Here is a 49,625-nt window from a genome sequence, read left to right as displayed (position 1 = left end):
GTATTGTAATGACATACCAGTTGTGCTGGCGACCATAGCAAGAGTGAACCACCTGATCCCTTCCCGAACTCAGAAGTGAAACCTCTTAGCGCTGATGGTAGTGTGGGGTTTCCCATGTGAGAGTAAGTCATCGCCAGCTCATTATTCTAAACACCCCCTGTCAAATGACAGGGGGTGTTTTTTTTATGGCCAAGATTTAAGAAAGCATCTAAATATTAAGTTTTATATAAAGCTACAACAGAAAATTTGCTCATTATATAAAGTCATAGTGTTATCTTCTAGGATGAATTCCCTGTAATCGATTTTAGTAGTGTTTTTTAGCTGATGCTTAAGTGCAGTATCGCTATTAAATACTTCGCTACAGTGCCTAGGAGGGCGGATGAAAGGTGAATAACTTTGTTTACCTACCACCATGGTGGTAATAAAACGTTTTGCGAGCTATCGGTAGATAGACTCAAATGCCTTATATAAAGGGTATTGATATCTACGGTGTATATTTCATAAAGGATGAAAGATTTACATATAAATATTATTTTTTAGTTATATGCTGTACGTTTATATAGAAACTTAGATCATTAAATTACTGGTTCTTTATTCAGGATTATTTAAATTAAAATTGTGATTAAGTAACATCCTATAAATCAGGCAGAAGTAACAGCTGCTCCCGTGATGGCTAGTTTGGGCTCTGCCATTTTATTTGTCTTACTTTTAATTAGTTCAGCTATAGTCGACCATATATTTAAATATGCTTTTCTCGTAGGAATCTCGACTGGAATTATGAGTAGTTATTATGAATCTTGATTATGTAATATTACAAGCCTGACTCAAGCTTGTAATATTCATATGGAATCAGATTTGAAAGTTAGAAATATCCTGAGCAATTTTTTTCGTGCAATATAACAGTTGACCTAAAAGTACATCATTAGTGGTCATGGCTAGGATCAGCATAGGAAACTTTGGATGCGGAATTGCAGTTAGGATCGCTTTACTATTATTAGCATCCAGTGTAATGCTTTGACAGCCTTCCAGTTGTAATTCCTGCATAAATGCCTGGACCATAGCTACAATAGAACTACTTACGGCAGCAAGTTTTCCTTTACCGTTAGTTTTAATTTTTTCAAATGAGGCTAATTCAAATCCATCTGAAGAGCACAGCATGGTAAGTTCTATACCTTGCACATTGAATAAGAGTTCTTGAATCTGCTTGGCTGCAAATTCAGTTAATTCTTGGGGAGCAGTACGTTTTGCAAGATCATTTAAGGACATGGAATTTTCTTCAGACAGTAAGTTGAACTTCAGCTGTGGCGATCAAGGCATCAACCAGCATTAAAACATCATTTTTTTCACGGGCATCAATAAAGAACATTGGATAAGTACTGTCTTGTTTTTCAGCCCAGCCATGATAGAGAGCAGCATTATTTTTAGCTTTCTTATCAATATGCGTAATGCCAATCACAACGTTTTTAACTTTATCTTTGAAGTAATTGAGATAAAATTCCAGCTCTTCTAGTGGCTCGTCAATACTGTCATCAATCAGTAATATTACTCCAATAGCACCTTGTGTAATCACGTTCCAGATAAAATTAAAGCGTTGCTGACCTGGTGTGCCATATAAGCCGACTTTGACCCCATCTTCCAGGACCAGTTCACCATAATCGATACCGACCGTTGTTAGCGATTTCTGGTGTGCTTCAAGGTCGGTATTAATTGCTTCGGTACTTAATACATCAATATTAGAAATGGTGCGAATGGCTGTAGTCTTGCCAGCACCCATGCTACCAGCAAATACCAATTTAAATTGGTGCAAGATCAAACTGAATTACTCCTAGATACCGAGCTTTTTACGTAATTTGCTAAAGAAACCCATCATTTTATTAGCTTCCTTTTGAACAGCGGTGGTTGCATGCTGTGTGAATTTGGCTTGATCTGATGAGATCGGTTCAAGCATATTGGCTAGTTGTGAAGCACATAGAAATTGATGAATATATTTTTCACCTAATTTCAACTGTTGTTGTGCATAGGCAACTGATGCACCTTCACTGAAAAGGGTAGCTAATTTGAATAGATCTTTGCGCTGGTCGAAATCTTTAATTTGTGGCCATTTAGCTAAGCGGTAATAGTCTGGATATTCAAGTTCAGCAAATTGCAGATGATGCCATACAAAATTCCAGATCCCTTGGTTAAGATCTTCTGGACGCACTTGAGTGCGAAATTGCACAATACTATTTAGATCGGCAGGTTCAATGCTGAATTCTGAATCAGGTTGCGGATACCAGTCGATTGCTGGATAGAAGCAATGTTGTTCCAGATCGATAAGAGCTACACGTTTATCACTATTTTTGATTATGTATTTGCTATGACCTGATGGCTGAAATAGCTCATCTAGTATTAATTTAAATGACTGATATGCTATTTTGGTGCTACAAGAGGGTACTATTAATATGGGTTGTTCAATTAAATGAGGCGATTGAGTGCCTGATAAAAACTCACGTTGTAACCATTCAATTAAAGCATGGGGGTGTTTAAAGGGTAAGAACAATGTATTTTCAATCACCTGAGATGACAATGCAGGGTTTTTCTCAACTTGTAGAAGTGTAAGATTATTATTTTTAATTTTTTGAATATGGGGTAAATCGACAAAATCAGCATTTACTAATAAAAGCTGTAGTTTCTGGTCAGTAAGATTGGTCCATACCAGATTATATTTTTCACTTAAAACATCAACCATTGTACTTTTAAATACATTTATTAAAGATAGGCTGAGTCCAAAAATGGAAATATAGAGAGTATCTTTCATGAGGATGTGCTCAATTTAAGGGTTACCGGAAAAAGTAACCCTCAAATAGCTTAATTAAGCAAAATCTAAACCTTTTTCAAAGTGTTTCAATTCATGACGTGCCATAGCGAGGTTTGAACGACTACGGTCAAGAACTAGATAAAGGAATAAATTTTCATTTGAATCAAGTGGGCGTAGCAAGTGATATTGTTTGCCTAAAGTGATTAGAATGTCTTCGATAGAAACATTCAGATTCAGGCTTGCTGCTACACGACGTTTAGCACGTACAACTTCTGTGTTGCCTGCAGCTGCGAGCTCAAGATCAATTGTATTATTGCCAAGAGTTGCTAATGCAAGACCACTTTCGCTGTCTACGAGTGCTGCTGCAACGAAACCATCAATATCTGTAAGTGCATCTAAAGTAAGCTTGGCCATACTATCCCCTGGAAAATTTTAAATAATGAAGATAAAAAAATTATCGCAAGAATGTTTATATAAAAGAACTAAGAATACAAGTTAGAATAAATTGAAAATATTTAGAAATTAGCTTATATGAGAACTATTAATTGAAATAGAGTATTATTTAAAATTAATTTAAAAATGATTTTATGTGACTTAATTTTTATTAATTTTAAATATCAACATCATATTTGGCTAACTAATTATATGTATAAACTGATTCATTATGTATTAATATTGTAAATTATAAATAATATAAAAAAATATAACTAAAAATTTTAAATGTTGTATTAATAAACAATATAGGTTTTGATATATTTGAATCAAAGTTTGATTTAAATGGTATATAAAAATTTAATAGTGACGTGGGTCAAATAATATTATAAAAGTGGAAAATGATGGTTTAGATGAATAATTAAGCATAATCTATAATTATGCTTAATTACATCTATTAGAAAAACTAAATTGAATTTTTTAACGTTTTTTTATGATTAAGTACCTGTTTAGCGTATTTTTTACCTTGCTTACGCATCTTGCGATTATTTTCAAAACCAGATGGACCGACATTATAATATCCTAGTCCCTTTTTTAAGTCGCCTGCAGATTGTTGATAACGCGCTAATATATAGGAGCCACATTGGACATTGGTGGCTTCATGGAATAAATCAGCTCCACAACTACTTTGCCAATAACGTGGAATAATTTGCATTAAACCTACAGCACCAGCGGATGAGCTGACATACGGACGATAGGTAGATTCTTGTCGGATTACTGCTGCGACTAAGAGTGGATCTAAATTGTGCTGTTCGGCACTTTTAATAATTAGTGGCGATACGCGATTTGCTGTTTCTGGAGAGATAGAATATGCATTTTGTATCCCTTTGGAAAGTTTAGCTGAGCGTTTTTCTATGGAACCTCCACCTAAAGAAGAACATGCAGTTAAAGTGATTGCATTACCTAGGAGGATGAGTCGTTTGAAATGCGAAGGTGTAAAAAAATGAGATAAAAGACGTTTTAAGGGAAAGGACTTAAAGTAGGTCAAAATTAAATATCCGCATTATAAAATTAATTTGATACTAAAAAATGAACTGTTCAGCGTCAAGCTGATTAGCCTTTTAAACCTGAGCTACAATAATTTTTGCAGCTTTTTGGCTTGATCTTTACTTGAGGCATATTTTATATAGTTTTCAGCATCCAGATTTCACACGCTTCACTATGCCCCGTATTTCCTTCAGGATATGCCAGATGTTCAAAGCCCAGTTTTTCATAGAGTTTGACAGCTTGCCAAAGGGATTTTGTCGTTTCCAGATAAATCTTATGAAATTTCTGTTGCTGTGCGAAATCAAAAGCCAGATTCAAAATCTGTTTGGCAAACCCATGTTGACGAATGGCTGGGAGGAAATACATTTTCTGGATTTCTAGAATGCTATTATCACCTTGTAAGGGAGCAATGCCACCACCACCATAAATTTGATCATCTTCATCGACAATAACCCAGTAAGCAGCGTTTGGTTGTTGATAAACCTGATATAAGCTGTCCAGAATAGAATCACCTACTGCAAAACCGGATTCAGCAGCAAGACCAAATTCAATAGAAACTTCACGAATAATTTTGGCAATTTGGGGATTATCTTTAGGCTGGATCGGTCGAATAGAATACATAAATCATAAAATGTAAAAAAAGATGGAAATTTTATAGTCCTAAAACTGTAAAAAATCCATCTTTTTAGCTTATAAATCCATCAATAAGTCAGCATGTTAGAGATTCTACGGCTTACTTCAGCTCACTAGATGATTTACCCAGCTCACGACGAGCAATAATCAGCTGTTGGATTTGCTGGGTACCTTCAAAGATATCGAGGATTTTTGAGTCACGAGCCCATTTTTCGAGTAGCTCAGTCTCGCTATAACCTGCAGAAGATGCTAACTCGACGCACTTTAAAGTGATTTCATTAGCAATACGACCAGCCTTGGCTTTGGCAATTGAAGCTTCGCGAGAGTTGGGTTTACGATTGTCTGCCATCCAGGCTGCTTTGAGCATCAGCAGTCTAGCTGCTTCCCATTCTGCTTCCATCCGGTAAATCTGCGCTGCAATATAGGAGGTCTGTAAATAGGGTGTACCGTAATCCGTATCTAGCTGGTCTTTGAATATCTCTTTGATTCGTTCTAGAGATGCTTTGGAACAGCCAATTGCCATTGCAGCAACCAGTGGTCGGGTATTATCAAAGGTTTCCATTACGCCAGCAAAACCTTTGGCAACATCAATATCGGCATTACCCAACAGATTTGCCGCAGGCACACGACAGTCTACAAAGCTGATTGCGGCGGTATCCGAAGCTTTGATACCAAGTTTATGTTCCAGACGCTCGACTTTCATCCCAGGCGTACCTTTGAGTACCACAAAGGATTTGATTGCAGCACGCCCCAGGCTTTTATCCAAAGTTGCCCACACCACTACAGAATCTGCACGTTCACCTGAGGTGACAAAGATTTTTTCGCCATTCAGGATATAGTCATCACCATCTTTGGTTGCCGTAGTACGGATTGCAGCAGAGTCTGAACCACAACCTGGCTCGGTAATCGCCATTGCTGCCCAGGTGCCTTCAAAACGTGTCAATTGTTCCTCATTTGCCACCGCTGCAATTGCCGAGTTACCCAGACCTTGGCGTGGCATGGACAGGAGCAGACCTGTATCGCCATAACACATCTCAATAATACTCAGTGCAGTTGACATGTTGACGCCATTTTTATTAGACGTATCCGTATCACCACGTTTATTGACTGCGGCACCAGCATTCATACCTTCGCTACCAGCATTCATGCCATCCACAACAGAAGCCAGCATATCCAGTTCTTTAGGATAGGCATGTTCAGCCTTGTCATATTTACGGGAAATTGGACGTAATACATTCAGCGCAACTTCATGGGCCTGATCAATCAGTAATTTAAATTTTTTTGGATTTTGCAGATTCATTATAATTATTCCATATTCATGTCAATGATCAGGCATGCAGCCCACTTTGAATGACAGCAGTCGCGCGTAAGTCACGATACCAGCGTTCCACAGGATGTTCACGGGTATAGCCATGTCCACCCAGGATTTGCACGCCATCTGTGCCAATCTGCATTGATTTTTCTGCGCAGAGAATACGGGCCAAATATGCCTCACGATGGAAAGGCTTACCTGCTTCTGCAAGACTGGCAGCGTTTAGCACCAGCATACGCATAGCATCTGTTTCAATTGCCATATCGGCAATCATGAAAGCAACCCCTTGACGATGGGAAATAGGTTCACCAAACGCTGTACGTTCATTGGCATATTGAATACAGTATTTCCTGACAGCCTCGCAGGTACCGACAGCCATGGCACACCACATCAGATTACCTAGATCAATAAAAGCGGCGTAATCAAAATCTTCATCACCGAGACGTTGTGCTGGTGTATTGTCGAAATGCAGTGTGGCAGTTTCATTTGCTTTAAGACCCATCGCAGCTGACTTTTGAATACTGATGCTCGGATCACGTTGCACCACAAATACATCCGGCTGACCATTGAGCATGGCACTGACCAGATAGATGTCTGCACTGGCTGCGAGTAAGACCAGTGTTTTTTCACCCTGAATCAGATAATGATCTTGGTGTGGTGTTGCTTGGGTTGTAAGCCTAAAAGGATTGAAAGCCGGTATATTTTCCTGCATGGCAAATGTGGCTCGAATACCTTTATCATTTGCGAAAGAAGCCAGATAGTCGGATTGAATCTGTTCTGAGCCCCATTGAGTCAGGGCATTAATCACACTAAAGGTTGAGAGCAGGCCAGCAGTCAGGCTAAAGTCTCCTTTAGCGAGATGTTCGGCAATCAGCACATTGCTTACAATATTCTTTTCAGTCGCTACACCACCTAAGGACTCAGGTAAGGCATAGAAGTTAAGTCCTAAGTCGGTACCATGTTGCCACAGAACCTCTGGAAAGATTTCAGCGTGATCTGCATCGTGAGCAAGCGGATAAAGTACTTCGGCTGAGAACTGCTCCATTGCATCTACGGTCATCTGCTGCTCTTCAGTCAGGCTAAGATCAAACAGGGATTTATTCTGATTTGGCAGGCGCTGTTTTTTAATTTTTTGTCCTGATTTCAGCAGCTTTTGTGTCTGGCTTAGGGTTTTAAAACCTGCCTTAGAGCTTTGATACAGGGACTTTTCAACGAATTTTCGTAGCTTAAACTGATCCAGTAGCTCACTGCCTGCAATTTTAGTCAGTATGGATAAGCCAACTCCTTGGGCCTTATTTACCATATTGCTCATTATCATTATCCTGTTATAAATGTTTTAGGTATTTTCAGAATTATGCTGACAGGTTGCCTGATAAAAAACCATGTCAGGAATGACATGATTGATTGACAATAATGAAGTGAATTTATTCTATAAAATTTGCTAACAAGTTTATGAAATTATTAATATAATTATATTATTCAAAAATATTAAAATGCAAGAAATTGACCCGGATGACAGAAATCAACCGGGTCAACTTAAAATATCACTTGATACCATTTAGAGATGTTTCTTGATCATGGCACGCACATTGGTTTTGGCATCAATCACGGTCATAAAGGTATAAGCCCCAATAAATTTACGGCTGATGAACATAAACTCTTTCGGTGGGACGCTGAAATAACGTGATGCCATCGATTTAGAGGCTTGTTGCATGACACGGCTATGCAACTGACTCTTTTTCCAGTCATAGCGATCTTGTGCATCCATTACGCCGGCTGGCAGGTCTTTATTGTTCATTGGCGAGCTAAATGCTTCAGTGGCCAGCAAGAAAACCTTGGCCATATCCGGTTTGATGCTTTGCGGAATCGAGTCAAAGAATTCATAACCAGTCATGGCTTTGACCATCATATCTGAATCATGATGATAACCCGCTTGAATCAGATTACGCGCTACATTGAGCAGATGCTGGTCAAACTGACGGATTGCACCGAAGTCGAGCAGGACAATTTTATCCTGTGCGTCATCACCATTGCCCAAACGTACCAGATAATTCCCGAAGTTCGGGTCAGTCTGCATTTCGCCCCATTCGAAAATCTCGCGTACTGCGATTTCTAAGGAAGCTTCACCGAGTTTATTACGACGTTCCTGTGGCAGAGACAGCATGACCGGACTATTGATTGGTACACCACGCTCATAGGTCATACAGAGCACGCGATCGGTCGAGTAATCTTCAATAATGGTCGGTACGATATAACGTGGATCATTTTGCAGACGTTGACGGAAACGGCGGGTTGTCGCAGCTTCAATTTTGTAGTCCACTTCACGATGCATCATTTCACGAACTTCATCAAACCATTGATCAAATTCACGGGTTTGCGGCACCATACGGGTCAATTTGAGCATGTTTTTAAACAGGCTCATATCTGAGTCAATCGCTTCTGCAACGCCTGGATACTGGATTTTCAGTACCAGTTCCAGTCCGTCAGATTTGCGTTTGGCGCGATGTACCTGAGCCAGTGAGGCTGTTCCTAAAGGTTCATGATCAATAGTTAAATCATCAAGTTTTGCACCAAGCTGCGCTTGTAACTGCGCTTTAATCGCAGGCCAGGCCAAGGCTACAGTCTTATTATTTAATGTATTTAATGCCTGAGTGATTTCTTCAGGCAGAAAATGTTCGCCATAGAGCGCCATCATCTGGCCAATCTTGACGATAGAACCTTTCAGCTTGCCGATTTCTGCAACCAGATAATCCGCCTGTTCTTTCATGGCTTTTTTACGTTTTTTCTCTTTCTCTTCTTCACTCGAGAACATTGAAGTGGCATTTGATGCTGCCCAACGGGTGCCTGCAAGTAGGGATGCCTTGGCGATCGATAAGCGTCGATCCATGGATGAGGTTTTCAGTTGTTTGAGCTTATCGTTCTGATCTGACATGTAGAATAAATCCTTTCCCAGCATATAGCAGAATAAATCATTGTAGCGGATATTAACCTGTCTTCACGTATTAAAAAAGTTTTAACAGATTGAATTTACGCTAAACATGATCAGGCTCGATGACCTGTATTTATATTAGCCACGGCATTATGGCATCTGAAATTGAATTTTTAATTCAGTTCTTTGTTGCAACTGTTGGATATTTGTTTGAATGTGCTGTTGAATCAATGTAATCACGGACTCATGCTGAAAGCCCAGAGCATAACCTTTAACAATCACGATACTGGGCAAACTAAAAAACAGATAGCGTGCATCTTCTAATGTTGCCTGCTGAAAAACACCCTGCTGAATTAACATGTCTTGCAAAAATGCCTTTTCCTGCCGCACGTTATGAGACTGTACATCATCCCAATAATTCAGGCGCATGGCCATCAGGTTGTTATGCTTGTAGCTCATAACATTCAACTCGTTTACTTGTATATCTTCGCTCTATAATGGGGACAATTCTGAGAGTTTCAATTGCTCATTTGCATAAAATCGATGCTTATAAAGGAATAGGAATTTTCACTGGACTCAGGTAGTATCGGAATATAACTTAAAACAAAATTGATGAGTGCGATTGTAAGCATCATGCCAATTTGGCAAAGGGGAATGTATGCGTTTTGCATGGTTATTAACTGCTATTCTGGCAGGTACAGCTGTACATACACAAGCAGCTCAGGATTATTCAAGGGAATATTCACAGTGTATGAAGTTCACCTATGGTGACCGTACCAAGACTGAAAAATGTATTGCCAAGGAATTAAAAGGGCAGACTAAAATCTTGAAAAAAAGCTATAAAAATTATCTTAAATTAAACGCAAATAATGCTGCTGTAGTAAAAAACCATTATGCCCTGTTTGAATCCAGACTGGACAAGCAATGTGGTCGAATCCGTGCTGGAAACTATACCAAAATTCAGCAAGGACAATGTGCCTTGGCCATGGTAATTGAGCAGTCCAATTATTATCAATCACGTTCTTTTGTCGGAAAACGCTGAGGATCTGATCGGTACTCAAAAGCATAACGGACATGTAAGTTTGTTATACTTTTTAAATTATGGCGAGAATTTGAGATTTATTAAAACTGGACAGAAGCGCTGAATAGGTGAGTCAGTATTATTTATCACCTACTTCATAAAACGTTCGATTTATCTCTCATACTTTAAAGCATTCAAATGCGGATTAAAGCGATCTATTGTCGACCATTCTCATCATCAAATAACAGGCTTCTAAAACCGGATTCAGCCAGAGTGGAGTCGTGCTGTTTTCGTATTTTTCATGGTTTTAGCATTATAAAAGCAGGCGAAACAAGGTATCATAAGGCGTTTTAAAATATGACCTCTGGAGACGCCTTAAGTGGATCGACCGACTATTAGCCCTGAACATTTGCAGGAAGCCGCTGAAAATCTAACAACCATTCGTGATTTTATCCGTTTTGGTGTTACAGCATTACGTCAATACGATGCGCACTTGGGCCAAGGCACAGAAGATTATTTTGCTGAAAGTTCAGCACTGGTTTTACAAACCCTTTCTCTGGACTGGAATGCTGATCCAGAAATTCTGGATTCAAAACTGCTTCCAAGCGAAAAAGAAGAGTTTTTGAATCTGTTAGGACGTCGTATCAATGAAAGAATGCCGACATCTTATCTATTAAATCTGGCTTATTTCTTTGGTAAGCCATTCTATGTGGATGAGCGTGTACTGATTCCACGTTCACCAATCGTTGAGCTGATTGAAAACCGTTTTGCACCATATTGCCTGGGCGAAAATGGTGAAATGGGTGCAGCGGTAAATAACCTGCCAGAAAATCCGAATCCAAAAACACCACAACGTATTCTGGACATGTGCACCGGTTCAGGCTGTATTGCGATTGCATTGGCATACGCTTTTCCAGATTCTGAAGTGGATGCAACCGATCTGTCTAAAGAGGCTTTAGAAGTAGCGCAGATCAACTGTGAACACCATAACAAGCAGTATCAAGTGGCATTGCTTGAATCGGACCTGTTCGCAAAAATTCCTGCTGAAAATCAGTATGATCTAATCGTGTCGAATCCACCGTATGTGGATGCAGAAGACATGGCAGATTTACCAGACGAATTCCACTACGAACCTGAAATGGCTTTGGCTGCAGGTCAGGATGGTTTGGATTTGGTACGTAAAATGCTGGCTCAAGCGGCTGATTACCTGACTGAAGATGGTTTGATTGTAATTGAAGTCGGTAACTCTGAATGGGCAATGAAGCAAAACTTCAATAAAGTTGATTTCCACTGGTTGCAGTTCCAGCGTGGTGGTTCAGGTATTTTCGCATTGACTGCAGCCCAATGCCGTCAATATCGCGATTTATTTATTCAATCTGTTAATGCATAAGGAGTCGTTCACATGGCAGGTAATAGTATAGGGCAACTCTTCCGTGTAACGACTTGTGGTGAATCTCATGGTGTTGGCCTGATGGCGATCGTTGATGGGGTTCCACCAGGAATTGAACTGTCTGAAGTTGATTTGCAACAGGATCTGGACCGCCGCAAGCCGGGTACATCGAAATTTGCAACGCAGCGTAAAGAGCCGGATGAAGTGGAAATTATTTCTGGTGTATTTGAGGGTAAAACCACCGGCACTTCAATCGGTCTTTTAATCCGCAATACTGACCAGAAATCGAAAGACTATGGCAATATTGCGCAGACTTTCCGCCCGGGTCATGCAGACTATACCTATACCCAGAAGTATGGTTTCCGTGATTATCGTGGCGGTGGCCGTTCAAGTGCACGTGAAACTGCAATGCGGGTGGCAGCGGGTGCGATTGCCAAGAAATTCCTGTTTGAGAAGTTCGGTATTGAAATCCGCGGTCATGTTACCCAGATTGGCACTGAAAAAGCCGAGAAACTGGACTGGAATGAAGTTTCAAATAATCCGTTCTTCTGTGGTGATGTCGATGCAGTTCCTCGCTTTGAAGCTTTAGTAACTTCATTGCGTGAACAAGGCACCAGTTGTGGCGCGCGCCTTGAAATTATTGCCTCTAAAGTCCCAGTAGGCTGGGGTGAGCCAGTATTCGATCGTCTGGATGCCGATATTGCCCATGCCATGATGTCTATTAACGCCGTTAAAGGTGTGGAAATTGGTGATGGTTTTGGCGTAGCTGAACAGTTTGGTCACAAAACGCGTGATGAATTAACGACGGATGGTTTCCTGGCAAACCATGCAGGCGGTATTTTGGGTGGGATTTCTAGCGGTCAGGACATTCGCGTATCGATTGCACTAAAACCAACCGCTTCAATCACCACGCCGGGTAAAACCATCACCATCAATCGTGAAGATACTGACGTGTTGACCAAAGGCCGTCATGATCCTTGTGTGGGTGTACGTGCGACGCCAATTGCTGAAGCAATGCTGGCGATTGTATTGATGGATCACTTTATGCGTCATCGTGCACAAAATGCCGATGTTGTTGCGCCGTTTGCACCAATTGAACCGAAATAATTCGCTTCTGATCTGAAGTGAATCCAAAAAGTCAGACTTCGGTCTGGCTTTTTTTATATCTGAAAAGGCAATAGATGATTTAGGTGGAGAGAAACTTATTTTTCCTATGCTTTTAAGAAGTTTAGATTTATTAGAAATGAAGTTCGAAAACTCGTCCAAAAATTGATTCAAAAAATTTTAATGAGTCAGGAAAAGCTTAAAGAGGAGGTATTAAATATTGCAAAAGAAGAAAGCTGGACTTAATTGGTTTATTATTCATTAAAACGCATGAGAGAATTTCTCTTACTTATTATCCGTTGATTTTTCCACTATTTTTTCTCCTGAAACTCTTCGGTTGTTGTATCCTTAATCATTGACAGGCAGTTGGGTTCGATTGCCACAAAATTGCATGTTACGAGTGGCTCAATGCTTCATACTATCTTCAGCGTCCTGTTTCCACTGATTGCCCTAATTACCCTGGGTTATACATTAAAACAAAGGCAATGGTTAGAAGACGGATTTTGGCGGGGGGCAGAAAAGCTAAACTACTATGTACTATTTCCCATCATGCTATTCCTGAATCTGGCTACTGCTCAGATTCAGATAGATATTATTCAGGAGGTGGTGCTGGTTATTTCAATCATTACTGTACTGGTTTGTGCAGTGCTGTACAGTCTAAAAGCGATATACCGGATTAACTTTGCCCGATTTGGGGTCTATGTACAAAGCATGCTGCGCTTTAATACCTATATTGGCATTGCTGCGGTCAGCACCTTATTTGGTCAGGCAGGGATGACAGTATTTGCCGTCATTATGGTGTTCTTTATTCCAGTCGTAAATACCGTTTCTGTGCTGGCATTTACTAAACCGGCTGATATGCAGTTTGGAAAAATTTTCATATCCCTCGCGAAAAATCCACTGATTTTAGGCTGTCTGGTGGGTGGGCTTTATAATCTGTCCGGATTGGGGATATGGCAGGGTATGAACCAGTTATTGAAACAAATGGCAGCATGCAGTTTGCCTTTAGGTTTGATGTGTGTCGGGGCAGCATTAAAGTTTGGGCAAATTAATCTGGATTTATGGCGCATTGTCTGGAACACAACTGGGCGTATGATCTGCATGCCATTGCTTGGCTTGGGGGTATGCAAGATACTGGGAATTTCCACGCTGACGACTCAAGTGCTGGTATTGTTTTTCGCATTACCAACCGCTTCTGCTTCATATGTATTGACCAAAGTTCTGGGTGGAGACAGTGAACTCATGGCGAAAGTTATTAGTGTGCAGACCCTGGCTGCAGGATTAACCTTGCCATTATTCTTAACTTTTATCATCTGAGTTGAAAGAATCCAATAGAGAAATTTTTTACTTAAAATAGCCTAAGCAAATTAAAATTTTTAATTAACTTATAATTCTGTTTCAAAAATCTAATCAAATATCTGCACCTTCATTTAGATTTCATTTTATAGCTAAGCGAGGCTAACGTAGCCTTGCTAATTACTGTGTCTTTACAACTTTGCACAGTAATTTTTTATTAAGCGCTATAGCATGGTATATAAATTGCAAAACAATACATATGCACATTATTGCAGGAGAGAAATGCACCCGCATTCGCCGAAGGAGCAACGACCCCGGAAACTCTCAGGCAGAAGGACTGTAATAATGCAAAACTCTGGAGAGAAGTGTTGAATCACTCACCGAAGGGGAAGGTTAAGGTATTGATCTCCAATACTGAAATCAAAGCTCTCAGGTAAAAATGACAGATGGGGCAGACATCATAATAAAAAAGGAGATGTCTATGCGTCATGTAATTGTCATTGGCGCCGGGATTACCGGCGTAACCACGGCTTATGAACTGGCTTTATTAGGGTATCACGTCACTGTAGTCGACCAGCATCTTTACCCTGCCATGGAAACCTCGTATGCCAATGGCGGGCAACTTTCCGCCTGTAATGCAGAAGTCTGGAACCAAAAAGCGACAGTACTGAAAGGCCTGAAATGGATGTCGCAAAAAACTGCCCCATTACTGCTCAACCCGTCTTTTAGTATGCATAAATACAGCTGGCTAATGGAATTTATGGGGAATATTCGTCATTACGAAACCAATACCCGGGAAACGGTAAAAATGGCGTTATTGGCCCGTAAACGTTTATTTGAAATTGCTGAAACAGAACAGATTGAGTTTGATCTGGAAAAAAGGGGAATCTTGCATTTTTATCATACCGAGCAGGATTATAAGGTCGCGATGAAGGTCAATGATCTGCTTTGCAGTGGCGGGCTGGAACGCAATGCGATTTCCAATGAAGAAATTAAACAGATTGAACCCACTTTAACCGGTGATTATTATGCCGGCTTCTTTAGCCGTAGCGATGCTACCGGGGATATTCATAAATTTACTACAGGTCTGGCCAAGGCTTGTGCAGACAAAGGTGTACTTTTCCTGTTTGGTCAGAATGTACAGGCAATAGAGCAGAAGGATGATTATATCCGGATCAGTTGTATGCCGAGCAGTGAAAATTCCAATACCAATCCGCAAGAACGACTGGAACTGAAAGCTGATGCCATCGTGGTCTGTGCCGGTGTGGGTAGTTATCAACTGTCTTATCTGTTGGGTGACCGGGTCAATGTCTATCCGGTGAAGGGATATTCAATTACCGTACAGCTTAACGATGAACAAAGTCAGCAAAATGCGCCGTGGGTCAGCCTGCTGGATGAAAGCGCTAAAATTGTGCTCTCCCGATTGGGTAAAGACCGACTGCGTATTGCGGGTACGGCAGAGTTTAATGGTTATAATCGCGACATTCGTGCTGACCGGATTCAGCCTTTAATTGACTGGATACATCGTAATTTTGATATTTCCACTGAGTATGTGATTCCCTGGACCGGATTAAGGCCAATGATGCCGGATATGATGCCAGTCGTGCGTCAAGGAAAACACAAGCGGGTATTTTATAATACCGGACATGGGCATTTAGGCTGGACGCTCTCTGCTGCGACAGCAGCAATGATCAGCCAGCAGGTGGCTCAAAACTATCCTGTAGCTTAAAACAAAAAAGATCATCCTCGGATGATCTTTTCTTAATTGAATGAGTTTTAGTCATATAGGCGATAGACACCGCTAAAGCGTTCACAGCCTTTCTGCTGGGTTTTTACCGAAAGAAGGGCCTTGGTATAGTGGAATTCATACTTACAGTCGTTTTCGTTATCAGTGATTTCAGTTTTAGCTTCAGGAGTGGTATAAGCTAAAAAAGGGATAGTTTGAGTATCTATACGGTTTTTAGGACTGCGATAGGCAATACCTTCGATCTTGATGCGGTCTTTACTGAGCTGATGGATTTTCAGGTGTACTGGCTGTTTGGCAATCTGGCCCTGTTCAAATTTTAAATAATGCTGGGTCAGGCTTTGATTCAAAGAAATAAAGATATTCAGATCATCTAGACGCACATCAAACTGCTGTTTATAACAATCTAGTGTTTTGCACTGTTGTAAGCGGTTTAGCCATAATTGATGCGTATCCTGAATAATACTTAAAGGTGCATCAGTAATCAGGTAGGCCGTGAGATACTGGCTCGCCAGATTTTTTCTAAATTCAGCCAGAGGCACGGAACACAGCGTCGAAGTTGCTTTACTGGCTTGTGAGCTATCTGAACATTCTAGCGGACGTACGGATGCTGCAGCACCTGTTGCCAAAGTGCTCAAACCCAGCATGAGACCCAGAAGTTTCATCATTTTTATATCAGTTTTCAGCAGCATGATCGCTTATACTTTCACTGTGTTACGCTTGGTCTAACTATAGCGAAATAGAAACGAAGTGTACAAGATTTCAATTGGTTATTTCTAAGGATGAAAACAGTGGTTGCACAAATTCGAATTGGTCAGGGGCTGGATGTGCATGCATTCGAAGAAGGTGATTTTGTCACACTGGCAGGCGTGAAAATCCCACATACCCATGGCCTCAAAGCACACTCGGATGGTGACGTTGTATTACATGCATTATGTGATGCTTTATTAGGTGCATTGGCGCTGGAAGATATCGGTCAGCATTTTCCAGATACGGATCCTAACTTTAAAGGTGCTGACAGTCGTGTATTGTTGAAGCACGTGTATCAGCTAATCTTGGATCGTGGTTATGTATTGAATAATGCAGATATTACTGTGGCCTGTGAACGTCCAAAACTGGCAAAGCATAATCTGGAAATGCGTCAAAGCATTGCAGATGTACTAGAAGTAGATGTAACCCAGATTAGCGTTAAGGCGACGACAACAGAAAAGCTGGGCTTTACCGGGCGTCAGGAAGGCATTCTGTCTATGGCGACGGTCCTGATCGCTCATGCAAAGTGATCAGGATTAATCATTGCCAGTTTAAGTTCTTCAGTTGCTTTACGGCCTTGTAGCTGTAAGGCAACAGCATGCAATAGACCCGTCCAGGTGTCATTCGGTTCCCAAACCTGATGCAGACTTGCTTGCGCCGTCGGTAGATCCATATCCATATAGTATTGGCGATATAAATACATCAGGCTGCTGACATGGAAGTTCTGGTTGCAATGTACCCAAACGGCTTGTTGCTTAACTAGATGATCAATCATGTCCAGCACGAGCAAGCATTGATCATCGGATGGCATTTCCCAGGAAATTGGCAGCTGGATATAGTTGAGACCAAGCTCCAGACAGATTTTATCTTCATGGTCCAGGTGAGGCTCTGCATCGCTCAAAGCTACATTGATAACGGTCGAGATCCCGTATTCCTTTATTAGCTTAAGCTGTTCTGCTGTTGGCTGGCCTGAAGTAAACAGGTGCTCATGGATGAATTGAAAATTATTAATTTGACAGAGTGCAGTTTCAATTTCATTCATCAGATCATTTTCCTTATGTAGAAATGCAAACGCCATCTTACGATGGCGCTTTGATCAATCGCTTAGCGATTCGGTAAAACGTCCTTTAACGCCTCATGCATATCAAGTAATGCCTTTTCAGTCGTTTCCCAGTCGATACAGCCATCAGTCACTGATTTGCCGTATTCCAGATCACAAAGGTTAGCCGGGATATCCTGACGACCACCTTTAAGATGACTTTCTACCATAATACCAACAATTGATTTATTTCCATCAATAATTTGTTCAGTGATGTTTTTTAGCACTAATGGTTGTAAGTACGGGTCTTTATTTGAGTTTGCATGACTGGTGTCAATCATGATTTTGGTACTAACTTTCGCTTTTGCCAAAGCAGTCTCAGCTTCTGCAACAGAACCTGCATCATAGTTCGGTTTGCCATTGCCACCACGAAGTACTACGTGAGCATATGGGTTACCAGAAGTACGAATGACTGCAACCTGACCTTGATCGTTCAGACCGAGGAAGCTATGACCGTGTTTCACGGATTGCATGGCATTGGTTGCAACAGTCAGGCCGCCATCAGTACCGTTTTTGAAACCTACTGGTGAAGACAGGCCAGATGACATTTCACGGTGAGTCTGGCTTTCGGTAGTACGTGCACCAATCGCTGACCATGAAATTAAATCCTGATAATACTGTGGTGAGTTTGGATCAAGTGCTTCAGTCGCACATGGCAGACCTTTTTCATTCAGCTCAAGTAAAAGCTTACGGCCAATGCGCAGACCTTTTTCAATATTGAACGAGTCATTCATGTCCGGGTCATTGATCAGACCTTTCCAGCCAATGGTAGTACGTGGTTTTTCAAAATACACACGCATTACCAGATACAGGCTGTCTTTCACTTTTTCGCTCAGCACTTTCAGGCGCTCAGCATATTCTTTGGCAGCTTCAGGGTCATGAATTGAACATGGACCAATCACGACAAAAAGACGTTTATCATTGCCATCAAGAATATTGCGAATCGTTTCACGACCTTTCAGTACGGTTTGATAAGCATTCTCAGTCAAAGGCAACTCAGTCTTTAATTGTGCTGGAGTTACAAGAGGAATCATGCTTTGGATATTCACATCATCAATATCTGATTGTGAAATAGGATTTGACTGTAGTGTATTCATTGCCGTCACTGGTTCGATCATACAAAAGGTTGTTTAATAGCCCGAATATAACATGAATGATGCGTCACTTTGTTATAAAAAAGATGAATAAATCTTTGAAAAAAAAGTGATGAATCTGAGGTTTAGTTTAAACGGCCTGAGATTTTTCTGCTTCGGTGACCAACTCGGGTTGAGCAGGTTGGGCAGGTTTGGATTTGACTGGATTGAGCATAAAGTTCACACCTAGACAGAACAGGGTAACACCCAGAATTTTACGGATAATTTTCTCAGGCATACGTGAACTGATCAATGTGCCGATTACGATTGCAGGAATAGAACCCACCAGTAACCAGCCTAACAAAGCAAAGTCTACATTACCTGCGCTCATATGGCCCAAGCCTGCGACTAAAGTTAGAAGTACGGCATGCACCACGTCAGAACCGATAATACGAATCATCGGCAAATTCGGGAACATCAGAATCAATGCCATAATACCGAATGCCCCTGCGCCCACTGAAGACAAGGTCACAAAAACACCAAGCACGATTCCCATGATGATAATCAGGGCGCGTTTTTTGCCAGATTTAAAATCGACCTTTTCCAGATCCTGGGTCATATCTGGCAGTTCTTGTTTACGGTATTTATTAAAGAACTTCTCAATTGAAGCGCGGAATACAATAGAAATACCGGTCAGCGTTAGCATAAAACCGAGTACCATGGTGAGTACTGCTTTATAGTGGGTAGATTGACTGAGATAGTTCTCAAGTACCCAATGGGTTGCAAATGAGGCAGGAATACTGCCGATTGCCAGCCAGATCACAATGGGCCAGATAATATTCATTTTTTTTGCATGGACAAAAGAACCGCAGAATTTAGAGATTGCGGCATATAGAAGGTCAGTACCGATTGCAATGTGCGGTTCAATCCGGAATAGGCTGATTAAAATAGGGGTCATCAGTGAACCACCGCCGACACCAGTAATCCCTACACAGAAACCAACTAACACACCTGCTAAAATAAACTCAATCGGACCAAACATCTATATATGCCAATATCAAAAAACGAGCATATCTTATGACTATTAAAGATAAGTAGTTGTCTTGATTAATGATTTGCTTATTCCAAAATAAGATAAAGCAAGTGATTAATGAGGTGTTTTATTATCGAAAAAACTGGTCTAAAGGATAAGTCCGGTAAGCTTTCTAAAGAATTTTCTTATAGTTAGGAAATACGAGGAAGATAAATGGAATTGAATTCATGAAATATAATTAATAGTATAAAATTTCTTCTTTATTAAAATAAGCAAATTTATTTGATTTAAAAATAGGCTGGTCGTGATAAGGGAAATTAGAAGTTTGGTAGATCATTCTTTATATCATTTTTCAATTGAGCATATTTGTAGTCATGGTGATCCTGGTCATTCTTATCTAAAGTGAATTCAGAAAATCCCTGTAGTCATCATTATATTTGTAGATGTAGCGCTTTAAATTCTTAGATTCATCATTTTTAAACCAATTCATGCAGATCAGAATCAAGTTCAGCCTTAAATTTTTCGTCTTATGCTAATATGCTGACAGCAATTCTTTGAGGATCACATCTTGCAAAAACGGAAGCTTAAAATTGGAATCGTCGTGGGTGAAGTATCGGGAGATACCTTAGGTGCCAGTCTGATTCGTCGTTTTCGTGAGCAGGGGATTGATGCTGAATTTGAGGGCATTGGTGGTCCACAGATGATTGCAGAAGGTTTTAAAAGCTATTATCCAATGGATATTCTATCGGTAATGGGTATTGTTGAAGTCTTAAAAGATATCCGTAAGCTGTTTGCTGTACGTGATGGACTGGTGGAGGCCTGGACGAAAGATCCAGTCGATGTATTTATCGGCATTGATGCACCAGATTTTAACCTGCGTTTGTCCAAGAGCATCAAGCAACGACAGTTGCCGATCAAAACCGTTCAATATGTCAGCCCATCCGTCTGGGCGTGGCGTCAGGGACGTGTACATGGCATTAAAGCCAGTATCGATCTGGTACTGTGTTTATTTCCATTTGAAAAAGTCTTTTATCATAAATGGCAGGTACCCGCTGCATTTGTCGGTCATCCATTAGCGAGTCAATTGCCGATACAGAATCCACTGGCTGAAGCAAAGCAGGAGCTGGGACTCGATCCTGCTCAGAAATATATTGCCTTGCTGCCAGGCAGCCGGCGTGGAGAAATTGAACGTCTTGGGCCATTGGTGCTGGATACTGCACAAATTTTGCAACAAAAACATCCTGAATATATCTTCCTGATTCCTGCCATCAATGATGCACGTAAGCAGCAAATTAAAGCCTTGCTGCAAACTTATCCAGAAAGCTTACAGACCCGAATTCGTCTGATGGAAAATACCGGTAGCGATTCTAAAATCGGTCGTCAGGTCATGAATGCAGCAGATATTGTTGCTTTGGCATCGGGAACAGCAACTCTGGAAGCAATGTTGTTACATCGCCCAATGGTGACTTTCTATAAGTTACATTGGCTGACTTATCGTATTGTTAAACTTCTGGTGAAAATTCAGTACTATTCATTGCCAAATATTATTGCGGGCAAGAAAGTGATTCAGGAGCTGATTCAATCTGAAGCAACCCCTGAGAATCTTGCTGCCGAAATTGAAGCGTTAATGAATGTTGGAGCAGCACAGATTCAGGCGATGCAGCATCTGACCATGCATAAGCAACTACTTTCAGGGAATAGTGAAGATCCTGTGACTGCCATTTTAGAACTGGTAAAATAATCTTCTCGCCTATTATTGACCCTGATGCTGCTGACGATACTGGCTCGGAGTCAGTTCAAACTGCTTTTTAAAACTCTGACTAAATGCAGTTTCTGAAGAATAACCTACGCGATGCGCAATCTGTTGTACGGTCATTAAGCCATCTCTTAAATAACGTGCTGCCAGACGCATCCTGTGCTGTTGCAGATAAGCCAAAGGCGGTTCACCGACCACTTGCGTAAACAATTGTGCAAATTTGGAACGTGACATATGACATTGTTCGGCCAGACTTTCAACGGTCCAGCTCTGTTCTGGCTGGCCATGAATGGCAGCTAAGGCACTGGAAAGTTCAGGATGGCTTAAGGCATTTAACCAGCTGGAGGTATGCCGGGCATTCAAAATATAATCCCGCACACATTCAATAAGTAAAATACTGACCAAATGATCGAGAATACGGTCACGGCCCGGACGTGTATTCTGGGTTTCTAAAGCCAGGAACTGTAATCCGATCTGTAACCATTCCGGGGCTGAATCACTCAAAATATGCTGGATATGCAGATAATCCGGCAAAGAGGTAATTAGCGGTCGCGCCATCTGGATATCCATTTTTGAACGAATCGCCAGAATAAAGCTGCGTTGTGGCTGGACCTGACCGAAATCAATACTTTGCTGGGAATGTGAAGCAAAGAAGCTGTTAATGGGACTACTTTGTGTTAGTTCTTGATCATTTGGACAATGCAGCTGGTGCGCTTTGGCAGATGGAAGCAGAATCAGATCACCCTGCTGTAAGACAATGACATGGTCTGAATCTTCAAAGCTGAGCTGTGCCTGTCCATGCAAAATCACATAGGCCAGCATGGACGGTTCATGCTTGTATGTTAGTCGATAAGGATGATAGACATTCAGATAGATATATTCTGATTTGGCTAAATGTATATCATCAAAAATTTTACTAAGCGCATCCATGCGTGTTCTATTCTGAATTAAAAAGATATTTTTATTTAAATCTGCATGTGAATTGAGGTCAGAAATCGGCTGATCAGGACAAAGACGCTGACATAGCTTTTCTGGACGCTGACAACTGTGCACATGCGCTGAATTATTCAACTATAAGGGCAGGGTAACATAAAACAGGAGGGTCGCAATGAATGCCCCTGCAAAAATCACAAATATTCACCTGGAGCAGGACGCTCAGTTGCTGAAGGGCCGTCAGCTAGATAAAAAACGTTTCGGATGGCTGTTGAGTCCGGGTCTACCAGTCATCGGTATGGGTATTTTGGCCGGCTACCATTTTGGACCGAAAGTCACCAAGAAAGTTTTTGCCTTGGGTGGTCCATTATTACTGCATGTTATCATTCCGACACTAGATGCTCTGATTGGTGAAGATGAAAATAATCCCAGCGATGATCAGATCAAAGCTTTGATCAAAGATCCTTATTATGACCGTATCGTAAAATTGTTTATTCCTTTGCAAATGGCTGCGAATACCTTTGCAGGCTATGTGGTATCACGCCCTAATGTCTCATTGACCGATCAGGTTCTACTCGGGATTTCGATGGGTGCAATTAATGGAGTTGGTGTAAACACCGCCCATGAACTGAGTCACCGCCCGAATAAGTCTGATCACTACTGGTCACATGCCAGCCTGATGCCATTGGCTTATAACCATTTCCGGATTGAACATCCTTATGGACATCATAAACGGGTCGCGACGCCTGAAGATCCTGCCTCATCAAAAATGGGGGAGTCATTCTACAAATTCTGGCCACGTACGGTATTTGGTGGACTTAAATCTGCAATTGAAATTGAAAAATGCCGTTTACAGCGTAAAGGCTTGAGTTTCTTTAGCAAGGAAAATGAATTGTTTCATGGCTGGGGGATGAGTGCTGCTTATCATGCCTTGATGCTGAAAACCTTTGGCAAGAAGATTATTCCATATACGTTAACACAGGCATTTTATGGCATCAGCCTGTTTGAAATTGTCAATTATATTGAACATTATGGTTTGAAGCGTGCTGAAACTGAGAAAGGTAAATACGAGCGTACTTTGCCTGAACACAGCTGGAACAATAATAATATTGTTACTAACCTGTTTCTGTATCAGTTACAACGCCATTCTGATCATCATGCGTTCCCAAGCCGGCCGTTTCAGGCATTGCGCAATTTTGAGGAAGCACCTGTCTTGCCAAGCGGTTATGCGACCATGCTGATTCCTGCTTTGATACCACCATTGTGGTATAAAATGATGGATAAGCGTGTGTATCAACATTATCAAGGCGACCTGAACAAAGCTAATATCTTGCTAGCTAAACGCAAGCAGATTTTCAGAAAATTTGGCATACAAGATAATGCAGCTTAACTATTTCCAGTTTTTAATATTTTCCAGTTTTGAATAAAAAATGCGCCTTTCAGGGCGCATTTTTTATTCATTTTCGTTAAATCTTAAAACCATTCTGGCTGCATATTCAGGCAGGTATCATCAAAGTTCATCAGTAATTGTGCCTGATGTTCAACTTCAGGCAGTTCCCAGCGGATAAAGTATTGAGCTGCCTGCATTTTTCCTGTCATGAATTGTTGATCTTCTGCATAGTCAGACGAGGCAAATTTTAACTGTGCCTGATTCGCCATTTCCAGCCATAACCAGGCAATAATAGTTTTACCCATCATATCCAGATATAAACCTGAATTCGCCAATGCTACCTCAACTCGACCTTGATGCAAAGCCTGACCTAAAACCTGCGTGGTTTTTTGTACAGTCGCAAGATGCTTTTTAAAAGTTTCTGCCAGTTCAGCTAACTTATGATCCTGAATCTCGGATAAAGTTTTCTGGATACGCTGCATGAGCAGGCTTAAACCTTTACCGTTGTGTTGCCACAGTTTACGACCGAGTAGATCTAGAGACTGAATGCCATAAGTGCCTTCATGGATTGGATTCAGACGGTTGTCCCGGTAGCACTGTTCAATCGGATATTCACGGGTATAACCTGCACCACCCAAGACCTGAATCGCTAGGTCATTGGCTTTGGGGCCATAGGCAGAAGGGAAGGATTTGACCACTGGCGTAATCAGATCCAGCAAAATAGCACTCTCTTCATCCTGAGCTGCCTGATGTTCATCAATCAGGCGGGCTGCAAACAGACACAGTGCCAGTGATGCTTCAACATAGGACTTCTGGGTCAACAGCATACGTTTAACATCGCTATGCTCAATGATATTCACTGGTTTACTGTTTGGATCTTTATCGGCTACCGGACGTCCTTGTGGACGATTTTTGGCATAATTCAGGGACTCCAGATAACCACGATAGCCAATCATTGCCGCACCGAGTCCCACACCGACACGTGCTTCATTCATCATCTTGAACATATATTTCAGGCCATGACCTGCTTCACCAAGCAAATAGCCTAAGCAATTGTCATTTTCCCCAAAGCTCAGCACCGTCGAGGTAGTACCGCGATAGCCCATTTTATGCAGTAGGCCGGCCAATTGAACATCATTAGACTCATCAAGTGAACCATCGGCACGGGTCTTGAATTTTGGCACAATAAACAGGGAAATACCCTTCACGCCTTGAGGTGCATCCTGAATCCGGGCAAGCACAAGATGCACAATATTTTCAGTAATGTCCTGGTCACCCCCAGAGATAAACATCTTTTGACCTTTAATCCGATAGGATCCATCTGCCTGAGGGATGGCCTTCGTGGTCAGATCACCAAGGGATGAACCGACATCCGGTTCTGTCAGTGCCATGGTGCCAGAAAAACGGCCGCTGAACATATGGGGTACAAATGTGTGTTTCTGTTCCTCGGAGCCGAAAGCCTGAATCACATTGGCTGCGGCAGCGGTCAAGAAAGAATAAGCCACCGTCGATGGATTAGCGGACATAAAAAAGGCATTACACGCCATATTGACCAGAATCGGTAACTGCATACCACCGGCATTATAATCATGTTGAGCGCAGAGTAATCCGGCATCGGCAAACTGGTTCCATGCAGTTTTGACTTCAGCAATGGTTTCGACTTTTTTGCCGTCAAAAGTTGGTTCGTGCTGATCTGCTTTGGCATTGTGCGGCGCAAAATAATCGGTAGCGATGCCTTTGGCCGTATCTAAAATACTGTCAAAGGTGGTTTTATCATGTTCCTGATAACGTTCAAGTTGGGTCAGCTGTTCCAGTTTAAAAACGTCATACAGCAGGAAATTCAGGTCTTTGTCATCGATAAGTTGAGTCATATTTAGTTTTAAATCGAGTATTTATATGATGTGTTTAAGACTAGTAGTTGCTTTTATTTTTTAGAATTGTCAATAATGACACTTAAGATGTGAAAAGTGACAATGATATTCAGATGAAAAAGGTGGTGGTTTTAGGTTTTGATGGGGCTTTAGCATCGGCTATTACTGGAGTCGTGGATTTATTTGCCATGGCGGGCGTGAGCTGGAACCGGATTCAGCAGCAGGAAATTCATCGTCTGTTTCAGGTAGAAATTGCCAGTACCCAAGGGCAGGCGATCCGTTGTATTAATGGGATATTGATCCAGGCACATTTAGCTTATGCAGATATCAAGGATGTAGATATTACCATTGTCCCTACGATTGCCGGACCGATTATCGAAACCTTGCAACAGAATCCGGAACTGATCCGTTATTTAAAGGAAGCAGACCGGCAGCAGAAAGTGATTGCAGGAAACTGTACGGGGAATTTCTTTTTGGCTGAAGCCGGTATTTTGAATGATCGCCAGGCGACCACGCATTGGGGCTTTCAGGATATGTTTCAGACTCTTTACCCTAAAGTAAAGCTTCATGCCGATCAGCTGATTAGCCGGGATCAGCATATCTACTGTGCAGGTGGTGGTCTGGCCTGGTTTGACTTAGGACTGCACCTGATTGAACGCTACTATGGTTTTGAGCTGGCGATGCAGTCAGCCAAATCCTTTGTGATTGATTACCGGCGTGACAGCCAGCTGTCTTATTCCTTACTAAAAATTGGCAAGACGCATCATGATGAGCTGGTACAAAAAGTACAGGATTGGCTGGAACAGCATTTTCATGAATCACTTAATCTGGAACAACTGGCAACACGTTTTAACCTCACCACACGTACTTTGATTAGACGTTTTAAACAGGCACTGGATGTGCCACCCAATCAGTATCTGCAAGCCCTTCGGATTGAAGCAGCCCGTAAAAGGCTGGAAGAAACTGAACAGGCGGTGGATCTGATCATGCAACATGTCGGTTATCATGATCCAAGCTCTTTCAGGCGATTATTCCATAAAAAAACGGGGTTAACCCCGTTAGAATATCGCCGTCGATTTAGCCGGCGCTTTTAGCATGTCATCAAGTTGCAGCAGCTTTAACTTTACGTCCATGCAGCAGATAATACCAAAGCAGACAGCTGAGTGTAATGACCGCACTATACAAATACAAATGCTGATAACCGATCTGATCCAGAAACTGGCCAATAAAATACGGTCCAAAACCAAGTGCAGCATCAAGAGCAATAAAGAAGGTTGATGTTGCCAGTCCCATACGCTCTATTGTGGTACTTTTTACCGCAATGGTCTGGCAAATGGATTGAATATTGCCATAACCAAAACCTAATAACGCTGCACTAGTGAGGAGCATCCATGAATTATGTGCCTGACTGAGCAAACCAATACCGATTGCCATAATCACAATCGCAGGATACATGATGATGTTTTCGCCTTTACGATCCATCAATGGGCCGGTAAATGGGCGAGAAATCAAAATTGCGGCTGCATACATCAGGAAGAAGAACGAAGCTGCCTGCAAGAGATCAATTTCCTTGGCATACAGGTTAAGAAAAGACAGTACGCCAGAATAACATGCACCAGCAATCAGAATAATAACTGCAATAGGAAAAGCTTTAGGCTCAACAAACTGCGCCAGACGTGAAGTAGGCTGAGCAGACTGCTGCGTACCAGCTTTTGCAGTCAGTTTTACTTTTGAAGTATCAACACCAAAACTGAAGAGCAGACAGGTGAAAGCCACAATAGAAGTAAAAGTAAAAATCACCTTATAGTCATATTGTGACATTAGCCAGATCGCCAGGAATGGACCCACTGCAGTGGCTAGCGTACTACTGGTACTGAAGTAGCCAATGCCTTCAGCACGTCGAGTTGCTGGAATGGTCTGGGCAATGACAGTTCCAATAACAGTCCCTGCGACACCCATCATAAAGCCGTGAGCAAAGCGGATCGCAATCAGATAAGGTACATCCACTGGAATAAAATACAGACCGGAGAACAGGAAAAAGCCCAAGGCTCCAGCAACCAGACTGGCTTTGGCACCCAGATTGGGCAGGAATTTTCCTATCAGCAATCGGCCAACTAAAGTCCCGACCACGAATACACCGGAGATTAATCCCGCTTGTGCAGTAGTGGCATCCAGTTCAGCTAAGGCATAACCAACACTGACAATGACCAGGAGATAGAACACCAGAACCAGCTGGAAGTTCATTGCACTGAGAAAAATAAAATTTTTTGTCCAAAGCTTGGATGGAGCCTCAGTCATGTTGAAGCTCCTTTCTCGCCTGAAGAGAATGCATAAATTCTAAAACAAAAGCATGAGCACGTTTCAGCTCATCTTTATTGAAGTCTTGCAGTAATTCTGCTTCCAAAACATCAATTTTGCCGCAACATTGCTGGAACTGTTGTTCACCCATTTCAGACAGCTGCAGTAATTTCTGGCGTTTATCTGTCATGGGTTGTGATTCAATAAAGTTCATTTCAATCAAAGTATTTAAACGCTTGGTTACAGCAGGTTTTGAAATCCTGAGTTCCTGGGCGATATCCAGTGCTGTACATTGACCATTCATTTTGATAATGACCAGACTTTGCCATAAGGAATAATTTAAGCCGTGTTCAATTAACACCGCATTCATTTCATCCCCGAGCAATCTTGCACAGCGTAATAATGCAAATCTAAAGCGGGAGGTAGTATCCATAAGGAATAATGTTAACCTGGTTAACTAAATATGCTTAATTTACGCTTATAAATATGAAAATTCAAGTGATGTATCAGTTGCTCCGATATGGCTTAACAAATATTTCAACGAGTAAATGAGCTAATCTGGTGGGAAAAATCTTTGGTTTTCTTTAACATGCAAATCTGGATGTGAGCAGTGGCTAAGGTGGATTTATGCAGGATTTAGACCTAACAACAATTATCAGTGAATGTTTTAAAAGCAGTTCTAATTTAATGATGGATTTACATCAACCAGCAATTACCTTACCTGAACAGCTGATCCACGCAGTTAAAGAGGCAGCACAAACACGCGGATATACTGAAACAATTCATCATGTAATGTTGCTGGATCAATTTGATGCTTCTCGACTGAGTTATGTCTTTAGTCCGCTTATTCTGTCCGTGCTAAAACATAAAACCATCTTTATCGCTCCAGCCAATACTGAACTGCAACAGGTGCTGGGAGAATATTTCCGGGTAGAAGCGCTGAAACTAAACCATACCCAAGCCTTACAGGAAATGGATATTTGCTTTGATTTGGCAACTGATGGTTGTTCCATGTCAGATTTACAGCGCTATGCCGTATTCAAGGCCTTACTTGACCCAAATTGTAAGAGCCTGATTGTCATCGGAAATGAACTGGATGCTGGGTTGAAAATATTACTTGAATCATTCGGTATACAGGTTATCCAGCACAAATTGATGCAACAGCATTTTGATTTAACTGAAATCGAATTTAAAAAACTGTTATGGAAAAGGAAGACAGATTCAGTTGCCGTCACTTGTGAAGAGATCACGTCAGCTAATATTGAATTAGTTACTCAACTTAGCGGAATACAGCATGCCGATGCCGAGCGTCTAATTGATGACTTGATGTATAGCGAGCATCTGTTCGAAAAAGTCTCAGTCTTTGGCGAATTTACCGAAACTATTTATAAGCATCAGCTAAAATAAAAGATAGCGGAAAGGCATGTCCCAGAGTTGCAGTGATTAGATTTTAGATACGCGCGGGTGGCAGGGATGCAACACATTCCCCATCACGACACGACGTCGTAATGGGGAAATAAAAGACTTTTGCCTATTTTGAGTTTTTCCAAAGTATGATTCTGCCTGCACAAAGCCATTTAAACTTTTAAAGAGAAGATAAGGCTGTGCATATATAATTATAAATATATAATAATATCATATATTTAAAAATTATCGAATTGCTCTGATGACCTAATACATAGCCTGATTAAAATTGTGAGACGGCAGTGAGCCAAAGGCTCTTTATTCTGCTCAGGATTTTTTCTGTTTACGGTAAACACTTGGTCGTACCGGGTGTGTGCCGCGCCAGAGACCTTTCTTATTTTTCTTGGCATTGCTTTGCAGGCTCATCAGATAGGAGAGGTGTTTCTTGTCACGGATATATTCTTCATAAACCCAAGCCGCACCACGCTTGATCAGTTCTTCATTGACATTTTTACGACGTCGGTAAATGACTCCAACACAGCGTCCATAACGGTCAATATCGGTAATTTGCACACGGACCAGTCTATTCTTGATCATTTTTGAGACCAGCCGCTGGGATTCCTTGCCATAGGCTTGACTGGATTCAGGTGCATCCACATAGGCAAAGCGTAAGCGGGTTTCTGAACGACGGATATTGAAACGATAGCAGGTGAGGGTGTCGCCATCGCTGACGGCCTTAACTCGACACCAGTATTTTTTGCCTTTTTTGAAGGGGCGGAACAGTTCTTGTAAAAACACCACAAGTTTGTGCAGCAAATAATAGGAGAAACATAGAGCCACAAGGCCAAGTAAAATTTGCCAAGAAGTTGAGAGATGCAACAAAATTAAAATCCAGAACAAGCGCAGTCAGGTGAAGAAATAGCTGACTTATAAAGTGTTCATTCTAGATCAAAGCCTCACGTCTTAAGGCTTTGTAATCGTCTATACGAGGATTTTTTAAGCAAACAAAATAGCCTAAGCAAATAACAAAAAAACCAAGCTGCGATTCTTAGGAATAAACTTTTTAAGGCTCCATAAATAGCCTAAGCATTTTTAAAATTCACTTATAAAAATAGCCTAAGCAAAAATTTTATTAATCTCACTCCGTAAAAATTGATGTCTCTTATTCTCTTGTAAATCCTTATACCAATACATCCCCATATTAATTTTCTGCAGTTTTACAGGGACTTCAAAAATTTTCAGGCTTTTATCAATATGCAAATGATTTAAAACATTTCGAGGAATGGTGAGCATCGCTGATGGATGCTGCTGCAAAATCTGTAACGCCGTCGAGTAATGCTGACAACGCAGGAAAATTTGCCGAGATAGGTGATTACGGCTTAAATACAGATCTTCAACCAATACGCCAGTCCGGCGCGAAGACACACCAATATGTGGGGAGGCGAGATAACTTTTTTCCGTGACTTGTTGCTGTTGAGTACAGACGACAAACTCATCCTGATCCAGTAATTCAAACTGGATTTTGTCGCCCAAAGGCTGTTCCAGATCGATCACAAAATCAACTTGCTGGGTTGCCAAATCAGAAACAATATTCTTTCGGTCCAGTTTAATACTGACAAACTGAATATCCAGATTAAAACGCTGAAAATGTGCGACCAGTTTTGGCAAGATCATCGGTTCAATTTCATCATGCACAGCAATCTTTAGATTTTGTACCAAGGTGGGCTCAAATTGCTGGTTCTGGATGGAAATATTCTGGATGGTGATGAGAGCATGTTTAATGTCTGAATAAATCTGTTCCGCAAACGGCGTTGGCTGCATTTTACTGCCAGTCCGTACAAACAAATCATCCTGCAGATGCTGTCTTAGACGCTGTAAGGCATGACTGGCAGCAGACTGGGTAATTGACAGGATTTGTGCAGCCCGGGAAATACTTTTCTGTTCAAAGACAGCAACAAAAAGTGGATATAAATTAATATCGATCCGATGGAAACTGCGAAGATCGATACTGTTTTTATTATGAATCTGTTGCATATTAAACTATGGAATAAAATCATTTTATTCATAATATGTTTTAGGTTAAGGTCTTGTAAAGCAGAATAATCATATCCAGAGGAAAGTTGCCATGTTTGAGCTATCAGCACGTGCACAGGACTACGTTGAACGCACCAGAAAATTTATTAGAGATGAGATCGAGCCAATTGAGGCAGATTTCTGGCATCAGGTGCATGAGTTGAATCAGGGCAGTGACTGGACCAAATGGCAATGGCCGGCTGAACTGGAAAATTTAAAAGCCAAAGCCAAAGCAGCGGGATTATGGAATATGTTCCTGCCTTGTGCTGAATTGGGTCAAGGATTGTCAGTTAATGAATATGCGCATATTGCTGAACTGTCTGGACGTAGTCTGATTGCACCAACGGTATTTAACTGTAATGCCCCAGATAGCGGCAATATGGAAGTATTGTGGCGTTATGGTTCTGAGGACCAAAAACAGCAATGGCTCATGCCGTTATTAGAGGGAAAAATCCGCTCGGTATTCTGTATGACCGAACCTTCAGTTGCCTCCAGTGATGCCACAAATATGCAGGCAACGGCGGTCATTGAAGGCGATGAAATTGTATTAAATGGCCGTAAATGGTGGTCCTCTGGTCTGGGTGATCCAAATGCCAAAATCATTATCTTTATGGCACATACTCCCGATGAAACTAAAGACCGTCATCATCAACATTCTATGGTTTTAGTTCCAGTCGATACTACGGGTGTGAAAATCGAACGTATGTTGCCCGTCTTTGGTGATTATGATGCTCCACATGGCCACGGCGAAGTTAGTTTTGATAATGTGCGGGTACCGGTATCCAATTTTATTGGGGGCGCTGGTCAGGGCTTTGAAATTGCCCAAGGTCGTTTAGGCCCAGGTCGTATTCATCACTGTATGCGTTGTATTGGCGCAGCAGAAAAATCTCTGGAACTGATGATTGACCGTGGCATGAGCCGCACGGCGTTTGGTAAAGAGATTTTGAAACTGGGTGGTAATCTGGAACGGGTCGCAGAAGCACGGGTTGCAATTGATCAGGCACGATTATTAACCTTGTATGCTGCCTATAAAATGGATACTTTAGGGAACATGGCGGCTTTGACAGAAATCTCGGCCATTAAAGTCGTGGCACCAAGTGTGCTGGAAAAAGTCGTGGATATGGCAATCCAGATTCATGGTGGCGCTGGTGTTTCACGTGATACACCATTGACCGGATTCTTTGCCCAGGCACGTGCACTACGTTTGGCGGATGGCCCGGATGAAGTACATAAGGGCATGATTGCAAAATTAGAGTTGGCAAAACGTGGTTATAGTACGCGTCGTAAAAAATAAGTCTTAAGTTTAAAGATATTTAGATAGTAAAAAGATTTTAAGGAAATATTATGGCAGTCATTGATGTCGGTGGAAAAGTTCGTGAGGGTGAAGAACTGGATGTCCGCGCTATAGGAAACTGGCTGATTGAACATGGTGAAAATATTGAGGGTCCTGTTGAAGTCACCCAATATTCTGGTGGTGCGTCGAACTGGACTTATCGCCTGAAATATAGCAATGCCGATTTAATTCTGCGTCGTCCACCTAAAGGCACCAAAGCTAAATCTGCACATGACATGGCGCGTGAATATCATGTACAACGGGCACTGGCTGATCACTATCCAGTTGTTCCGGAAATGTTGTTGCTATGTCAGGATGAGTCAGTGATTGGCTGTGATTTCTATGTAATGAAACGCATTGAAGGCATTATTCCACGAGCGAATTTGCCTAAAGATCTGGACTTCAGTGAAGCTCAGGTACGCGAACTCTGTATCAATGTCATTGATAAACTGATCGAGTTGCATCAGGTTCCTTATCACGGTACTGAACTGGAAAAGTTAGGCAAAGGTGAGGGTTACTGCCGACGTCAGGTAGAAGGTTGGGATAGCCGTTATGACAAAGCTAAAACGATTAACGTACCTTCATTCAAGTACGTACGTAACTGGCTAAAAGATAATATTCCTGCCGATTCTAAAACTTGTGTGATTCACAATGACTGGCGTTTTGATAATGTTATTCTGGATCCTGACAATCCAACACAGGTGATTGGGGTACTGGACTGGGAAATGGCGACTCTAGGTGATCCACTGATGGACTTGGGTTCTGCCTTGGCCTATTGGGTGGAAGAGACTGACAATGCAATTTTTAAGGCAACCCGCCGTCAGCCGACCAATCTAAAAGGGATGTTTACCCGTAAGGAGGTTGTGGATTACTACCTGGAAAAAACTGGATTACAGCCAGAGAATTGGACCTTCTATGAAGTATTTGGCATTTTCCGTTTAGCGGTAATTGCCCAGCAGATTTATTATCGTTACTACCATAAACAGACCAATAACCCGGCGTTTAAAGATTTTTGGGTGGTGATTCATGCATTGCATATCCGTGCCTTAAAGCTGATTGGCAAACAAAAGATCGAAGCCAATGATCTTGCCCAGAAGTATATGAACAAATTTAAAGAGTTAATGCCAAAATGACCACCATTTACCTGATTCGACATGGCCAGGCATCTTTTGGAGCAGAAAGCTATGATCAGCTTTCTCCCAACGGTGAACTGCAAGCCAAGTTACTTGGACGTTATTTCGACTCTATTCTTAAAGAAGCACCTGTAGTGATGGCTGGATCAATGCAACGTCATCAGCAAACAGCGCAACTGTGCCTGGATGAGTGTTTTCCTGAAAGTGAATTGATTACCAATCCTGCCTGGAATGAATTTAATCATACTCAAGTCTTTGCCAGGTATGAGCCGCGATTTAATCAGCCGGAATTATTAAAAGAAGATGTGGCACAACATGCCAATCCTCGAGCGTATTTAAGCAAAATCTTTGAAGGGGCAATTGAACGCTGGACGGGGGGAGATTATCACCATGAATATGAAGAATCCTGGCCAGATTTTAAAAACCGTGTTGAATCTGCATTGCAAGATCTATGCGATGAACTGGCTGAGAAAAGACCGCGCTATGCTGTAGTATTTACTTCGGGTGGCGTTATCTCTGTGGCAGCAGGGAAAATTCTAGGCTTGAGTCCAAGCAAAACTTTTGCCTTAAACTGGGCCATTGCCAATACCAGCATGACGACTTTGCGTTTGGTGGGTAATGAACCGCAGTTACTTAGTCTGAATGAACATCATTTTATTAAGGCAAATCAACCAGAATTACTCACCTGGATCTAAAAGATCTGGAACAAAATGATTTTAAAGGAATAAAAAATGGCTAAAACAATTCTAATTACCGGGGCAAGTTCCGGAATTGGTGCAGGTATGGCACGTGAATTTGCACAAAAGGGTTATAACCTGGCAATCTGTGCGCGTCGTATGGAACGTCTGGAAGCTTTAAAGCAGGAACTGGAAAACCAGTACAGGATCAAAGTGATTGCCAAAACCCTGGATGTGACCAACTATGATCAGGTCTTTGAAGTATTTCGTGCCTTTAGGGAAGAGTTTGGTAGCATTGACCGAATTATCGTGAATGCTGGCGTTGGTGAAGGTCGTCCTATTGGAAAAGGCAACTTTGCTATTAACAAAGCTACGGTGGAAACCAATTTTATTTCTGCATTAGCCCAATGTGAAGCTGCAGTCGAGATTTTTCGTGCGCAAAACTCAGGTCATTTGGTCATGATTTCATCCATGAGCGCAATGCGTGGTATGCCAAAACACCTGACCGCTTACGGTGCAAGTAAGGCCGGAGTCGCGCATCTGGCAGAAGGAATTCGTGCCGAGCTGATTGATACACCTATTAAAGTGACGACGATTTTCCCGGGTTATATTCGTACTGAAATTAATGAAGGTGCGAAAAAACTGCCATTTGAGGTAGACGAAAAAACGGGTTCGCATTTATTGGCTGCTGAAATTGAAAAAGCACCGGTTAAAGCGTATGTACCAAAATGGCCTTGGTTACCGTTGGGCTTGGCTATGAAAGTATTGCCACTAAAACTGGTGAATAAACTAGGATAATTCTTGTTTGTATGATCAAAAAGCTCCTAATGGGGCTTTTTTATTTTTGGAATTGAAACATTCTGACTTTAAAAATTAAGAAAATAATGTCTGGAAATTATTTTTTATAAATATGATCATATATTATGGTTTAGCATAGCTAAGGGTTGGTGAATATATGTATATAGGCTTATAACCAAATGAAAAAATTAGCTTTTATCATTGCTCTGGTATTGCTGGCAATGCCATATGCTCAAGCAGCATCTGATGAAGGAAAAAATCCGGATACGACCCGATTGTGTGAAGGAAAAGGACCTCATGTAAAGCTTACGGTTAAAATTGAAGGTCGTACCATAAAAGGCTCATGTCAGATCGGCTTTAAACCTGCTCAAGTGAATGCCTTGGACTATGAAGCAATGCGCGCTCCCGCTGTGCAAAATGCATGTAAGGGCAAAGCACGTGGTTCGACTCTTATCGTGAATGTAGATGGTGAACAGATACCGGGTAAATGTGATCTGGTCTTTAAAAGAAATCGTTAAAATATATTTAACGATTTCTTATTTCACTTTGTATAACCGCTATTATATTAGACCTCTTTCATAAATCATTTTTTGCTCAGTTCCAAGTTGTAGATTCCAGCGATTAAATTGAATCTCAAACCAAGCCTTTTACCTCTATTTCGATAACGCTCAGCAAGGATTTTGAAGGTTTTCAGGCTGCCAAATACATGCTCAATTCCGATTCTTCTTTTATTGATTTCTTGATTATAGATTTTCAATTCAGGATCCAATTTACAATGTCTTTTGGCTTTTAATGGCAACAGGCTATTCGGATACAACACATAAATCCCCTGATAGCCTTTATCTGCAAGGATAAAAGCCCCAAAAGGAATCTGGTTTAAATTCCGTTTGAACAACTCGAAATCATGCACTGCACCGCGACTGGTACATAAACTCAGAATCTGCTGAGTTTTGTAGTGAATCATGGCCTGTACTTTAAAGGTATCGGTCTTTTTCTTGCCGCTATAGCTTTTCTTCTGTTTTTTTAGGCCTTTGGATTGGAATTTCCGTGGCATCCACGATCACAACATTCCAGTCGATGCCTTCGCCCTCGGGTAAATTAAACAGATTGGACCGAATCAGGCAGTCTTCAACATGACGGACAATTCTTGAGGCTGTGGGCTCTGAAACCCCGTAACTCGTCGCAACGTGAAATAAGGTTCGGTATTCCCGCCAATAGCTCAGACAGAGCAGAACCTGATCCTCCAGGCTTAACTTGGGCGGTCTGCCTTTGGCAGAGACATGCTTCTGCAATTGCTCAACCATCAAATAGAAAGTTGACCATGAGATGCCTGTGTATCGCTTGAACTGAGGATCAGAAAGCTTGTTTGAATCGATGTATTTCATCCGCAGATTATGCACGAATGCTAAGAAATCCGGAGTGCGAATATTAACCAAAAAGAAGATCGTTTTTTGATTTATGAAAGAGATCTATTGATATTGTGTTTTAATATTTTGATTATTAATTGCTTTTTATAGTGATGGCGAATACTTATTTAAAATACCATTGCCATTATTAGGGCAGAAGGCATAGAAATGGGTAGAAATATAAATATGTGAATATTCATAAAAAGTGACTATTAAGTTGTTACTCGAAAATTATAAACTGGGGTAAAATTCATCCTATTCTTATGTAAATTAATCTATTATGTTGCTCAAAGCTGCCACGATTGCCTTAATACCTGCTCTAGTCATCCAGGGTAATCGCGTCAAGAAAAAAACGCTACGATTACCAGAACCTGCTGGGGAACGCGAAGGTCTGATTGGGCAGGGGAAACCTTTATCCATCCTGATTGTTGGAGATTCGGCAGCAGCCGGTGTAGGCGTAGATCATCAAGAAGACGCATTAACTGGGGCAATCTTAAGTCAGCTCCAGCAAGATTATCAGATTCGCTGGAAACTTCAGGCGAAAACGGGAGATGCGACTTCCAACGTCATTCGTGTATTAGAAAAAATTCCGGCTGAACACTATAATGTTGTGGTGACTTCAGTCGGTGTAAATGATGTTACCAAGCTGACACCCGCAGATGTGTGGATTAAAAAGCAGCAGAAACTTTATCAGGTGATTGAAAGTCGCTTTAGTCCTGAGTTAATTATCGCGGCCGGTGTTCCACCCATGAACATGTTCCCGGCTTTACCAAATCCATTGGCCTGGTTATTTGGTCGTTATGCCAGAGCCATGAACTCTGAGCTGGAGAAATTTGTCAGCAAGAAAGCCAATATACAGTGGATTGAGTACGATATCAAACAATATCAGGCACTCAATCTGGAAATGGCCAAAGACGGTTTTCACCCGAGTAAAGAAGTTTATACGCTTTGGGGACAGGAAGTTGCTACAAAAATCCGCCAAAAATTTTAGAATAGAATTTCTATATACTAATTTAATGGAATTTTATGTCGGATATTGAAACCCATCCTCTAGAACCTTTTTTACCGGAAAATTCCAAACTTCTGATGATGGGCAGTTTTCCGCCACCAGAAACACGTTGGAAAATGCGTTTCTATTATCCAAATTATCAAAATGATATGTGGCGGATATTTGGTTTAATTTTCTTTCATAATAAAGATTACTTTCTGGATCTTGCTAATAAGAATTTTCAGGAGATGTTGATTCGGGAATTTTTGCTGGAAAAAGGTATTGCGATTTTTGATACAGCGTATCAGATCCGGCGCTTGAAGGGAAATGCTTCAGATAAATTTCTGGAAATTGTTACGCCGACTGATCTCAACAAACTGCTTGTTCAGATGCCTTTATGTCATAGCATTATGACCACAGGCGATAAAGCAACCGAGACCCTGATGCTATCCATGCCTGAAGACACAGAAAAACCTGCTATCGGGCAGCCGAGTAAAGCACATTTTGCTGGACGCGAACTAAAACTCTATCGAATGCCATCATCATCACGAGCCTATCCATTGGCTTTGGAGAAAAAGGCGGAAGCCTATCGGGAATTGTTTAGAGATGCTGGACTGATTTAGGCTTTAGCGATAAATGTGAATGTAATACTTATACTGTTTACGTTAAATCTATCTTGATTGAAGCAAATATTTCATTTTGGGATTAAGAAAATAAAATAAATTCATACTTATAGTTAATTGCTAACTAATAGTAAGTATTGAATCTATGTATCTGGCATCATTTTTGGATATTCCACCCATTTAAAACTATACGCCTGAAAATCCCGAACATGGGTAAAGTCAGACCAGATCAGGCGGCTGCCTTTGGTCCAATTTAATAGTTTTATTCTGCGATGGACCAGCTCCAGTTCAGCTTCAGTTGCAGGTCGCAGTTCACTGATTTCTGCATATAAACGTACACCTGGATAACTGCTAAATTTACCGCTCATTAAAGATTTTAGCCAAAATGACTGGCTACTATTTACTGCTTGAATACACGCTTTCGAACTATGTGGAAGGTTCTGTTTCAGGCTGGTACAGTAGCGGTCAAAGAAAAAGCCTGTGGGTTTATATTCATGTAAAAATAAAGTGCCGATGGGACTGCTTGTAGGAAATCCATCAGAGCTGATTGTAGATACCGAACAGTGCATGGCAGCACGCTGGGCATCAGCAAAGACATTCCGGATCTTAAGCCAATCTTGAGGCTGAATATTTACCATCATAAGGTCATCTTCATTTTTTATTATTTTCATTAACATAGCATAGAGCATATATAAACTTGCTGAGACATTACGACTTACCATTCATCTCTATAGAAATTCTAAAATAAAAAAGGCGATTGAATCGCCCTAAAAGTTTTAAGTGATGGCTTTAAATATTAACCATCATATTCCACATAATCCCAAAGATTTAAACGAGATTTAATTTCACGACGAATATTCGGTAATAAAGGCAACAGTGTGCCATCGATCCATAAACTCAAAGCTTGTGAAGATAGTAATTGTTGCTGCTCATCAACCAGTTTCGCACCTTTGACGACGACCAAAGTTTCTTCATTGACTTCAGTTTCTACACCTTTAAACAGCACCTGCAGATCATAGCCAGAATCCTGAATCAGCCATTCCAGTTCAATCTGGATATTTTCATTGGACTGGATGATAGCCTGACCTTCAATCACCTCTGTATCAGAAATACAGTCATGCTCTACACGGATTTTGGCGAGAAACCACTCCTGAGCGGATAATTCTTGAAGGGTTTTGTTTGGTGTAAGGATATCACTTAACTTAAACTGGCGGCTTAAATCAAAAAATTGCATGGGAGTGTGGCGAAAAAACTTCGCGAAAACTGGAAAAGTGTAATTTTAAGGCAATCTAGAGCTATGGTATAGATCATGACCGTATTGATCGAATAAACGTCTAAAACCTGCACGATTTTCAATTAATCCTAAAATTAACAATCTTTAAAATGAGATGGAAATTCAATTTCGTCATCTGTTTGTCATTACATTGCCCATTCAGCTGGGAAAGTCGTGACTAAATGCATCATAAAACGCTGGAATCGGGTTGTTTCAGGATCATGGGTAAATTTTAAAATTTTTCCGTCTTTCTGTTGGTCGAGCCAGATAATTTCCCCTTTATCATTCAGCTTAAGTTGATAAGCAATACGTGGCAGATATTTATCTAGTGAGGCTGCAATTTCATTTTGAAGCTTCTCTGATTCGATCACCAGTCCGACTTCAGTATTCAGGCGTGCTGAACGGGGATCAAAGTTAAAAGAGCCGATAAAGACTTTGCCATTCGCATGGAAAAACTTGGCATGCAGGCTGGAGCTGTTTTTATTTTTAGCTGGAATCACATTACCTGTCATTTTCTCATACCAGGTACGTTCCCGACGTTCGATATAAGGTTTAAATTCCCAGATTTCTATACCATTTTTGAGTAATTGATTACGGTATTGCTGATAGTAGGCATGTACCACAGGCACATCATTCGCCAAAAATGAGTTGGTGACAACTCGAATTTTCACGCCATTTCGGGCACGCTTGCTCAGATAATCCGTTCCCCATTGGGTGGGAACAAAATAGGAAGACACCAAGTCTAACTGATTTTTTGGTTCACCCATCAGATCTAACATCTGGGTATAGATGAAGTCTTCATCATTTATCGTGTGACGTGCCTTTCTGGGTGAATCGGCAACAAAGTGCGCACTGGCCCATTGCACAGGTTGTGACTGTAATTGTTTGGCAATTTGTTGCTCGGCAATATTGACGCGACGCTGGGTTTCCTTGGCATCCAAACGGGTTTGAGCAAATAATTTTCTTAATTCAATCAAATCATCCGGTTTAGACCTTTCCTCTAAGATTTGCTGGATATCATAACTCAGCGTATCATTCCAGAAGTCGATAAAAGACTGGTTGGCATCTGTGACCGCATTGCCGGCAAAGAAAATATCGACATCGGTAAACTGAAAATCATTGCTGGCTTCAAAATATTCACTGCTGATATTACGGCCACCGGTGACAGCCACACTGCCATCGGCAATGATCAATTTATTGTGCATACGGTGATTCACTTTCTTTAAACGCAGCCCATAATCTAGGGCGCGAAAGTGACGAAATTTATAAGGATTAAATAATTTGGTTTCGATATTAGGATGTTGGCTCAGCGCAAGCAGTTTATCATCCAGCTGAGTACCATTCTGGTCATCAATTAATAGCCGGACTTTAACTCCGCGATCGGCGGCATTCAACAACTGGGACAATACCAGATTGCCAATAAAATCATCGTTCCAGATATAATATTGCAAATCAAGATGATGCTTGGCGTGATTGATCAGGTGTAGTCGTGCTGCAATACTCATAAAACCGTCATATAGCGGTAAATAAGCGGTTAAACCTTCCTGAACATTTTCCCGGGCTTCGGTTTTTTGAATCCAGTGCTGGGATTGTACCGGTGTAATTTTTGCTTTAGTCGATGTGTTTGGATCTAACTCACAGCCTGTCAAAAAAATGGATAAGCTAATAAAACTGATACAAAGTGTTTTAGTTCGGTGAGTCATTGAGTTTCCATTAATTATTTGGCTTTATTCTTCCCATATTAAGGATGTTAATGGTTGAATCTCAGAATAGAAAGAGGTTACTGTTAGTCATCTGTTAAATCAGCAAACAAAGGATAGTTTTAAATGAAATCACGTGCAGCGGTAGCGTTCGGTCCAGGCGAGCCATTACAGATCGTTGAAGTTGATGTCGCACCACCGAAAGCTGGCGAAGTTCTGGTAAAAATCAGCCATACGGGCGTGTGTCATACTGATGCCTTCACTTTATCTGGTGAAGATCCCGAAGGTGTATTCCCGGCAATTCTGGGCCATGAAGGTGCAGGTGTGGTGGTTGAAGTAGGTGAAGGTGTCACCAGCTTAAAACCGGGTGATCACGTGATTCCTCTATATACTGCTGAATGTGGTGAATGTCTGTTCTGTAAATCTGGAAAAACTAACCTGTGTGTTGCTGTACGTGCGACTCAGGGTAAAGGGGTAATGCCGGATGGTACCACGCGTTTCTCTTATAATGGCGAGCCAATTTACCATTACATGGGCTGTTCAACATTCTCTGAATATACCGTGGTTGCTGAAGTTTCTCTGGCGAAAATCAATCCGGAAGCAAATCATAAACACGTTTGCTTATTAGGCTGTGGTGTCACTACAGGTATTGGTGCAGTACATAACACAGCAAAAGTACAGGAAGGTGATACGGTTGCAGTATTCGGTCTGGGTGGTATCGGGTTGGCAGTGGTACAAGGTGCCCGTCAAGCCAAAGCCAGCCGTATTATTGCAGTAGATACCAATGCTGATAAATTTGAACTGGCAAAACAGTTCGGTGCAACCGACTTCTTAAATCCAAAAGACTATGACAAGCCAATTCAGCAAGTCATTGTGGAAATGACAGGCTGGGGTGTAGATCATTCATTTGAATGTATCGGTAATGTCGACGTAATGCGTTCTGCACTGGAATGTGCACACCGTGGCTGGGGTCAATCAGTCATTATTGGTGTCGCTGGTGCAGGTAAGGAAATTTCGACTCGTCCATTCCAGCTCGTGACTGGCCGTAAATGGATGGGGACGGCATTTGGTGGCGTAAAAGGTCGTTCACAATTGCCAGGAATGGTTGAACAGGCCATGAAAGGTGATATCCAGCTGGAACCATTTGTAACCCATACCATGCCGCTTGAGCAGATTAACGAAGCATTTGATCTGATGCATGAAGGTAAGTCGATCCGTACAGTGATTCATTTTGACTAAGCGGATTAATTTTAAAAGACCGGTAAATACCGGTCTTTTTTATGTTTATTTATTTTAAATTGGATACATTTGCCTCTTAAACCCTCACAAAGCTTAACTGAATCCGCACAAGCCTTCTAAAGTCATTTTGGCTCAGAGCTTTATAGTGATGAAAGCATATTGATATGCGTTAAGAAAACCATTTTCAACAATAAGGATAAGCTCTATGTCGAATGATAATTTTGATCGTGATTTAATCAAGAATTCTCCGAAAGAAGTACGTGATGATTTAAATGCCGATCCAATTACTGGTGAACCGGGTGCGCATCCGGTAGGTACAGGTGTCGGTGCTGCAGGCGGTGCAGCTGCAGGTGCAGCAATTGGTTCTGCTGCTGGTCCGGTTGGAACTGCTGTCGGTGGCGTTGTCGGTGCAGTGGTTGGCGGGTTAGCGGGTCATGGTGTAGGTGAAGTGGTAAACCCAACCGAAGAAGAAGCATATTGGCGTGAAAATTCATTAAATACGCCTTATTATACTGAAGCACGTACAAGTTATAGCGATCTGGATTATGATCGTGATTATCATACGGCGTATCAGGTTGGTTATGAAAACCGTGCCCATTATGATGCTAACACCCGTTTTGAAGATGCCGAATCTGATTTAAGAATCAAATGGGAACAAGTAAAAGGCGAGTCGCGTCTGAACTGGGAGCAGGCTAAATATGCGATTCGCGATGCTTGGAACCGTGTTTCACGTTGATTCTGCTTTAATAATGAGTAACTGAATCTTGACAAGGTCTGAGGTAGCTTCAGATCTTGTCAAACTTTGGTATAGCTATGACAAATACGTGGATTGATAAATAAAAATAGCCACACTAATAAATATTTTTTTTACAATTTTTACTTGTCAAATACTGATATACCGCGTATTTTAAATTTCATATTCACATTTTTATGAATGACATAACATGCTCAAGCAACCTGTAAACTTAAACGCTTATTATTATTTCTGGCAGTTTAGATGATTGCCTGAATGCGTTCGGGCAAGTAAAAGGTTGCCCACCCAGTTTATACCTGATCGGCAACCCTGATCAGGTTTTTTTATGCTTGTTATATTTACTAATTTTGGAGACAGCCATGACTTATTTTAATTATTCATACTTTAGCAACTTTTATTGGTTCTACTTTAACCAGTTGATGAACCTTAGCACCCAGACACCTAGACCCATAAAGCTCAAATAAAAGTTCGGACTGTATTGATCAGTCCAAAGGATGAAAGTCATGAATAGCGTTATTACATCACAACAACAGCAAACTGAAACTCTATTAAGCCTGCCGGCAGAACTGAAAGCACAATTGCCATTGTCTCCACAATTGGCTGAACAGATTGCCGGACAGCGACAAACCATACAGAACATTCTAGAGGGTAAAGATCACCGTCTGATGGTGATTACCGGACCATGCTCCATCCATGATGAAGCCTCCGCACTTGAATATGCAGAAAAATTAAAACAGTTACAGGCTCAAATTTCTGATCAGATTTTCCTGGTCATGCGTGCTTACATTGAAAAGCCTCGTACCACAGTCGGCTGGAAAGGTTTCCTATACGATCCTGCACTGGATGGTTCATCCAATATGCAGTTGGGTCTGCAAAAATCTCGCGAACTTTACCTGAAAATTATTGGCATGGGCTTACCGATTGCTTCGGAAATCCTCAGTCCAATGGCGACGGCGTATTTCGATGATTTACTGGCGTGGGGTGCGATTGGTGCACGTACCAGTGAATCTCAGATCCATCGCGAAATTTCTAGCCATATGCCATACAGCATCGGTTTCAAAAATGGCACTGATGGTTCGATTCAGATTGCTTTAGATGCGATTCAGTCAGCTTCTCATCCGCATCAGTTCCTGGGCATGAGCCAATCGGGTTTACCATGTATTTTAAATTCCAAAGGAAATCCAAAAGCCCATCTGATTCTGCGTGGATCAAATAGTGGTCCGAACTACCAGTTATCTGAAATCGAGAAAATCAAAGCCAAACATTCAGCGGAATTGCCAGCATTAGTGATTGACTGTAGCCATGGCAACAGTTCCAAAAATCCGATGTTACAACCAGAGGTTTTAGAGCAGATCGTGGCAGAACGCTTACAGACCAATGTTCGCGGTGTGATGCTGGAAAGTCATCTGGTTGATGGCAATCAGAAAATTTCAGATGATATGGTTTACGGACAGTCGGTTACAGATGGATGTCTGGGCTGGACAAAAACCGAACAACTGTTGTTAAATATGATAGATTCACTGCGACTGGAAGGTTTAAAGCGTAGTGCTTAAATTTACGGTCATGCCTTTCCTCAGACTGTTAGGGAAAGGCATGAGTGAATGCTACAGAGAGGAAGACTGCTGATAAAGTTTCGATCAGCACCTTTACTATGTTGAACATACAGAATAATAATCAATAAACATATATTTATAAAAACATCAGAAAATAAGTGATTTCACAATAACAATAATTTTTCAGGATCTGCATCAAACCGTTTTATATCGCGCGATGGACATGATCTGAGGGAACTGGATATGTATACACCCGAATTGCTCGATGAAGCACGTAAATTTATGCACCATATGCTGACCAAAGTGGTTGAATATGGAGGTTCCGATCTTTTTATTACCGCAGATTTTCCACCAAGTATCAAACAGCAGGGCTTGATGAAACCTTTTGGTCAGCAAAAACTGGCAGCGGATAAAACCCGTTTGTTTGCCTATGCTTTAATGAATGAACGACAGATCAAGGAATTTGAATCAGTGATGGAATGCAATTTCGGTATCAGTGTACCGGGTGTATCACGCTTCCGGGTCAATGTCTTTCAGCAACAGCATAATGTTGGGATGGTAATCAGAACCATTACTACGGAGATTCCAAGCTTTCAGCAATTAGGACTACCAAACTCTTTGCAACAAGTGATTATGGAAAAACGTGGGCTGGTTCTGATTGTAGGTGCGACAGGTGTTGGTAAATCTACCACACTTGCAGCCATGATTGATCACCGCAATACCTATTCTGAAGGACATATTATTACCATAGAAGATCCTGTGGAATACGTGTATCAACATAAAAAGTCCATGATTACCCAACGTGAAATTGGCGTAGATTGTGTTTCCTGGCATAACGCGCTGATCAATACCATGCGTCAGGCACCGGATGTAATCGTGATTGGTGAAATCCGGGATACTGAAAGTATGGAGCATGCGATTGCCTTTGCTGAATCCGGTCATCTGTGTTTGGCCACCCTGCATTCTAATAATGCCGATCAGGCTTTAGATCGAATTATTAATTTCTTTCCGGAAGAACGCCGCAATCAGTTATTAATGGATTTATCCGCCAATATGAAAGCTGTGATTTCGCAACGTTTGATCCGTACCGAGGATGGGCAAGGCCGTAGAGCTGCCGTTGAAATTTTATTGAATACGCCACTGGTGTCTGATTTTATCCGTAAAGGAGATTTTTACGAGTTGAAAACTATTATGGCGCGTTCGCGTGAACTCGGCATGCAGACCTTTGATCAGGCATTATTTGATTTGTATAACCAGGGAATTATTTCTTATGACGAAGCCTTGCGTAATGCAGATTCAAGTAATGAAATGCGTTTGCAGATCAAATTAAAGAGCAGTCGCATCAATCCCGCTCTTCAGGAAGAAGGAAGTAAAATGAGGATACTGGAACAGTCTAAGGAAACTACACTTTCCAGAAACTGACATACAGCATTTTGCTGAAATCAAGCTGCATTCAAATGCAGTTAAGTTGGATGATAATTTTTCAGCGGTGGTTTAAAGATCATAAAGCTTTAGCCACCAAGATTTTTAATTTAATTTCCTTATTTAAAAAAATATGTGGACGGATTCATTTCGATGAGTTTCCAATTTACTTTTCTAAAATCTGAACTCTAGTTTATCAATAGTTATAAATATTAGATTTTAATTTCATTAAGATCATTTCCCTTTATTTTTATTTTCTTTGAATCAGGTCACAGAATTATTTAAAAAATTATCTTTATAAATCAAATGTGTTTGAGCCTTTTGAAAAAACGCTGCACAATAAAATCAAAATATATTGATATGAGTCTTTTTTTGAAGATTTATACCATTGTGCATTACAGAGGAAAATATGTTTACGGCAGAGTTATTAGAAGAAGCACGTAAGTTTATGCATCATATGCTGACCAAGGTCGTTGAATATGGTGGTTCAGACTTGTTCATTACCGCAGACTTTCCTCCGAGTATCAAACATCAAGGATTAATGAAACCTTTTGGGCAACAGGAACTCACCCCAGAAAAAACCAAACTGTTTGCCTATGCACTGATGAACGAAAAGCAGCGTAAAGAATATGAAGCAGAACTAGAATGTAACTTTGCCATTACTGTACCGGGCGTTTCACGTTTCCGTGTCAACGTGTTCCAGCAGCAGCTCAATGTCGGCATGGTGATCCGGACCATCACTGCAGAAATTCCGAATTTCCAGAAGTTAAAATTACCAGAGTCACTCAAGCATGTGATTATGGAAAAGCGCGGTCTGGTACTCGTCGTGGGCGGTACAGGTTCAGGTAAGTCGACTTCGCTTGCTGCGATGATTGATTATCGTAATGAAAACTCAGCAGGTCATATCATTACCGTAGAAGACCCGGTGGAATATGTACATAAACATAAGAAGTCAATGATCACCCATCGCGAGGTCGGTGTAGATAGCCATTCCTGGCATAATGCCTTAAAAAATACCTTGCGTCAGGCACCCGATGTGATTCTGATTGGTGAAATCCGGGATACGGAAACCATGGAACATGCAATTGCCTTTGCCGAAACAGGGCATCTCTGTCTGGGGACGCTGCATTCCAACAATGCCAACCAGACGCTCGACCGGATTATTAACTTCTTCCCGGAAGAACGCCGTAATCAGTTATTGATGGATCTGTCTTCTAATATGAAAGCGATTGTCTCTCAGCGTTTGGTCCGTACTGAAGATGGCAAGGGGCGTCGTGCCGCAGTCGAAATTATGCTGAATACACCATTGGTATCAGATCTGATTCTGAAAGGTGATTTCCATGAATTAAAAGCTATTATGGGCAAATCACGTGAACTTGGTATGCAGACTTTTGATCAGGCATTATTTGATCTTTATAATGAAGGTGCGATTTCTTATGAAGAAGCATTGCGTAATGCTGATTCGACCAATGAACTTCGTCTGCAAATCAAACTGAAAAGTACGCGTGCTAATCCAGCCATGAATAATACGGCGACCGCATTTAGCATGGTGGAAGAGAAAAAGCCGGACAATGAAACGGATGAAGATGCCAGTAGCACAGAACAAAGCTCATAAATCTTAGAGGCTTAAATTAAAAACCGACATGAAATAAGGTCGGTTTTTTATTGCTGGATTAAGCTATAACAGTTGTACGTTGAACCACGAATTTAAAATACAGTAGGCTCAGGGCTGTTAGAGCGGCACAAATAATAAAGGCGAAGCTGAAGCTTTGCTTGGTAATCATCATCCCAACGACTAATGAGCCAATGGCAATGCCGATGTCGTAGCAGGTGTAGAAAGTCGAAGTGGCATAGCCAATCCGGTGCTTGGGAGCACGTTGAATGGCGAGAGTTTGCAAACAAGGTTGAGCACTGCCAAAACCTAATCCAATCAGTACGGCTGCCAGCATAAATCCAGTCAGGTTATGAATCTGACTTAAAACCAATAGCCCCAGACTAAAGGTAAGAACCGCAGGATAAATTACATATTGTGGACCTTTACGGTCATAAATTTTGCCAGTAATCGGGCGTAGGCTCATCATGGAAATGGCAAAAACCACAAAGAATAAACCTGCGTACTGCATCAGATGAATTGAACTGGCAAAGGGGGCAATAAAGGACATGATGCTGGCATATGAGAAGGAAATCATCATGACCATTAAGGCAACGGTCAGGGATTTTCTCTCAACAAAATCACTTAAACCCAAATGGGTCTTTTTAGCTTCACTGTCAGGTTGTTTAACTTCTTGCACCGGAATTAGAAAGCAGAAGATATAACCGATAAAGATCATGGCTACCAGTACAGCAGTCACCATGGTATAGCTTAAATAAGGAATAAGACTTAGGCCAATGAGGGGACCGAGTACAATTCCGAGATTCACCGACATGGCATAATAACCCATGCCTTCGCCTCGGCGACTATCCGGAATAAACTGGTTTACCACAGGAACACAAACGGTAGTGAGGATACTAAACCAGACCCCATGGAATAAACGCAGGATATATAAGCTGGTCATATTGCTAATAAATAAATAGCCAAAAGCAATGAAACAGAACATCGTCGCCGAGATAATTAAAGTACGGCGCTGTCCCAATTTGTCAATAATCAAACCACTAAATGGGCGGATCAATATCGCAGAAACCATGAATAGCGTCAGGGTTAATCCGGCTTGGGTTACGCTGCCCCCAAGTTCTTTAAGAATATAAATCGGCAGAATTGTGGTTTGTGCAAAATAAAAAATAAACAAAAACATATTATTTGCCAGACAAAGCAAAAAGGGCTTCGTCCACAGCGGCATTGTAGTTGCATTCATGGTTGTCCTGAAGTTTTAATGTGAGACGCTAGGCCAAAAGCAATATTTTTTTTATGGAGTATGCTGAATGCGATGTTCAGCATCGAAGCGCGTCACGATGACTATATGGGAGATTATGTGAATAATACAATAAAAACCGATGTATGTGGCGTCATTTTGATCTGTATGAGGTCTTAAAAATTCAGGCATAAAAAAATCAGCCCGCAGGCTGATTCTTAAAAACAGGTTAGATTATAGGCCTGCTTCATATTCGGTATTGCTGAGCAGTTTTTCGACATCCGCGATATTGTCTGGTTTGATTTTGTAGATCCAGCCTTTGCCGTATGGATCGTCATTAATGAAATCCGGATCATCTTCCAGTGCCGGGTTGATTTCAACAACCACACCAGAAACAGGCGCATGGATATCTGATGCTGTTTTTACAGATTCAACCACACCTGCTTGCTGACCTGCGGTTACATGTGAATCAAGATCTGGTGCTTCAACATA

At 41.3% G+C, this 49,625-nt stretch carries 49 protein-coding genes, 1 rRNA gene and 1 riboswitch (1 of these 51 only partly in view); of the genes, 23 read left to right on the top strand and 27 right to left on the bottom strand.

Annotated features, from left to right (window positions below; all coding sequences use genetic code 11):
- The first annotated feature begins 24 nt into the window (after positions 1-24).
- Positions 25-139: ribosomal RNA gene (gene rrf / locus ACS72_RS02395) — 5S ribosomal RNA — on the top strand.
- A gap of 710 nt (positions 140-849) precedes the next feature.
- Here rrf and ACS72_RS02390 read toward each other — a convergent pair.
- The 10 genes from ACS72_RS02390 to ACS72_RS02345 all read right to left on the bottom strand — a co-directional run bounded on the left by ACS72_RS02390 (position 850) and on the right by ACS72_RS02345 (position 9,609).
- Positions 850-1,266 carry a roadblock/LC7 domain-containing protein gene (locus ACS72_RS02390; protein WP_048881112.1) on the bottom strand — a complete coding sequence of 139 codons (417 nt, stop codon included), beginning with the start codon at positions 1,264-1,266 and terminating at the stop codon, positions 850-852.
- A gap of 10 nt (positions 1,267-1,276) precedes the next feature.
- A complete protein-coding gene (locus ACS72_RS02385) occupies positions 1,277-1,813 on the bottom strand; it encodes an ATP/GTP-binding protein (RefSeq protein ID WP_004895107.1) in 537 nt (178 codons plus the stop codon).
- Between the two features lie 12 nt (positions 1,814-1,825).
- On the bottom strand, positions 1,826-2,797 hold the full coding sequence (locus ACS72_RS02380; RefSeq protein ID WP_048881111.1) for a hypothetical protein: 972 nt from the start codon (positions 2,795-2,797) through the stop codon (positions 1,826-1,828).
- 54 nt (positions 2,798-2,851) lie between these two features.
- On the bottom strand, positions 2,852-3,211 hold the full coding sequence (locus ACS72_RS02375; protein WP_048881110.1) for a hypothetical protein: 360 nt from the start codon (positions 3,209-3,211) through the stop codon (positions 2,852-2,854).
- A 484-nt stretch (positions 3,212-3,695) separates the two neighbouring features.
- Entirely contained in the window at positions 3,696-4,277 is a 582-nt protein-coding gene (locus tag ACS72_RS02370; RefSeq protein ID WP_048881109.1) for a lytic transglycosylase domain-containing protein, read from the bottom strand.
- 134 nt (positions 4,278-4,411) lie between these two features.
- A complete protein-coding gene (locus ACS72_RS02365) occupies positions 4,412-4,897 on the bottom strand; it encodes a GNAT family N-acetyltransferase (RefSeq protein WP_008306269.1) in 486 nt (161 codons plus the stop codon).
- A gap of 112 nt (positions 4,898-5,009) precedes the next feature.
- Positions 5,010-6,209 carry an acyl-CoA dehydrogenase family protein gene (locus ACS72_RS02360; RefSeq protein WP_008306267.1) on the bottom strand — a complete coding sequence of 400 codons (1,200 nt, stop codon included), beginning with the start codon at positions 6,207-6,209 and terminating at the stop codon, positions 5,010-5,012.
- A 28-nt stretch (positions 6,210-6,237) separates the two neighbouring features.
- Positions 6,238-7,533, bottom strand: a complete 1,296-nt coding sequence (locus tag ACS72_RS02355) for an acyl-CoA dehydrogenase family protein (RefSeq protein ID WP_008306266.1) — start codon at positions 7,531-7,533, stop codon at positions 6,238-6,240.
- A 246-nt stretch (positions 7,534-7,779) separates the two neighbouring features.
- Positions 7,780-9,153: an AarF/ABC1/UbiB kinase family protein gene (locus ACS72_RS02350; RefSeq protein ID WP_008306265.1), complete on the bottom strand. Its 1,374-nt coding sequence runs from the start codon at positions 9,151-9,153 to the stop codon at positions 7,780-7,782.
- 147 nt (positions 9,154-9,300) lie between these two features.
- Positions 9,301-9,609, bottom strand: coding sequence for a hypothetical protein (locus ACS72_RS02345; RefSeq protein ID WP_008306264.1), 309 nt, complete (start codon positions 9,607-9,609; stop codon positions 9,301-9,303).
- Between the two features lie 199 nt (positions 9,610-9,808).
- On the opposite strand from ACS72_RS02345, the gene ACS72_RS02340 reads away from it, so the two are divergent.
- The 5 genes from ACS72_RS02340 (at position 9,809) to ACS72_RS02320 (ending at position 15,690) form a co-directional block, all read left to right on the top strand.
- A complete protein-coding gene (locus tag ACS72_RS02340; protein ID WP_008306263.1) occupies positions 9,809-10,192 on the top strand; it encodes a hypothetical protein in 384 nt (127 codons plus the stop codon).
- A 358-nt stretch (positions 10,193-10,550) separates the two neighbouring features.
- Positions 10,551-11,561: a 50S ribosomal protein L3 N(5)-glutamine methyltransferase gene (prmB, locus tag ACS72_RS02335; RefSeq protein ID WP_008307431.1), complete on the top strand. Its 1,011-nt coding sequence runs from the start codon at positions 10,551-10,553 to the stop codon at positions 11,559-11,561.
- Between the two features lie 12 nt (positions 11,562-11,573).
- Positions 11,574-12,668: a chorismate synthase gene (gene aroC / locus ACS72_RS02330; RefSeq protein ID WP_048881108.1), complete on the top strand. Its 1,095-nt coding sequence runs from the start codon at positions 11,574-11,576 to the stop codon at positions 12,666-12,668.
- A gap of 405 nt (positions 12,669-13,073) precedes the next feature.
- Positions 13,074-13,982 carry an AEC family transporter gene (locus ACS72_RS02325; protein ID WP_048881116.1) on the top strand — a complete coding sequence of 303 codons (909 nt, stop codon included), beginning with the start codon at positions 13,074-13,076 and terminating at the stop codon, positions 13,980-13,982.
- A gap of 241 nt (positions 13,983-14,223) precedes the next feature.
- Positions 14,224-14,311: riboswitch (glycine riboswitch) on the top strand.
- An 89-nt stretch (positions 14,312-14,400) separates the two neighbouring features.
- Positions 14,401-15,690: a D-amino acid dehydrogenase gene (locus ACS72_RS02320; RefSeq protein WP_221415586.1), complete on the top strand. Its 1,290-nt coding sequence runs from the start codon at positions 14,401-14,403 to the stop codon at positions 15,688-15,690.
- 47 nt (positions 15,691-15,737) lie between these two features.
- Here the strand turns inward: ACS72_RS02320 and ACS72_RS02315 are convergent, their stop codons facing one another.
- Positions 15,738-16,397, bottom strand: a complete 660-nt coding sequence (locus ACS72_RS02315) for a hypothetical protein (protein ID WP_004809580.1) — start codon at positions 16,395-16,397, stop codon at positions 15,738-15,740.
- 99 nt (positions 16,398-16,496) lie between these two features.
- On the opposite strand from ACS72_RS02315, the gene ispF reads away from it, so the two are divergent.
- Positions 16,497-16,985 (top strand): 2-C-methyl-D-erythritol 2,4-cyclodiphosphate synthase, encoded by a 489-nt coding sequence (ispF, locus tag ACS72_RS02310; protein ID WP_048881106.1) that lies wholly within the window; start codon positions 16,497-16,499, stop codon positions 16,983-16,985.
- Here the strand turns inward: ispF and ACS72_RS02305 are convergent.
- The 3 genes from ACS72_RS02305 to ACS72_RS02295 form a co-directional block, all read right to left on the bottom strand.
- Positions 16,973-17,497, bottom strand: coding sequence for a protein tyrosine phosphatase family protein (locus ACS72_RS02305; protein ID WP_004809577.1), 525 nt, complete (start codon positions 17,495-17,497; stop codon positions 16,973-16,975). The two genes, ispF and ACS72_RS02305, sit on opposite strands and share 13 nt — an antisense overlap.
- A gap of 62 nt (positions 17,498-17,559) precedes the next feature.
- On the bottom strand, positions 17,560-18,651 hold the full coding sequence (locus ACS72_RS02300; protein WP_111810749.1) for a 3-deoxy-7-phosphoheptulonate synthase: 1,092 nt from the start codon (positions 18,649-18,651) through the stop codon (positions 17,560-17,562).
- A gap of 127 nt (positions 18,652-18,778) precedes the next feature.
- On the bottom strand, positions 18,779-19,669 hold the full coding sequence (locus tag ACS72_RS02295) for a sulfite exporter TauE/SafE family protein (protein ID WP_004809572.1): 891 nt from the start codon (positions 19,667-19,669) through the stop codon (positions 18,779-18,781).
- A 559-nt stretch (positions 19,670-20,228) separates the two neighbouring features.
- Here ACS72_RS02295 and lpxB point away from each other — a divergent pair.
- Positions 20,229-21,401, top strand: coding sequence for a lipid-A-disaccharide synthase (gene lpxB / locus ACS72_RS02290; protein WP_048881105.1), 1,173 nt, complete (start codon positions 20,229-20,231; stop codon positions 21,399-21,401).
- 12 nt (positions 21,402-21,413) lie between these two features.
- Here the strand turns inward: lpxB and ACS72_RS02285 are convergent, their stop codons facing one another.
- Entirely contained in the window at positions 21,414-22,346 is a 933-nt protein-coding gene (locus ACS72_RS02285; RefSeq protein ID WP_048881115.1) for an AraC family transcriptional regulator, read from the bottom strand.
- Between the two features lie 178 nt (positions 22,347-22,524).
- Between ACS72_RS02285 and ACS72_RS02280 the strand changes: the two genes are divergently transcribed.
- Entirely contained in the window at positions 22,525-23,739 is a 1,215-nt protein-coding gene (locus ACS72_RS02280) for an alkane 1-monooxygenase (protein WP_048881104.1), read from the top strand.
- Positions 23,740-23,822: 83 nt separating this feature from the next.
- Here ACS72_RS02280 and ACS72_RS02275 read toward each other — a convergent pair whose 3' ends face one another.
- Positions 23,823-25,610, bottom strand: coding sequence for an acyl-CoA dehydrogenase (locus tag ACS72_RS02275; protein WP_048881103.1), 1,788 nt, complete (start codon positions 25,608-25,610; stop codon positions 23,823-23,825).
- A gap of 113 nt (positions 25,611-25,723) precedes the next feature.
- Here ACS72_RS02275 and ACS72_RS02270 point away from each other — a divergent pair, with 113 nt between their 5' ends.
- Entirely contained in the window at positions 25,724-26,704 is a 981-nt protein-coding gene (locus ACS72_RS02270) for a GlxA family transcriptional regulator (RefSeq protein WP_034593049.1), read from the top strand.
- 7 nt (positions 26,705-26,711) lie between these two features.
- On the opposite strand, the gene ACS72_RS02265 is transcribed toward ACS72_RS02270, so the two are convergent.
- Positions 26,712-27,908 carry an MFS transporter gene (locus ACS72_RS02265; RefSeq protein WP_008307414.1) on the bottom strand — a complete coding sequence of 399 codons (1,197 nt, stop codon included), beginning with the start codon at positions 27,906-27,908 and terminating at the stop codon, positions 26,712-26,714.
- Positions 27,901-28,341, bottom strand: coding sequence for a MarR family winged helix-turn-helix transcriptional regulator (locus ACS72_RS02260; protein ID WP_034593046.1), 441 nt, complete (start codon positions 28,339-28,341; stop codon positions 27,901-27,903). The genes ACS72_RS02265 and ACS72_RS02260 overlap by 8 nt, the downstream gene beginning before the upstream one ends.
- A gap of 254 nt (positions 28,342-28,595) precedes the next feature.
- Between ACS72_RS02260 and ACS72_RS02255 the strand changes: the two genes are divergently transcribed.
- Positions 28,596-29,315: a hypothetical protein gene (locus ACS72_RS02255; protein WP_227499365.1), complete on the top strand. Its 720-nt coding sequence runs from the start codon at positions 28,596-28,598 to the stop codon at positions 29,313-29,315.
- A gap of 324 nt (positions 29,316-29,639) precedes the next feature.
- On the opposite strand, the gene ACS72_RS02250 is transcribed toward ACS72_RS02255, so the two are convergent.
- On the bottom strand, positions 29,640-30,194 hold the full coding sequence (locus tag ACS72_RS02250) for a thermonuclease family protein (protein ID WP_008307411.1): 555 nt from the start codon (positions 30,192-30,194) through the stop codon (positions 29,640-29,642).
- A gap of 234 nt (positions 30,195-30,428) precedes the next feature.
- Positions 30,429-31,346, bottom strand: a complete 918-nt coding sequence (locus tag ACS72_RS02245; protein ID WP_048881102.1) for a LysR family transcriptional regulator — start codon at positions 31,344-31,346, stop codon at positions 30,429-30,431.
- A 91-nt stretch (positions 31,347-31,437) separates the two neighbouring features.
- Here ACS72_RS02245 and ACS72_RS02240 point away from each other — a divergent pair, with 91 nt between their 5' ends.
- The 5 genes from ACS72_RS02240 (at position 31,438) to ACS72_RS02220 (ending at position 35,844) form a co-directional block, all read left to right on the top strand.
- Positions 31,438-32,679, top strand: a complete 1,242-nt coding sequence (locus tag ACS72_RS02240; RefSeq protein WP_008307407.1) for an acyl-CoA dehydrogenase family protein — start codon at positions 31,438-31,440, stop codon at positions 32,677-32,679.
- A 50-nt stretch (positions 32,680-32,729) separates the two neighbouring features.
- Positions 32,730-33,851 carry a phosphotransferase family protein gene (locus ACS72_RS02235; protein ID WP_008307404.1) on the top strand — a complete coding sequence of 374 codons (1,122 nt, stop codon included), beginning with the start codon at positions 32,730-32,732 and terminating at the stop codon, positions 33,849-33,851.
- Complete coding sequence (locus ACS72_RS02230; RefSeq protein WP_008307402.1) at positions 33,848-34,546, top strand: histidine phosphatase family protein; 699 nt, start codon at positions 33,848-33,850, stop codon at positions 34,544-34,546. Before ACS72_RS02235 ends, ACS72_RS02230 begins: the two co-directional genes overlap by 4 nt.
- 36 nt (positions 34,547-34,582) lie before the next feature.
- The gene (locus ACS72_RS02225) at positions 34,583-35,326 is read left to right on the top strand and encodes an SDR family oxidoreductase (protein ID WP_048881101.1); all 744 of its coding nucleotides are present in this window, start codon (positions 34,583-34,585) and stop codon (positions 35,324-35,326) included.
- A 179-nt stretch (positions 35,327-35,505) separates the two neighbouring features.
- A complete protein-coding gene (locus ACS72_RS02220) occupies positions 35,506-35,844 on the top strand; it encodes a hypothetical protein (RefSeq protein WP_048881100.1) in 339 nt (112 codons plus the stop codon).
- Positions 35,845-35,909: 65 nt separating this feature from the next.
- Here the strand turns inward: ACS72_RS02220 and ACS72_RS02215 are convergent, their stop codons facing one another.
- The gene (locus ACS72_RS02215; RefSeq protein ID WP_048881099.1) at positions 35,910-36,380 is read right to left on the bottom strand and encodes an IS5/IS1182 family transposase; all 471 of its coding nucleotides are present in this window, start codon (positions 36,378-36,380) and stop codon (positions 35,910-35,912) included.
- Complete coding sequence (locus tag ACS72_RS17240; RefSeq protein ID WP_081405814.1) at positions 36,328-36,711, bottom strand: transposase family protein; 384 nt, start codon at positions 36,709-36,711, stop codon at positions 36,328-36,330. The genes ACS72_RS02215 and ACS72_RS17240 overlap by 53 nt, the downstream gene beginning before the upstream one ends.
- A 301-nt stretch (positions 36,712-37,012) precedes the next feature.
- Between ACS72_RS17240 and ACS72_RS02210 the strand changes: the two genes are divergently transcribed.
- A complete protein-coding gene (locus ACS72_RS02210; RefSeq protein WP_048881098.1) occupies positions 37,013-37,723 on the top strand; it encodes an SGNH/GDSL hydrolase family protein in 711 nt (236 codons plus the stop codon).
- A 35-nt stretch (positions 37,724-37,758) separates the two neighbouring features.
- Entirely contained in the window at positions 37,759-38,343 is a 585-nt protein-coding gene (locus tag ACS72_RS02205) for a uracil-DNA glycosylase family protein (protein ID WP_008307394.1), read from the top strand.
- Between the two features lie 143 nt (positions 38,344-38,486).
- On the opposite strand, the gene ACS72_RS02200 is transcribed toward ACS72_RS02205, so the two are convergent.
- The 3 genes from ACS72_RS02200 to ACS72_RS02190 all read right to left on the bottom strand — a co-directional run bounded on the left by ACS72_RS02200 (position 38,487) and on the right by ACS72_RS02190 (position 41,319).
- On the bottom strand, positions 38,487-39,014 hold the full coding sequence (locus tag ACS72_RS02200) for a hypothetical protein (protein ID WP_048881114.1): 528 nt from the start codon (positions 39,012-39,014) through the stop codon (positions 38,487-38,489).
- A 125-nt stretch (positions 39,015-39,139) separates the two neighbouring features.
- The gene (locus tag ACS72_RS02195) at positions 39,140-39,577 is read right to left on the bottom strand and encodes a hypothetical protein (protein WP_048881097.1); all 438 of its coding nucleotides are present in this window, start codon (positions 39,575-39,577) and stop codon (positions 39,140-39,142) included.
- Positions 39,578-39,762: 185 nt separating this feature from the next.
- Entirely contained in the window at positions 39,763-41,319 is a 1,557-nt protein-coding gene (locus tag ACS72_RS02190; protein WP_048881096.1) for a phospholipase D family protein, read from the bottom strand.
- Positions 41,320-41,442: 123 nt separating this feature from the next.
- Here ACS72_RS02190 and ACS72_RS02185 point away from each other — a divergent pair, with 123 nt between their 5' ends.
- The 5 genes from ACS72_RS02185 (at position 41,443) to ACS72_RS02165 (ending at position 47,899) form a co-directional block, all read left to right on the top strand.
- Positions 41,443-42,555 carry an S-(hydroxymethyl)glutathione dehydrogenase/class III alcohol dehydrogenase gene (locus ACS72_RS02185; protein ID WP_048881095.1) on the top strand — a complete coding sequence of 371 codons (1,113 nt, stop codon included), beginning with the start codon at positions 41,443-41,445 and terminating at the stop codon, positions 42,553-42,555.
- A gap of 205 nt (positions 42,556-42,760) precedes the next feature.
- Entirely contained in the window at positions 42,761-43,291 is a 531-nt protein-coding gene (locus tag ACS72_RS02180; RefSeq protein WP_004809525.1) for a hypothetical protein, read from the top strand.
- Between the two features lie 521 nt (positions 43,292-43,812).
- Positions 43,813-44,862, top strand: coding sequence for a 3-deoxy-7-phosphoheptulonate synthase (locus tag ACS72_RS02175; protein WP_048881094.1), 1,050 nt, complete (start codon positions 43,813-43,815; stop codon positions 44,860-44,862).
- A gap of 243 nt (positions 44,863-45,105) precedes the next feature.
- The gene (locus ACS72_RS02170; RefSeq protein ID WP_048881093.1) at positions 45,106-46,284 is read left to right on the top strand and encodes a PilT/PilU family type 4a pilus ATPase; all 1,179 of its coding nucleotides are present in this window, start codon (positions 45,106-45,108) and stop codon (positions 46,282-46,284) included.
- 409 nt (positions 46,285-46,693) lie between these two features.
- Complete coding sequence (locus ACS72_RS02165) at positions 46,694-47,899, top strand: PilT/PilU family type 4a pilus ATPase (protein ID WP_048881092.1); 1,206 nt, start codon at positions 46,694-46,696, stop codon at positions 47,897-47,899.
- A gap of 58 nt (positions 47,900-47,957) precedes the next feature.
- On the opposite strand, the gene ACS72_RS02160 is transcribed toward ACS72_RS02165, so the two are convergent.
- Both ACS72_RS02160 and gcvH read right to left on the bottom strand, forming a co-directional pair.
- Positions 47,958-49,136 (bottom strand): MFS transporter, encoded by a 1,179-nt coding sequence (locus tag ACS72_RS02160; RefSeq protein ID WP_048881091.1) that lies wholly within the window; start codon positions 49,134-49,136, stop codon positions 47,958-47,960.
- A 231-nt stretch (positions 49,137-49,367) separates the two neighbouring features.
- Positions 49,368-49,625 carry the 3' portion of a glycine cleavage system protein GcvH gene (gene gcvH / locus ACS72_RS02155; protein WP_048881090.1) on the bottom strand. 117 nt of this gene lie beyond the right edge of the window, so only the last 258 of its 375 coding nucleotides appear in the window; the start codon falls outside the window, past its right edge; the stop codon is at positions 49,368-49,370.

Source organism: Acinetobacter sp. VT 511 (genome assembly GCF_001077515.1).
GTDB lineage: Bacteria > Pseudomonadota > Gammaproteobacteria > Pseudomonadales > Moraxellaceae > Acinetobacter > Acinetobacter schindleri.
This window is presented reverse-complemented; position numbering and strand designations above follow the sequence as displayed.

Coding starts and splice junctions, on each gene's coding strand:
- ACS72_RS02190 (WP_048881096.1), bottom strand. CDS start 41,319: ATGACTCACCGAACTAAAACACTTTGTATCAGTTTTATTAGCTTATCC.
- ACS72_RS02200 (WP_048881114.1), bottom strand. CDS start 39,014: ATGAAAATAATAAAAAATGAAGATGACCTTATGATGGTAAATATTCAG.
- ACS72_RS02350 (WP_008306265.1), bottom strand. CDS start 9,153: ATGTCAGATCAGAACGATAAGCTCAAACAACTGAAAACCTCATCCATG.
- ACS72_RS02210 (WP_048881098.1), top strand. CDS start 37,013: ATGTTGCTCAAAGCTGCCACGATTGCCTTAATACCTGCTCTAGTCATC.
- ACS72_RS02275 (WP_048881103.1), bottom strand. CDS start 25,610: ATGACTCAACTTATCGATGACAAAGACCTGAATTTCCTGCTGTATGAC.
- ACS72_RS02355 (WP_008306266.1), bottom strand. CDS start 7,533: ATGAGCAATATGGTAAATAAGGCCCAAGGAGTTGGCTTATCCATACTG.
- ACS72_RS02180 (WP_004809525.1), top strand. CDS start 42,761: ATGTCGAATGATAATTTTGATCGTGATTTAATCAAGAATTCTCCGAAA.
- ACS72_RS02160 (WP_048881091.1), bottom strand. CDS start 49,136: ATGAATGCAACTACAATGCCGCTGTGGACGAAGCCCTTTTTGCTTTGT.
- ACS72_RS02305 (WP_004809577.1), bottom strand. CDS start 17,497: ATGAATGAAATTGAAACTGCACTCTGTCAAATTAATAATTTTCAATTC.
- ACS72_RS02295 (WP_004809572.1), bottom strand. CDS start 19,669: ATGTTTGGTCCGATTGAGTTTATTTTAGCAGGTGTGTTAGTTGGTTTC.
- ACS72_RS02170 (WP_048881093.1), top strand. CDS start 45,106: ATGTATACACCCGAATTGCTCGATGAAGCACGTAAATTTATGCACCAT.
- ACS72_RS02245 (WP_048881102.1), bottom strand. CDS start 31,346: ATGCAACAGATTCATAATAAAAACAGTATCGATCTTCGCAGTTTCCAT.
- ACS72_RS02265 (WP_008307414.1), bottom strand. CDS start 27,908: ATGACTGAGGCTCCATCCAAGCTTTGGACAAAAAATTTTATTTTTCTC.
- ACS72_RS02345 (WP_008306264.1), bottom strand. CDS start 9,609: ATGAGCTACAAGCATAACAACCTGATGGCCATGCGCCTGAATTATTGG.
- ACS72_RS02195 (WP_048881097.1), bottom strand. CDS start 39,577: ATGCAATTTTTTGATTTAAGCCGCCAGTTTAAGTTAAGTGATATCCTT.
- ACS72_RS02360 (WP_008306267.1), bottom strand. CDS start 6,209: ATGAATCTGCAAAATCCAAAAAAATTTAAATTACTGATTGATCAGGCC.
- ACS72_RS02220 (WP_048881100.1), top strand. CDS start 35,506: ATGAAAAAATTAGCTTTTATCATTGCTCTGGTATTGCTGGCAATGCCA.
- ACS72_RS17240 (WP_081405814.1), bottom strand. CDS start 36,711: ATGAAATACATCGATTCAAACAAGCTTTCTGATCCTCAGTTCAAGCGA.
- ACS72_RS02390 (WP_048881112.1), bottom strand. CDS start 1,266: ATGTCCTTAAATGATCTTGCAAAACGTACTGCTCCCCAAGAATTAACT.
- ACS72_RS02230 (WP_008307402.1), top strand. CDS start 33,848: ATGACCACCATTTACCTGATTCGACATGGCCAGGCATCTTTTGGAGCA.
- ACS72_RS02185 (WP_048881095.1), top strand. CDS start 41,443: ATGAAATCACGTGCAGCGGTAGCGTTCGGTCCAGGCGAGCCATTACAG.
- ACS72_RS02175 (WP_048881094.1), top strand. CDS start 43,813: ATGAATAGCGTTATTACATCACAACAACAGCAAACTGAAACTCTATTA.
- ACS72_RS02225 (WP_048881101.1), top strand. CDS start 34,583: ATGGCTAAAACAATTCTAATTACCGGGGCAAGTTCCGGAATTGGTGCA.
- ACS72_RS02240 (WP_008307407.1), top strand. CDS start 31,438: ATGTTTGAGCTATCAGCACGTGCACAGGACTACGTTGAACGCACCAGA.
- ACS72_RS02280 (WP_048881104.1), top strand. CDS start 22,525: ATGAATGCCCCTGCAAAAATCACAAATATTCACCTGGAGCAGGACGCT.
- ACS72_RS02215 (WP_048881099.1), bottom strand. CDS start 36,380: ATGCCACGGAAATTCCAATCCAAAGGCCTAAAAAAACAGAAGAAAAGC.
- ACS72_RS02235 (WP_008307404.1), top strand. CDS start 32,730: ATGGCAGTCATTGATGTCGGTGGAAAAGTTCGTGAGGGTGAAGAACTG.
- ACS72_RS02365 (WP_008306269.1), bottom strand. CDS start 4,897: ATGTATTCTATTCGACCGATCCAGCCTAAAGATAATCCCCAAATTGCC.
- ACS72_RS02255 (WP_227499365.1), top strand. CDS start 28,596: ATGATGGATTTACATCAACCAGCAATTACCTTACCTGAACAGCTGATC.
- ACS72_RS02285 (WP_048881115.1), bottom strand. CDS start 22,346: ATGGATGCGCTTAGTAAAATTTTTGATGATATACATTTAGCCAAATCA.
- ACS72_RS02260 (WP_034593046.1), bottom strand. CDS start 28,341: ATGGATACTACCTCCCGCTTTAGATTTGCATTATTACGCTGTGCAAGA.
- ACS72_RS02320 (WP_221415586.1), top strand. CDS start 14,401: ATGACAGATGGGGCAGACATCATAATAAAAAAGGAGATGTCTATGCGT.
- ACS72_RS02375 (WP_048881110.1), bottom strand. CDS start 3,211: ATGGCCAAGCTTACTTTAGATGCACTTACAGATATTGATGGTTTCGTT.
- ACS72_RS02300 (WP_111810749.1), bottom strand. CDS start 18,651: ATGAATACACTACAGTCAAATCCTATTTCACAATCAGATATTGATGAT.
- ACS72_RS02270 (WP_034593049.1), top strand. CDS start 25,724: ATGAAAAAGGTGGTGGTTTTAGGTTTTGATGGGGCTTTAGCATCGGCT.
- ACS72_RS02205 (WP_008307394.1), top strand. CDS start 37,759: ATGTCGGATATTGAAACCCATCCTCTAGAACCTTTTTTACCGGAAAAT.
- ACS72_RS02325 (WP_048881116.1), top strand. CDS start 13,074: ATGCTTCATACTATCTTCAGCGTCCTGTTTCCACTGATTGCCCTAATT.
- ACS72_RS02165 (WP_048881092.1), top strand. CDS start 46,694: ATGTTTACGGCAGAGTTATTAGAAGAAGCACGTAAGTTTATGCATCAT.
- aroC (WP_048881108.1), top strand. CDS start 11,574: ATGGCAGGTAATAGTATAGGGCAACTCTTCCGTGTAACGACTTGTGGT.
- ACS72_RS02315 (WP_004809580.1), bottom strand. CDS start 16,397: ATGCTGCTGAAAACTGATATAAAAATGATGAAACTTCTGGGTCTCATG.
- ACS72_RS02380 (WP_048881111.1), bottom strand. CDS start 2,797: ATGAAAGATACTCTCTATATTTCCATTTTTGGACTCAGCCTATCTTTA.
- ACS72_RS02340 (WP_008306263.1), top strand. CDS start 9,809: ATGCGTTTTGCATGGTTATTAACTGCTATTCTGGCAGGTACAGCTGTA.